Below are 57671 nucleotides of genomic sequence, written 5' to 3'. Positions count from 1 at the left end.
GCCGCTGCGCGTCGATCGCGCGGAGCGCAGGCCGCGCGTCGGCGATCCCGTGATCTTCCGCCACGCGAAGGCCGGCGAGATGGCCGAGCGCTTCCGCGAGTACCTGATGGTGCGTGGCGGGGTGATCGAAGCGCGCGAGCCGACGTATCGCGGCGACGGCGTGTGCTTCGGGTGATCAGAGCGCGCCGCACGCGAAGCGCGGCGCCCGCACGCCGGCGAGCTCGGCGATGGTCCCCGCGACGCGGCACTGCGGCATCACGTCGGTGATCTCTTCGCGCGCGAACTGCGGTCCCACGACGATCACCGGCACGTCGCGATCGTAGAGCCACGCCGAGCCGTGCGACGTGCCGACGCCCTCGGGCATGTCCTCCATCGCGACCGAGCGCTCGGCGGGCATCACGTAGATGTCGCCCGGCGGATCCCGCGGGATCGCGCGCGCGATCAGCGCGTCGAGCGACTCGCCCTCGGGCACCGGCGCCGCCGCGACCGCGCGCGCGTCCACCGCCGCGCCGATCCCCGGCTGCGCGCGCAGCCACGCGAGCGCTGCCTCGATCACGCGCGGCTCGCGCATGCCGAGGTACACGTACGGTTGCACCCAGCCCTCGGCCCACGCGGTCGCGCCCTCCGGCGGCGCGCCGAGCGTCTCGCGCAGGTGCGCCTCGAGGCGAGGCAGCGACGACTCGCTCGTGAAGCGCACTGCGTCGGTGTGCCCGCTCGCGTGCGTGCGCTCGACGAGCTCCGCCGCGCCGTGGTCCGACGTGATCACGAGCGCGATCGGTCCGACGCGCGCCTCGAGCTCCCGCACGAAGTCCCCGAGCGCGCGATCGACGCGCAGCAGCACGTCCGCGTACTCCCACGATGACGGGCCGAACGCGTGCCCGACGTAGTCGGTCGTCGAGATCGAGAGCGCGAGGAGATCGGGCTCGTCGTCCTCGCCCAGCTCGAAGCGCGCGGCGATCTCGCGCCCGAGCGCGAGCATGTGATCGGTGCTCGACGGCAACGAGCGGAACGCATCCGCGTCCTCGAGCCCACGCGCGTCGTGCGGGAAGCTCGCGTCGAACCCGTACGCGCCTTCGCCCGGCTGCACGTCGGGCCCGAAGCGCGCCTCGAGCGCAGCGGGATCGCGCGGCGTCCACGGCGTCTCCATCGCCGCCTCGAAGGGCTCGCGCGCGCGCCACGACGCGAGCCACTCGGGCATCGCAGGCGCGTACCACGTCGAGCTCGTGAACCCGCCGGCCTCGGCGTCGAACCACACGCAGACATCGGGGTGCTGCCCGCCGGGAAGGATCGCGGAGCGATCCTTCAGCGCGAGCGACACGACGAGCGACGCAGGACGTTCGCTCTGGATCACGTCGGCGACGGTCTCGGCCTGCAGCCGGAACGGGCTCGCGCCCGCATCGTCGCGGCCCCACACGCGGTGCGTTCCGTCGTCCATCGCGCTCACGCGACCACGTCCGAGCACGAACACGCGATTGCTTCCGATCCCGCTGTCGCGCGGCGACGCGCCCGAGTGGATCGCCGCATGGCCCGGCGCGGTGAGCGTCGCGCTGTACGCATAACGCGCGCGCTGCACGTAGCGGCCGCGGGCGATCGCGCTGCGGATCGCGCCGTCGGGATCGAGGTGCGGCAGGTGCGCGGCGAGTACGTCGCTGCCGAGCTGATCGTAGACCGCGACCACGACGAGGCGCGGTCGCGCGCTCGGCGCGCTCGTCCGTGGCGGTGTGCTCCCGCATCCGACGAGCACCATGAAGAGCACGAGCGCGCGGCGCATCACTCCGCCGCCATCGCTTCTGCGCGGTCGATCGGACCCAGCACGCGGAGGAGGAAGCGGTTCTGCACGGTGCCGCGCGGATCGAGCTCGCGACGCAGCGCGAGGAACGCGGGCGCCATCGGGTACGCGGCGCGCACGCGCTCGCCGGGCGTCGAGAACTCCTTGCCCCAGTGCGGCCGCGCGTCGTACCGCGCGCCGATCTCCTCGACGCGCGCGAAGTACTTCGCGAGGTGCGGGCTCTCCGCTTGATAGAACCCGATCTGGCAGGTGTCGCGACCGTACGCCGGGCTCATCCACGCGTCGTCGCCCGCGACGAAGCGCACCTCGCACGGGAAGTTCACGACGAGCCCGTCCTCGTGGATCGCGCCCGCGACCTCCGAGAGCAGCGCGCCCGCGTCGTCGAGCTCGAGCGCGAGCTCGGTCTCGCGATGGATCGGCGGCATCGCGAGGTTGAAGCAGCGATCGCTGCGATCGACGCGCGTCCCGGCGCGGAAGTACGCGCCCATCACGATCGAATTCACATGTCGCGTGAGCGACGGGTAACGACCGGCGGCGCGCAGCGCGAGCTCGAAGAGCGTCTGGTTGACGATCTTCTCGTCCACGAAGCGCGCGAGCGGGCGCGCGACGGCGCGCAGCGGCGTTCGCGCATAGCGGAAGATCAGCGCATCGCCCTGGGTCGGCAGCCACCAGATCTTCACGTACTCGGCGCTCTGCGCGATCGTGCGCAGCTCGCGCGCGACGCGCTCGATCGGGCGCGTCTCGAGCGACTCCTCGAGGCGGAACGCGGGCGTCGTCGAGAGCGTGACCTCGGTGACGATCCCGAGCGCGCCGAGCGACACGCGCGCCGCGGGCAGCCACGGGTGCTCGGGGCCGAGCTCCACGATCTCGCCGCGCGGCGTCACGAGCCGCATCGCGACGACGAGGCTCGCGAGGTTGCCGTGCCGCAGCGAGCTGCCGTGGGTGCCGGTCGCGATCGCGCCGGCGATCGTCTGCTTCGCGATCGAGCCGAGGATCGGCAGCGCCATGCCGACGCGATCGAGCGCGTCGGTGATCTCCTCGAGCCGGATCCCGGCCTGCACGCGGATGGTGCGCGCCGCGGCGTCGATCGCGAGCACGCGACGCATGCGCCGCAGATCGACGCAGACGTCGTCGGGCAGCGCGATGTCCGACCACGAGTGCCCCGAGCCGATCACCTTCACGCGCCGGCCCGCGCGATCCGCCTCGCGCAGGAGCGCGGCGATCTCGGCCTCCGAGCCCGGCGTCGCCCATCGCGCGGGGATCGTCGTGTGGTAGCCGGACCAGGTCCGGAAGCTCCGCATCACCGCGCGACCATAGCGCGAAAGGCGAGACCGGCTCGGACACGCATCGGCGACGGAATCGTGATGCGCCACGAGCACGTGACATCGTTCGCTGTTACAGTGATCGCGAGAACGTTTCGCGCGCTGGTAGAGTCCGCGCGCGAAACGAGGAGGCGGCACGGATGAAGCGCGCGCTGGTCACCGGGGGATGCGGGTTCCTGGGCAGCTGGATGGTGCGGCGGCTGATCGATCGCGGCGTCGCGGTGCGCGTGCTCGCGGCGAAGGGCGAGCCACGCGACAACGTCACGGGCCTCGACGTCGACGTGATCGAGGGCGACGTGCGCAGCGTCGACGTGTGCAAGCGCGCGGTGGAAGGGATGGACACCGTCTTCCACGCGGCCGCGATCTACAAGGACTGGGCGCCCGATCCCGCGCCGATGTACGACGTGAACCTGCGCGGCACGTTCCACGTGATCGAGGCGGCGCGGCGCGCCGGCGTGCAGCGCGTGATCTACACCGCGTCGATCGTCTCGGTAGGGCGGCCGAAGCCGGGCACGCTCGGCGACGAGACGACGCCGTACGAAGCGTGGGATCTCGACTTCCCGTACTCGCGCAGCAAGCTCCACAGCCGCGAGCTCGCGGAGTACTTCGCCGCGTGGGATCTCGACGTGCGCGTCGTGTGCCCGGGCATCGTGCTCGGGCCCAACGACATCCGCCCCACGCCGAGCGGCGGCCTCATCCTCGGCTCGCTCAAGACGCCGGGGCCCGCGGTCGTGTACGAGGGCGGCGCGTCGTACGTCGACGTGCGCGACGCCGCGGAGGCGCACGTGCTCGCGGCGGAGAAGGGCAAGAAGGGCGAGCGTTACCTCGCGACCGCGCACAACCTCACGAACGAAGAGCTCATCCGCGCGATCGATCGCGTGACCGGGCGCAAGCGGCCGCTGCTGCGCCTGCCGGTCGCGGCAGCGCGCGGGATCGCGATCGCGATGGAGGCCCAGGCGGCGCGCACCGGTGAGCCGCCGCTGCTCGCGCGCGACTTCTTCGAGTACTCGCTCAAGCCGTCGTACTACTCGAACGCGAAGTCGGTGCGCGAGCTGGGCGCGCGGTATCGGCCGATCGAGGAGACGATCGGCGACGCGGTCGCGTGGTTCCGCGGCCGCGGGATGGTTTGAGCTCCAACGATCTCAGCGCGCGAGCCGGACCGCGGCCTCGACGTTGTTGCCGTCGGGATCGATCAGGAACGCCGCGTAGTACGTGAGGCCGTCCTCGCGCCGCCCCGGCGCGCCGTTGTCGCGTCCTCCCGCCGCGAGGCCTTCGCGGTGGAACGCGTCGACGGCGCGCTGGTCGGGCGCGCGGAACGCGACGTGGATCGGCGCGGCGCCGGGGCGGTGCTCGCCCGTCCAGAACGACGGCACGAGCGTGCCGATCCACAGGTACGGCGCGTCGTCCCTCGTGCGATCCCCGAAGATCGCGAAGCCGTCGCCCGCATCGATCTTCGTGAGCCCGAGCGGCGCGAGACAGCGCTCGTAGAACGCGACGCTGCGCGCGAGGTCGCGAACGTTCCAGCCGAAGTGATCGAGCACGAGGCACCTCCTCGCACGCGACCATAGGCGCTGCTCAGCGCGTCGCGATCACGCCCTTGAGGTGCGGCCCGTCCTCCGGCGCGAACGGGAAGTCCTCGGGCGGCCCGAGATCGCGCAGCGACGCGAGCGTGACGCCCGCGTCGCGCGCGCCTTCGTGCACCTCGGCGCGCAGCGCGCGCTGCGTCATGCGTCGATCGTTCGACGTCGCGAGGAGCGTCCCGCCCGGCGCGAGCACTCGGAGGCACGCCGCGGCGAGGGCGCGCCACTGCTTGCCCGAGGACCAGCGCTGCGTCTTTCCGCTGCGTCCCTTCGCGGTGGAGTACGTCGGCGGATCGCAGCACACGAGGTCGTACTGCTCGCCGCGCTTCGCCGCGCGCGCGAGCCACTCGAACACGTCGGCGCGCACCGTGCGATGCGCGTCGCGATCCGCGCCCGCGAGATCGAGGTTCGCGCGACCGCGATCGAGCGCGACGCCGCTCGCGTCGACGCTCGTGCTCGACACCGCACCACCCGCGACCGCCGCGACCGTGAACCCGCACGTGTACGAGAAGAGGTTCAGCACGCGCGCGCCGGCGCTCGTCGCGCGCACCCGCGCGCGGTGCTCGCGCTGATCGAGGAAGAGCCCGGTGGACATGCCGTCACCGAGCCGCACGAGGAAGCGCATGCCGTGCTCGCGCACCACGAATTCCTCGGGCGCCGCGGCACCGAGCACCGGCTCGCGCGGCGCGAATTCCGCGCGCGCTTCGTCGTCCATCACGTTCGCCTGACGCGGCCGGCGCTTCACGTAGACGCCGCGCACGCCGAGCCCGTCGAGCGCGTGCACGGTCGCGCGCTCGTCGATCGACGCGTCGTAGGTGTGGAGCAGCGCCCAGTCCGCGTAGAGATCGACGGCGACCCCGGGCGCGCCATCGCCCGCTTCGTTCACCAAGCGGAACGCGGTGGTGCGCGACTCGGCGTCGCGCAGCGCCGCGCGCCCGAGCGCGAAGCGTCGCTGCACCGCCACGTCGAGCGCGTCCTCGAACGCGATCCCTCGACCATCGAGACACGCATCGAGCGCGCGCGGCGGAGGCGCGTTCACACGGAACGGTCGCTCCCAGCGCGGATGCACCAGCTCGAGCTCCGACGCGTGCAGCATCAGTCGCGGCGCGGGCGCGCCCTCGTAGATGCGATCTCCCGCGATCGGCGCTCCGTGGTGCGCGAGCTGCGCGCGGATCTGGTGGGTGCGCCCGGTCTCGATCGTGATCTCGAGGAGCGCGCGCGATCCCCTGCGCTCGATGACGCTCGCGTGCGTGACCGCGTGCTTGCCGCCGTCCTTCACGACCTCGACGCGGCCGCCGCGTAGCGGGCCGAGCTGATCGCGGAACGTCGTGCGCGCGCCGTGGCGCCAGCCGTCGACGCACGCGAGGTAGATCTTCCGGACCGCGTGGTGGGTGAACTGCGGCGCGAGCTCGACGTTCGCCGCGCGCGACTTCGCGTAGAGGAGGACGCCCGACGTGTCCTTGTCGAGCCGCTGGTGGACGCCGACGTACGCCTCGTCGACGCCGTCGCGCTGCTCGAGGAACCGCGCGAGACGGGTCGGCAGATCGTCCTGCGCGCCCTCGCGCGCCTCTTGTGTCGGCACGCCCGAGGGCTTGTCGATCGCGATGACGTCCTCGTCCTCGTGGACGATCCACCGCGGGTCGAGCCACGCGAAGACGCGCTCTCGGAGCGCGCGATCGAGCGGCTCGACGCTCATCGAAGCACTTCAGTAAGCGCGATCGCGAAGCGACTGGGGCAGGAGCGGCGAGGGCTCGCCGCTGCACGTCACCCAGAGCTGGTGCGCCGCGCGCGTCGCCGCGATGTGCAGCAGGTGCCGCGCCTCGTCGCTGTTGCCGTACGACGCGCGCGAGACCTCGAGCAGCACCACGTAGTCGAACTCGAGGCCCTTCACCTGGCGCACGTCGGTGACGTCGATGCCGGGCTTGAACGGGAAGTCCTGCTCCGCGATGCGGCGCAGGTGCGGGACCTCGGCGTTCACGAGCCCGCGGTGGTAGAGGTCCGCCTGCTCGGGATAGCGCGCGATCAGCGCGACCGAGGCGCGCGGCTCGCTCTGCATCAGCTCGCGCAGCGCTTCACCGAGGAACGCGACCGCCTCGCCGTTGTGCGCGAACCGGAAGAGCTCGACCGGCGCGCCGCTGCGGATCGCGTGGCCGCCCTGGGGGTCGGCGAGCGGCCCGAGCACGTCCTGCGCGAACTCGATGATCTGATGCGTCGAGCGGTACTGCACCTTCAGCGGCTCGACCGTGAGCGGCTCGACCGGCGCCGACGCATCGCCCGCACGGCGCGGGCGGATCGCGTCGAGCAGCTCCGCCCAGCCCTTGAAGCCGTTGTCCATGTGCAGGCGCTGCGCGACGTCGCCCGCCATCGTGACGCTGCGCTGCTTCGTCGACGTGCCCAAGACGACCGCGAGCTCGACCGGCGAGAGATCCTGCGCCTCGTCGATCAGGATGTGCTCGTAGCGCAGGCGCTCGCGGCCCTTCACGAGCGGACCGCGCAGGCGCTGCACCAGACGCAGCAGGAGCGCGTCGTCCTCGCGATCGAGCTTCGGCGGCTCGGTCTCGATCGCGCCGTCGATGCCGACCGAGCGGTCGTCCTCGCCGTCCTCGAAGTCGTCCTCGTCGTCGTCGCCGCCGCCCCGCTTGCGCGCGACGAGCTTCGGCTGCGGGACCTCCTCGTCGATCGCGCGCTGCACGTCGTCGTTGGGCGCCTTGCTATCGCGCTTCTCCTTCGCGCGATCGCCCTCGTCCCGGCGGATCTCGAGCTCGCCCATGATCGTGCCGCAGCGCTCGATGCACCAGTTGACCGCGGTGCGCAGATCGTCGGGATCGATCTCGCCCGGCGCGTGCTTCTCGAACGCCGCGCTCAGCGCGGTCGCGTCGGTGAGCATCTCGGCCCATGCCGCGCTGACGTCGAGCAGCTCGCGACGCGCGCGCTGCACCACGCGCTCGACGGCATGACGGATCGCGACCGACTTCGGCGCGGGGCGCTTGCTCGGCTCCCCCGAGGCCTCGGCCGCGGCCTCGAGCGCGGCGTCCTCCTCGCTCAGCTCGTCGGGCGCGACCCAGCGCGACAAGCGCATGAGCCGCACGGCGAGCGGTGCGCGCTCCTGCTCGCGGAAGAACGCGAGCACTTCCTCCTTGCCCTCGATCTTCTCGAGCGCCTGCTCGAGCCACTTCTCGAACTTCGCCGATGCGCGCGCGACGATGTCGTCGATCATCCGCAGCATCACCGGGTGCTTCTTGAGGCGCGTCACCGCGCCCGGCGTGTCCTCGGTGTACTCCTCGGGCAGGCCGCGCAGGTGCGAGATGCGCTGCTTCGCGGCCCAGCGCTCGTACGTCGTGACCGGCGTGCCCGTCGCGCCTGCCTGAGGGAGACCCAGCGAAGGGAGCACCTTCGAGATGTATCGAACGAGCGCGTCGTTGTAGACGATCACGAGCATCCGGTCGGGCCGGAAGCGCTTCGGATCCTGGAACGCGAGGTACGCGAGGCGGTGCAGGCCGATCGTCGTCTTGCCCGAGCCCGCGCCGCCCTGGATGACGACGAGCCCCGCGTCGCTCTTCGTGATCAGCTCGAACTGGCGCGGATCGATCAGCGCGGTGATCTCGGGGAGGAAACGATCCTCGCGCCCCTCGAGCCCCATGCCGAGCTTGCCGCGCGATGCGCCGTTCCCGTCGGCCGGCGAGTGGTGCCCCTCGGGCCGCATCGCCGCGCCCTGACCACCCTTGAGACGGCTCGCGGACTCGCCGGCGCGACGCCAGCTGCCGTCCATCGCACGCACGAACACGCCCTGCGGCGAGCCGATGCGGCGCAGCACGGTGCTCGAGATCGCGAGGCTGCGGCGCGTGACGACCTCGCCGTGCACGTCGCGCCCGCCGAAGTTCTCCTCGTACGCGTCGCCCTCTTCGTAGCGGTAGTAGACGCGGCTCACCGGCGCGTCGCGCCAGTCGACGATGCGCACGCCGGTGCGCGGATCGAGGTACGTGCTGCGCCCGATCAGCACCTCGCGACGCCGATCCCCCTCCTCGAGTACGAGGCGACCGAAGTACGGCGAGTCGGGATCGACCGCGCCCTCGACGACCTTCGCGCGTCGCGCCGCGACCTCGCTGAGGCGCTCCATCTCCTCGATGAGCGGCGGCACGTCCTCGAGGCGCGCTTCGTTGATCTGATCGCGCAGCGAGAGCAGCTCGGCGTCGTAGTCGATCCCGTCCGTCGAGACGCGCATCTTGCGCGCGGCGAGGTGCTTGTGGACGCGCGCGAGCACGCGCTCCTCCTCGGCGACGATGCGGGTCTTCTCCTCGTCGGAGCCGGGCTCGCTCCGGTCCACGGGACCGGGCTCGATCAAGTCGGTGCTGCGCATGCCAACCAATCCCGCGCGGGCTCAATCGCCCGCGCGCTTCACGGAGTAGACGCCCTTCGCCTCGGCGATCGGCTCGTCGGGCGCGCTCGGGTGGACGAGGAGGACGTTCGCGACGCCGACCCTGTTCCCCACCCGGAGCACGCTCGCGATCGCGTGGAAGGGCTCGAGCCGACCCGGTCGCAGGTAGTCCACGCGCAGGTCGATCGTCGATACACGATCGCTCTCGCCGACGGTCGTCCACACCGCGCAACCACCCGCGGTGTCGGCGACCGCGGAGAGCACGCCGCCGTGCAGCGCCGGGCGATCGGGATCGCCGATCAGCTCCGGCTTGTACGGCACCTCGAGCACCGCGCGCCCACGGGTGAGCTCGCGGACGCGCAGGCCGAGGACGCGGTTGAACGGGATCGCCTCGTCCATCAGGCGGCGGACGAACGCGAGTCGGCGCTCCAGCTCGTCGGGGCTCGTCGGCATGCGCAAAAGCGGTGTGGGGTAGCACGCTTCCCTCCGTCGGCAACGCGTGAAACGTGGCGATTTGTCGCGTTCTCGCTGCATCCGAGAGCGTGAGCCGTTAGAGTCCGCGGCCCCATGGCCACCACCCGACGCACAGCTCCCATCTCGATCGACGTGACCGACCGCCCGCTGCCCGTGCCGGGGTTCCGCCTCGCGGGGATCAGCGCGGGAATCAAGGCGAACGGGCGCCCGGACCTCGCGCTCATCGTCGCCGACGAGCCAGTGAGCGTCGCGGGTGTGTTCACGAAGAACCGCGTGCAGGCCGCGCCGGTGCGCGTCGCGAAGGAGCGCGCGAAGGCAGGCAAGGCGAGGGCGGTGCTGGTCAACAGCGGCAACGCGAACGCGTGCACCGGCAAGGCGGGGCTCGACGCGACGAAGCGCACGACGGAAGCGGTCGCGGAGCGCCTCGGCATCTCGGCGAAGGCGGTGCTCCCCGCCTCGACCGGCGTGATCGGCGCGGTGCTCCCCGCGGAGACGATCGTGCGCGGGAGCGATCGCCTGATCGAGGCGCTCTCGAGCGAAGGCGGCGCGGACTTCGCGCGCGCGATCATGACGACCGATCAGTGGCCGAAGGTCGCGTGCGCGCAGATCCGGATCGGACGTGAGACCGCGACCGTGCTCGGGATCGCGAAGGGCGCAGGGATGATCCATCCCGACATGGCCACGACGCTCGGGTTCGTGATCACCGACGCGGGCGCGAGCCCGGCGCTGCTCAGGAAGCTCCTCAAGGCGGCGATCGATCCGACGTTCAACGCGGTGAGCGTCGACGGTGACACCAGCACGAACGACACGGTGCTCCTCATGGCGTCGGGCAAGGCGGGCACGGTGCGCGCGGGATCGAAGGAAGCCGCGACGCTCCAGGCCGCGCTGACCGAGGTGCTCGGCGCGCTCGCGAAGAGCATCGTGCGCGACGGCGAAGGCGCGCGACACGTCGCGCGCATCGAGGTCGAAGGGCTCGCGAACGATCGCGCGGCGCGCGCCGTCGCGCGCACGATCGCGACCTCGCCGCTGGTGAAGACCGCGCTGCACGGGCGCGACGCGAACTGGGGCCGCATCCTCGCGGCCGCGGGTCGCGCCGGTGTCGTGTTCGATCCGGATCGCGCCGAGATCCGGATCGGCGACGAGACCATCGTGCGCGGCGGGATGCCGGTCGGGAAGGACGCCGAGGCGCGCGCCGCGACGATCCTGCAGGCCGCCGAGTACACGATCCGCGTGACGCTCGGGAAGGGCCGCGGCCGCGCGCACTATCTGACGTGCGATCTCGGGCCCGACTACGTCGCGGTGAACGCGAACTACCGGAGCTGACCACGGCGCCCGCCGCGTCGCATCGGCGCAGCGGGCGCGCGCGTCGCGGTCGTCGTCGTGGTGCCCGCGTCGACCTCCGTCGTGCCCGCGTCGTACGCGAGCGGCGTGAGGACGAAGCGCGCTTCGCCGATCGTCGTCGATACCTGCCGCGTCTGCGGCGCGTATCCCTCGAGCGACACGTGCAGGAACACCGCGGGGAGCCGCGGATCCGCGGAGAGCACCGCGGGCGTGCGCGCCTGGACGTCGACTCCGTCGACCACGACGTGCGCGCCCGGCGGCTCCGAGATCACGTGGAGCGCACGCGCCGACGAGCTCCCGGCGTCGTCGGTCGTGAGCTCGGTCGGCGTCGCCTCGGGCCCGACCGGCGGGACCACGGCCGATGCCTCGGGCGGCGGCGTGCCGCCCGCGAGCACGCGCGCCGCGAGGAAGGCGAGCGTGCCCGCCGCGATCAGCCCGAACGCGCCGAGCAGCGGCGGGATCGTCCGCGCCGCGGGCCGGAGACGCATCGTGGTCTCGACCGCGCGATCGAACGGCGGCGGCGGCAGCGCGAGGACCGGCTCGCGCGGGGGCACCGCGACGGTGGGCTCCTCGGGCTCGATCGGAGGGCGCTTGCCGGCGGGCACCGTGGGCTCGTCGAGCTCCGAGCTGATCGTCGCGGGCGACGGGCCGCGGCGCGGCGGGCGGGTCGCGGCGTCGTGCGAGATCGACTCGTCGATCCGCGGGTGCGGCGTGGGCTCGGGGGGAACCGACGAGCTGCGCGGCAAGCCGACCTTGCGCGTGCCGTCGAGCGCGCGCGGCGGCGTCACCTCGCCGCGCAGCATCGGCATCGCGCGGCGCGTGGGCTCGTCCTCGGGCGGCGGGACCGAGCTCGACACCTTCCGCGTCCCGCCGTCGCGCGCCTCGCCGCGCGGGAAGACCGGCCGCGGCTTCACCGACGTCGGCCGGCGCAGCGGCAGCGGGCCTTCTTCGTCGGGCACCAGCTCGCGCGCGAGCGCCGCGAGATCGACCTGCGTCGGCACGATCCCGCGCTCGCTCATGTGCGCGGCGAGCTCGTCGATCAGCTTCTGCACCGACTCGGGGCGGCCCTCGGGGTGCGGCGCGAGGCAGCGCGCGATCAGTCGGTCGAGCGCGCCGGGGATCGACGGGCGCACGTCGCGCGGCCGCTTGTAGCGAGCCTCGAGGATGCGATCGAGCAGGTTCGGCTCGTCGCTCACGTCGAACGGATGCTTCCCGACGAGCATCTCGTAGAGGAGGATCCCGAGCGCGAACACGTCCGCGCGACGATCGACGGGCGCGGTGCCGGTGAGCGCCTCGGGCGCGATGTACCCGTAGGTGCCTTTGATGACGCCGGTGCGCGTCTCGTAGACCTTCGTCGCGGCCTTCGCGATGCCGAAGTCGATCAGCTTCACCGACCCGTCGTACGAGACGACGACGTTCGCGGGGTTCAGATCGCGGTGCACGATCCCGAGCGGCCGGCCCAGGTCGTCGCGGCGCTCGTGCACGTAGTGCAGCGCCTCCGCCACGCGCAGCGCGATCCCGAGCGCGGGCTTCTCGGGCAGGCCCGGCAGCGACGCGCGCTGGGCCGCACCGAGGATCTGGTGCAGCGTCGGCCCACGCACGTACTCCATGACGAGGTAGTGCGTGTCGTCGACCTTCCCGAGGTCGAACACCTGCGCGATGTTCGGGTGCGAGAGCGCGGCCATCAGGCGCGCCTCGTCCAGGAACATCGTGACGAATTCCTCGTTCTGCTCGTGCTTCTCGAGGATCTGCTTGAGCACGACCGTGCGCTCGAGCCCCTCGATCCCGCGCTGTCGCGCGAGATAGATCTCCGCCATCCCACCGACCGCGATCTTGCGGACGATGCGATAGGGTCCGAGCTCTTCCCTGGGGCCGGCCACGAGGCGCGCGAGTCTACCACCCGGATCCAGGGCTGCATGATAGGCTGTTGACGTTCTCCATGAGCGGGTCCACGCGCGCGCCCGGTTCGCCGATGGGCGATGCCTCGCACGGCGAGCCTCCTGTCGGGCCTCGTCGAGGGGATGCGTTCGTCGATCGCCTCGGCGATCGGCTCACTGCGTCGCATCCGCCACCGCCGCTCGATCCCGCCACGGCGGACGACGCGCCGGCGATCGAGACGATCCCGCCGCGGTCACGGGTCCCGGTCGAGGCGAGCGACGTGCGCCGCATGCCCGACGATCGCGACGACGCGATCGACTTCCCTCCCGCCGGCCCGTCGAAGCCGCCGGACGCCTTCTCGGAGTTCGAGGAGGACGATCTCGTCAACGAGCACACCGCGATCGACGATCGCGACGCGCTGCTCAGCGAGAGCACGCAGATCTACGACGAGGGCCCGCCGATGCCGGTGCTCTTCGTCGAGTCGGGGCGCGATCAGGGCCGCGAGTACGTGCTCGTCGAGGGCGAGACGACGGTCGGTCGCGGCATCGACAACGAGGTGATCCTCGCGGACGTCTCGGTGTCGCGGCGGCACCTCAAGGTGGTGCGCGAGGCCGCCGTGCTCGTGCTGCGCGACATGGGCAGCGGCAACGGCACGATGGTCAACGGGCGCCGCGTGAGCTCGGTGGCGCTCTCCGACGGCGATCGCATCGAGCTCGGCGAGACCGTGCTGGTGGTGCGAGTGCCGGGGGCGGACCTCGCGGCCGCGGCGCAGTCGGAGCCCGATCTGCCGCGCGCGCCCGAGCACACGACGGACGAGAACGTGCGGTCCGCCGGGCCGTCGTTCGAGATGCCGCTCGCGACGCACAGCGAATGGTCGTCGCTTCCGCCCGCCGCCGGTGGGCCCTCGCTGCCGCCGCCGGCGCCGTCGAGCGCGTGGCTCGGTGCGCAGGAGCGGACCGGCAACGTGGTGCTGGATCGGCGGACGTTGCTGCTCGCGGCCGCGGGGATCGCGGTCGGTGCCGCCGTGCTCGGCGCGCTCGTGGTGGCGCTGGTGCTGCGCAGCAGCACGACGCAGCCGCAGCCGGTCGCGTCGACGCTCCCCGTGGAGAGCACGCCGGTCGCGGTGCCTGCGTACGTGCCGCCCGTCGCGACGATCCCGACGGTCGCGCCCGCGCAGCCCACGGTGGTCCCGACGGCGCAACAGGTCCCGCCTGTGCAGCCGGTGCCGCCTGCGCAGCCGGTCGCGACGGTGCAGCCGGGCGCGCCTGCGCAGCCGGTCGCGACGGTGCAGCCGGTCGCGACGGTGCAGCCGGTCGCGGCGCCCGAGCCGGTCGCCGAAGCGGCCGTCGAAGAGCGCGAGCGCGAGACGCCGGCGGCGCGCGGAGCGGATCCCTCGCCGCGCGAGCGCGGTGTGCGTCCGGTGCGCGCTCCGAGGCCGACTCGCACCACGGAGCGCGCGGAGCCGGCGCGTCCGACGCGCGGCGGCGATGCCGTTCTCTCCGCGTATCGCGGCGGTGACTTCGCGAGCGCTTCGCGCGCGGCACGCGCCGGTGGGCAAGCCGCGCTCGCCACGCAGATCGATCAGTTCGCGACGCACTATCGCGCTGCGCAGAACGCGTCGCGCGGCTCGGCGCAGGCGATCTCCGCGCTCGAGCGCGCCATTGCGATCGACAACCAGATCGTGCGCGGCGGTCACTACGGCGCGCGGTTGCGTCCGCAGCTCGTCGCGGCGTACCTCGACTCCGCACAGTCCTCGATCGGATCGCGCCCTCAGGACGCGTGTCGCCGCGTGCAGCTCGCGCTGCGCCTCGACGATGGCGCGCGCGCGACGTCGCTGGGGCGGCAGTGCGAGCAACGCGCGCAGTCGCTGCTCGGCGAAGCGCAGGGTGTCGAGCGCAACGACGCGAGCCGCGCGATCGCGCTCTACCGCGCGATCCTTCCGATGGTGCCTTCGAGCAGCGCGACGTACTCGCGCGCGCGGCAGCGCATCGACGCGCTCTCCCGCGCGCGCTCGGTCGACGAGGACGAATAGCGCTTCACGGGCACCACGGACGCGCCACGTACACGCCGGCCGGTCCGCTGAACACGAGCCCCATGTCGGTCTCGCTCGCCGAGAAGAGCGGCAGCGGGTCGCGCATCGGATAGCCGACGCGCGCGGAGAGATCGCTCGCGAGGAGCGCGACGATCGACGGGCGCGGCTCGTCGGGCGTGCCGAACGGGAGCTGCGCGTACACCACGCGCCCGTCGAAGCGCAGCAGCTGGATCGGCGCGTACGTGCTCACGCGCGACGTCGCCGGTGTCGCCCAGCCGGCGCGGCTCACCTCGACGAGGGCATCGCCTCGGCGCTCGACGGTGACGAACACGATGTCGTGGATCGTCAGCGCGCTCCCCGGGCTCGCGGGATCGGCGTGCCAGCCCATCGCGACGATCCGATCGCCGTCGACCGCGAGATCCTCGACCTCGATGTCGAGGTGCAGCGGGCCGACCACGCGCTCGCCGCCGCCGAGCACGACCCAGTGCAGGTCGGCGCTCCCCCAGGCCGCCGTCGTGGCGAACGCCGTCGCGGTGTCGCCGTGCAGGCGCGCGATCTGCGCGATCGGATCGCCGGGCGGCGCGTCGACGCGCTGCTCGAGCCCTGCGACGAGCGGCTCGGGCGCGAAGAGCTGCTCGGCGCGCCACCGCGTGACGTCGAGGTGCGCGCCCGACGCGTCGAGCGACTCGGCGTACACGTGGCGGTACGTCGCGTGGACGTACGTCGGACCGCCAGGGAGCGCGTGCGTCGCGTGATCCGTCGGTCGCTCCGCCGCGTCGAACGAGCGTCCGATCACGTTCGCGTGCGAGAGCGACTGCGTGAACAGCGATCCGGGTCGATGACGGCCGCGCGTGGGCCACCACGAGCGCGCGCCGTAGAGGCCGATCTCGCCGTCGTTCGGGACCTCGATCGTCATCCCGTCCGTGCCGAGGAACTCGCCGCCCGCGACCGCGCGCGGCGCTGCGGGATCGCTCAGGTCGATCGCGATCGCTCCGTGGTCGTCGCGCAGGTGCAACGTCGTCCCGGCGGCGCGCATCCAGTACGGCCAGAAGCGACGCGGATCGCGGATCTCCTCGAGGAACGGCGGCGTCGCGCGCATCCGGAAGAGGCGCATCCCGTCGAGCAGCGCGTCCTCGTGGCTCGCCCACACCGAGGTCGTCTCCACCGCGAGGCCGGTCCCGGGGTCCACCGGCCCGACGACCTCGCGCGAGATCACGACCGGCGCGCCTGCGCGGATCTCGTAGAACGAGAGCACGCGCATGCCCGCCTCGTGGGTCATCACCTCGAGCCCGCGGCGCGTGTGCCGCGCGATCTGGACGACGGGCGCGTCGACGCGCGCGAGCTCGACGCCATCGGCCTCGCGCAGCAGCTGAACACGCCGCTCGGTGTTGAGCGTGACGAAGCCGTCCGAGACGTGCACCGAGGTCGACGCGATCCCGAGCGCACGCTCGATCAGCCCATCGGGCGTCACGACCAGCGTGTCGGTACCAGTCGACAGATACGCGCGCCGTCGATCGGTCGATGCGGCGAGCGCCCGGCATCCGTCGGGAATCGGCACGGTGCCGAGGTCGACGAGCACGTCGGGCGCGCTCGCGTCGAGCACGCGCAGATCGCTCGGGCCGAACGGGTCGGACATGCAGACGAAGAGGCGATCTTCGATCATCGCGAAGTGGTGCGCCGAGAGCACCGGTCCCACGTCGAACGTGCCTCGCGCGAAGAGCTCGTCACCGGAGATCTCGAGCAGCCCGCCGCCGTGGAACGCGACGTAGGCGACGAGCTTCTCGCCGAGCGAGAAGGCACGGCTGATCCCGGGCGTCGGGAGCTGCAGCTCGTCGAGCTCGTCGAGCCGACCGCCTTCGCCGTGCGCCAGCACGACGGCGGTGCCGGTGCCCTCGGGTCGGAAGAACAGGAAGTCGTCGCCGCCGATGCCGACCGAGCGCCCGCGGAACGCCGGCACCGGGACCGACACGAGCCCGGCGCCGCCCGTCGAAGGAGCCCCGCCTCGGCAGCGACCCGCGACGCAGCGATCACCGAGCGTGCAGCTGTCGCCGTCGTCGCACAGCGCGCCGTCGCGCACCGCCGTCGACACGCACACGCCGCCCACGATCGCCTCGCGCGTGCAAGGGTCGAGGTCGTCGCACCCGGGAGGCTCGGACGCATCGGGCGGCACCCACGCGTCGGGCAATCCGCCGTCGGCGCCCGCGTCGAGCAGGGGCACGTGTGCGTCGAGTGTGTGCTCGTCGGAACGATCTCGCGTGTGCGAGAGACTGCATCCCACGCACGCCCACGCCATCAGCGTGAGCGACGCCCAACACGCGTGTTTCGCCATCCCCCGTTGAGTGGTGGGACCGCGACACGTCCGTCACGCGATGCCGTGCTCGTCCAACGCGGACCGCGCCCTCACGGGCACCACGGCCGCACGACGTGCACGCGCGCCGGACCGCTGAACGCCAGGCCGACGTCGCTGTCGCTCGCGGACCAGATCGGTCGCGCGTCGGGCAGCGGATAGACGAAGCGCTGCGAGAGGTCGCCCGCCCGCATCGCGACGATCGCGGGGCCGGGCGCGTCCGGAGCGCCGAACGGAAGCTGGGCGTACACGACCTGACCATCGAAGCGGAGCAGCGCCACGGGCGCGGACGCGTCGAGCCGCGGCGTCGGCGGTGTCGCCCAGCTCACGCGGCTCACCTCGACCAGCTCGTCGCCGCGTCGTTCGAGCGTGATGAGCACGATGTCCGCGGTGGTGCTCGTCGCGCCCGTCGCGTCGGGGCTCGGATGCCATCCCAGCACGACGATCCGATCGCCACGCACCGCGAGCGCCTGGACGCCGACGTCGAGCTGCGCCGGGCCCACGACGCGCTCGCTCCCGCCGAGCTCGACCCAGTGGACCGCGGCGAGCTGGTCGCTCTCGTCGGTCGTCGCGAACGCCACCGCGTGATCGTCGTGCACACGCGAGATGACGCTCACGACGCGGCCCGCGGGCGCCTCGACGTGCTGCTCGAGGCCGGCGACCAGCTCCTGCGGATGGAGGAATTGCTCCGCAGTCCATCGCAGCACGTCGAGCCGCGTCCGCGCGGTGTGGAGCCGGACCGCATAGACGTTGCGGTACGTCGCATCGACCTGCACGACGAGCCCCGGCAGCCTGTGCGTCGCGAGGTCCGTCGGTCGCTCCTCCGCGTCGAACGAGCGTCCGATCACGTCCGCACGAAGCCACCAGCCGTGCGTCTCGATCGATCCCGGGACGCTGCCGCTCGCCGATCGCGCACCGTAGAGGCCGATCGGGCCCTCGCTGGGAACCTCCACGGTCAAGCCTCCCGGCGTGCCTTCGTGCGCGCCGCCTGCGACCGCACGGGGCGCCGTCGGATCGCTCGCGTCGAGCGCCACCGCGGCGGCGTCGTCGCGCAGGTGCAGCGTCGTGCCCGACGCGCGCATCCATCCGGGCCAGAAGCGGTGGGGCTCGCCGATCTCGTCGAGGTAGGGCGCGCTCGAGCGGATCCGGAAGAGGCGAAGGTCGTCGTACATCGAGTCGTCGTGGCTCGCCCACGGAGCTGCGGCGGACACGATGCGCTCGGGGCCGAGCACCTCGTCCGAGAGCAGCTCGAGCGGGTCGGCCGCGCCGGGGTGGACCGCGAACACGAGGAACACGCGCTCCGCCGGGCCGCGCGCGCGGTTCGCGACGACCTCGAGGCCGCGACGCGTGTGCCGCGCCGCGATGACGGGCAGATCGAGCCGCGCGACTTCGACCAGATCCGACTCGCGGAGCAGACGGACGCCGCGCGTCGTGGCGAGCGTCACGTACCCGGCGCCGACGTGCACCGACTCGGACGGGATCTCGAGCGTGCGCTCGATCGTCCCGTCGGGCGCGAGGACGAAGGTCCTGAAGCGGCCCGCGAGGAACGCGCGGCTGCGATCGGTCGACGCGGCGAGGGCGGCGCAATCGTCTCCGTGGCCGACCAGGCCCTCGCTCTGCACGACGGGGACGTCGCGGTCGCTCGCGTCGACGACGTGCAGGATCGACGGCTCGAGATAGAGGTCGAGCGAGCACAGGAGCAGGGCGTCGCCGAGCGCCGCGGCGTGGCGGACGCCGGTCACGTCGCCCTCGAGCTCGAACGTGCCGCGCGCGACGAGCTCGTCCGCGCGCACCTCGAGCAACCCGACGTGGGTCCCGCCGGCGTACACGACGAGCCCTTCTCCGAGCCACCAGCTCGTCCCGACCGCGATCTCGAGCATCAGCTCGTCGACGACCTCGAACAGCCCGTCCTCGACGACGTGCACGAGCCGCACGCGGGTCCCCGATCCCTCGGGCTGGAAGAACAGGAGCTCGTCCGCGCCGATCCCGAGCCCGGGGCCAGGGAAGGGCGCCGACGCGCTCGACAGCAGCGCGGCGTCGGCCGTCGCGCGCTCACCCGCGTTGCACACGCCGGACTGGCAACGATCACCGAGCGTACAGCCGTCGCCGTCGTCGCACAGCGTGCCGTCGGGCGCCGGCGTCGACACACAAGCGTCGCCCACGAGCGCGTCGCGTGTGCATGGGTCGAGGTCGTCGCACCGCGGATCGACCGGGACCCATGCATCCGGCGCGACCCACGCGTCCGAGCCGCCGTCCGGCGCGTGGCTCGCGTCGAGCCCCGCGTCGACCTGCTCGTGCGGGCCGTCGCACGCGGCGCACGCGAAGATCCACGTCAGCGCAACCGCTTCCCACGCACGACGTGTCTGCATGCGCTCGGCATGACGCGAGCGCGACGGAACCGTCAAGCGAGCGAGCGATGCCGCTCGCTCAGCGATGGCCCTTCTTCTGCAGCACGCTCTCGACGCGCTTGTCGAGCTCGTCGAAGTCGAACGGCTTGTCGAGGTGATCGTCGGCGCCATACAGGGGCGACGTCATCTCGTTGAGCCGCTCGCCGATGCCGGTGAGCATGATGACGCCGGTGCCCTCGAGCGACGCGTCCTCGCGGATCGCGCGGCACACTTCCCAGCCGCTCATGCCCGGCATCATCACGTCGAGCACGACGAGATCGGGCTTCTCGCGACGCGCGACCTTCAGCGCCTCTTCGCCGTCCGACGCCTCGAGGATCGTCGCGTCGAGGCGACGCAGGTGTCGCGTCACGAGCGCGAGGATCTCGATGTCGTCGTCAGCGACCAGGATGGTCGGCTTCTGCCTGCTCTTGTCGGCCATCGGGGAGCGAAACCTCCGAGCGGCCCGCATCCTCGGCGGGCACGGCTCGCCTGTCAATGGCTTCGCGAGCCGCCTCCCTTCGGGAAGTTTCGCGTGAAGCTACCCACGCTTGACCGACACGGATCCCGCAGAGCACGCTGCGACGCAATGTCCGGAGGAACCCCCGAATGAGGATTCGCCTCGCGCTCGCTTCGCTCCTCGCGCTGTCCATCGGGACCGGCTGCTCGCCGACCGTCGGTGACGCCTGTGACGACGCGCTCGCGCGGACTCCTTACTACGACCGGAATGGATCCCCGCTGTACTCGGGCCAGGCCTACATGGTCGAGCAGTGCGCCAGCTGCCACGGCGAGGACGCCGCGCTCGGCGCGCCCGAGGGCCTGAATTTCCCGGTCGGCCTCGTGAGCGGCGCGGGTGAGCAGGCGATCTCGGGCGGTCGCCGGCTGCTCTGGGCGCAGGCGAACGTGCACCGCCAGCGCGACCTCATCTACTCGCAGGTCGTCAACGGAGCGATGCCGCCGCGCGGCTTCGTGCCGGCGGGCGACTCGGCGTACGCCGACGCCGACGGCAACGTGCTGCCCAGCCTGCGCACCGCCGAGGGCCAGGAGGTGCTGCGCAACTGGCTCGCCTGCGGCTCTCCGGTGATCGAGCGGACCACCCCGCTCGCGCAGCCGTGCACCGCGCCCGGCGAGTGCCCGGTCACGAACTTCTGCGTGCTCGAGGATCCCGACCCGACGGACGAGATCGACCCGCGCAACCAGTGTCTGGCGGTCGGCGACATCGTCCCCGCGGCCGGCGGCGGCGTCGACTGCGAGGGCGAGCCCCAGGCGACGTGGTCGTGGATCTACACGTGCCTCTTCCAGGCGGATCAGACGTGCACCAGCGCGGCGTGCCACGGCGGCGGCGCGATGGGCGGCGCGCTCGCGATGCCCGACGCCGCGACCGGCTACGCGAACCTGTTCGAGGTCGAGTCGGAGCCCGCGGGCGCGTGCATGGGCCGCGTGCGCGTGGTCCCCGGCGATCCCGACGCGTCGCTGCTCGTCCACAAGGTCGAGATGGGCAACCCGATGTCGTGCGAGACGCCGATGCCGATCGGCCCGCCGCCGCTCTCGGAGGAAGAGGTGGGCATCATCCGCCAGTGGATCACCGACGGCGCGATGAACAACTGAGCCTGCTCGGCGCGTGATCGCAGCGGCGGCCGGTGTCCTCGGGGCACCGGCCGCTCGCGTTCCGTCGGCTGGACGCGCCGCGTCATCCGAGGGACAACCGCGGTCCTCCCGATGGCTGGCGAACGCGATCTCCTCACCGCTCTCTCGCAGCGTCCCGTGGTGTTCGACGGGGCGATGGGCACGCAGATCTACGAGCGTGGCGTGCTCTACACGCAGAACTTCGACCAGCTCTGCGTCACGCGCGCGGATCTCGTGAAGTCGGTGCACGCGGGGTATCTCGCCGCGGGCGCCGAGGTGCTCCAGACGAACACGTTCGGCGCGAACCGGTACCGCCTCGCGCTGCACAACCTCGAGGGACAGCTCGACGCGATCAACCGCGCGGGCGTGCGCATCGCGCGCGAGGTCGCGGGGGATCAGGCGTGGGTCGCGGGCTCGATCGGGCCGAGCGGGAAGATCCTGAAGAGCGTGCGCGCCGGCGAGCTCGACGAGCTCCGCGAGGCGTTCCGCGATCAGGCCGCGGTGCTTCTCGACGAGGGCGTCGACGCGCTGATCCTCGAGACGTTCCGCCAGCCCGAGGAGGTGCGGCTCGCGATCGAAGGCGCGAAGCTCGCGCTCGACGCGGCCCCCGAGGCGAAGCGCGGCCCGATCATCGCGAGCGTGTCGTTCGACTCGTTCGGCACGATGGCCGATGGAACCGGGCCCGAGGAGATGGCGCAGCGCCTCGTCGCGTGGGGCGCCGACGTGATCGGCGTGAACTGCGCCGACGGCCCTGCGGGCGTCTACGAGACCGCGACCAAGATGGTCGGCGCGGGCAGGCCGATCGTCGCGCAGCCCAACGCGGGTCTTCCGCGGCGCGTCGAGGGTCGCTTCGCGTACATGGCGACGCCCGACTACTTCCTCGTGTTCGCGCGACGGATGCTGAAGGCCGGCGTGCGCGGCATCGGCGGTTGTTGCGGGACCACGCCCGAGCACGTGCGCCAGATGGCCGCCGCGGCGCGCATGGTCGGCGCGACGGGCGAGGCGGGCGGTCCCGAGATCGTCTCGCTCGCGGGGGCGCACGAGCTGCGCGAGGCGACGCCGCAGGTCGCGCCCGGTGTGACGCGGATCTCGCTCGCGGAGAAGGGCCCGCTCGGCGCGAAGATCGGCAAGAAGTTCGTCGTCTCGGTCGAGGTGAACCCGCCCGCCGGGCTCTCGCCGCAGAAGGCGCTCGACGCGGCGCGCATGCTGCGCGACGGAGGCGTCGACGTGATCAACGTCGCCGACGGTGCGCGCGCGACCGCGCGCATGGGCAATTTCGCGCTCTGTCACCGCATCCAGGACGAGCTCGGGATGCCGGCGATCATGCACGTGACGACGCGCGACCGGAACCTGCTCGGGCTCGTCGCGCACTTGCTCGGGTGCCACGAGCTCGGCCTCACGAACCTCGTGGTGATCACCGGGGATCCGCCGAAGATGGGCGATTTCCCCGATGCGACGCCGGTCTACGACGTCGACTCGGTCGGGCTGCTCCGGTTGATCGACGGCATGAACCGCGGCTTCGATCCCGGTGGCAAGCCGCTCGGCGCGGCGACGCGCTTCCTGCTCGCGACCGGCGCGGAGCCGGCGGCGAAGGACTATCAGCGCGAGCTCGAGCGCCTGAAGAAGAAGCGCGAGGCCGGCGCCGAGGTCGTGATGACGCAGCCGGTCTACGACCCGGACGTGCTCGATCGTTTCCTGCGCGACGTCGCGCCGCTCGACATGCCGGTGCTCGTCGGCCTCCTGCCGCTCGCGAGCTATCGCAACGCGGAGTTCCTGCACAACGAGGTGCCGGGGATGAGCGTGCCGCACGAGATCCGCGAGCGGATGCGCAAGGCGGGCGCGGGTGAAGAGGCGCGCCGCGAGGGCGTCGCGATCGCGCGCGAGATGTTGCTCGCCGTGAAGTCGCGCGTCGCCGGCGCGTACATCATGCCGCCGCTCGGGCGATACGAGCTCGCGCTGCGCGTGATCGACGGCGTGGTGTGATCGCCGCGGTGGCGGGCGCGGGGTCGCGGCCCCATGCGTCGCCTCGATGAGCGAGCTCCACGTCTCGACGATGGGCGCCGGCGATCCCGTCGTCCTCCTGCACAGCGGCGGCATGTCGTCGCGCCAGTGGCGCAAGATCGCGGAGCGTCTCGCGCCCTCGCACCACGTGATCACGCCTGATTTCCTGGGATCGGGCGAGAGCCCGCCGCACGCCGAGCCCTTCGATCACGTGCAGGACGTCGAGGCGGTCGAGCGCGTGATCGATCGTGTCGGGGCGGTGCATCTCGTCGGGCACTCGTACGGTGGTCTCGTCGCGCTCACCGTCGCGCGGCGTCGTCCGTCGACGATCCGCTCGCTCGCGGTGTACGACCCGGTCGCGTTCGAGCTCGTGCGCGAGGCGAACGACGTCGAGGCGCTCGCCGATCTCGATCGTGCGGCGCGCGATCCGATCTTCACCGACGACACGCGCGGCGGCGGCGAGGCGTGGTACCGCGCGTTCGTCGAGTTCTGGAACGGGAAGGGCGCATGGGACGCGCTGCCGGCGGACCGACGCGCGTCGTTCCTGCGCGTCGGCGCGAAGGTGTACCTCGAGGTGCGATCGCTGATGCGCGACGCGACGCGCGCCGAGGCCTATCGCGCGATCACCGCGCCCACGCTGCTGATGCACGGAGCGCGGTCGCCGATCGTCGCGCATCGCATCGTCGCGATCCTCGGGCGCGCGATCGCGCGATCGAAGGTGCGCGCGATCGAGGGCGCGGGGCACATGGGACCGATCACCCACGGCGACGTCGTGGGGAGCGCGATCGCCGAGCACCTCGCGGCGAACGGATGAAGCGCGTCGTCGTCGACCGCCCGGGCGGGTACGAGCGACTACGCGTCGAGGCGGCGCGCGACCCCGAGCCCGTGCTCGACGAGGTGCGCGTGCGGGTGCGCGCGAGCGGCGTGAACTACGCGGACTGCGTGATCCGCATGGGGCTCTACGAGTCCGCGAAGCACTACGTCGGATATCCGATCACGCCGGGCTTCGAGGTCGCGGGCACGATCGACGCGGTCGGCTCGCTCGCGCGCGACGTCGCGATCGGCACCGAGGTGATCGCGGTGACGCGCTTCGGTGGATACGCGTCGCACGTCGTCGTGCCGCGCGCGCAGATCTTCGCGAAGCCGCGCGCGCTCTCGTTCGACGAGGCGGCGAGCATTCCTGCCAATTTCCTGACAGCGCACTGGGCGCTGCACGGGCTCGCGAAGGTGCGCCTGGGCGAGACGATCCTCGTGCACTCGGCGGCCGGCGGCGTCGGTGGTGCGCTCTCACAGCTCGGTCGTCGTGCGGGCGCGCGGGTGATCGGCGTGGTCGGTCGCCGCGAGAAGATCGACGTCGCACGCGGGCTCGGGTGCGACGCAGTGATCGACGCGTCGAGCGGCGACTGGGTCGCGCGGGCGCGCGTGCTCTCGCCGCGCGGGTACGAGATCGTGCTCGATGCGAACGGTGCGTCGACGCTGCGCGCGAGCTTCGAGCTGCTCTGCGCGCCGGGGCGCCTCGTGATCTACGGGTTCCACTCGATGCTGCCGCGAGGTCGTGGGCGTCCTTCGCTCGCACGGCTCGCGCGCACGTGGCTCGCGACGCCGCGCTTCGACCCGCTCGCGATGACGGGCACGAACCGCAGCGTGCTCGCGCTGAACCTCAGCTACTTGTTCGAGCAGCGCGCGATCCTCCACGAGGGCATGCGCGATCTGCTCGTCGCGTTCGAACGAGGTGAGCTCGTCGCGCCGCCGATCACGTGCTTCGCGCTCGACGACGTCGCGAGCGCGCATCGTGCGCTGGAGACGGGCGCGACCGTCGGCAAGCTCGTGCTCGTGGCTCAGCCGTAGCGCGCGACGAGATGGAACGCGCGCCCGCGCGCGGTCCGCACCGCGTGGAGGTCGGGCTCGGCGATGTCCCAGTCGCACGCGCTCGCGACGAGCGAGCCGTGCACGACGTCGCGGTGCGGCCGCTCGCGCATGTCGGTACCGCGGACGCGCGCGAGCCCGGGCGGCGGGGTGGAGAGCGCCGCCGCGATCACGCCGTGCGCGAGGTGCACGGACGCGATGGGTCCGTATGGGACGAGCAGCGCGCGTGTGTGTTGGCCGTGCAGCGCGAGCGCGTCGTGCGCGCCGAGCGTCGCGGCGAGCACGCCCACGATGCGCGCGTCGAGGCACTGCGCGGCGCGATCCCTCGCGCGCAGGATCGCGGCGTCGTCGAAGGGCGCGGACGGACCCTCGTCGGCGCTCGCGATCGCGACGGTGACGCCCACCGCGACCCGGAAGCATCCGTCGAACCCGCGGTACTCCTCGAAGCGCGAGAGATCGTGCGCGGGGACGAGCGCGAGGTCGTCGGGGACGATCGTCTGCCAGCGATCCCACGTCGCGAGGAACGCGTCGCCGAGGCCGCGGAACAGGAGCACGCGACCGAAGAGCAGTGCGCCGCCGGTCGCGTCGAGGAACGCGGGGGCCGGACGGGCAGGGTCGGCGAACGAGGGCGTGGCGCGCATCGCGATCTCCACGGAGCCATCTACGCGGTGAGCGGATGCTTCTACCCGCGCACGTTTGCTCCGCGCGTGCTGCGCGCCTAACCATTCGCGCGTGAAGACACGCTCCTTCGTGCTCCGGTGGATGGGCGCCGCGCTCGCGCTCCCGCTCGTGGGATGTCCCGGTGGCGTCTGCCCGGCGGTGCGCATCGAGGATCCGGCGACGGCGCTCGCCTCGTATCAGCAATCGCGCGAGACGCTGCGTGTGATGCGCGCGGAGGCGCGGGTCGATCGGCGCGACGAGGAGGGTCGCATCCGCGGCACGGTGATGATGTTCCTCGAGCGCCCCGATCGTGTGCGCTTCGACGCGATGACGCAGATGGGACCGGCCGCGATCCTCACGAGCGACGGGACCACGTTCGCGCTCACGGACCTGCGCGAAGATCGGTTCTACGTGGGCCCGACGTGCCCCTCGAACATCGAGCGCCTGCTGGGGATCCCGCTCGCCGGCGATGAGGTCGCGCTGCTGCTCACGGGCCAGACGCCGCGCATCGAGTCGACGCGATCCGAGATGCGCTGCGACGGCGGGACCTACCACGTGACGCTGCACGGGAACGACGGCCGCACGCAGCACCTCGCGCTCGAGGTGCGCCCCGAGGATCGCGAGCAGCCGCCCGAGCAGCAGCAGATGCGCCTGCGCGAGTCGCGCGTGAACGCGGCGAACGGCTCGCTCGAGTGGCGCGTGACGTGGGACGACTACCGCGCGGTGAGCGACCCGAGCGGCGGCGCGGCGGTCACGATGCCGTTCCGCATCCAGTTCGAGCAGCCCTCGCGCGGGATCGACACGCTCGTGCGCTTCGAGTCGATCGATCTGAACGCCGAGGTCCCGGCCGATGCGTTCGTGCAGGAGGCCCGCCCGGGCTTGCAGGTCGAGACGGTCCAGTGCGAGTGACCCTCGTGGTAGATTCGCGCGCCTGATGGCGGAACCGCTCCTCGTCGTCGAGGACCTCGTGACGGTGTTCGAGACCGACGAGGGCCCGGTGCGCGCGGTCGACGGAGTCTCGTTCGAGGTGCCGCGCGGCGGCACGCTCGCGCTCGTCGGCGAGAGCGGCTGCGGCAAGAGCGTCACGTCGCTCTCGATCATGGGGCTCGTGCCCGAGCCCGGGCACGTCGCCGCCGGGCGCATCCTGTTCGGTGGGCGCGATCTCGCGACGATGGACGAGCGCGCGATGCGCGCGCTGCGCGGCCGGCGCATCTCGATGATCTTCCAGGATCCGTCGAGCTCGCTGAACCCCGTGTACACGGTGGGCCGGCAGATCGAGGAGACGCTGCGCGCCCACCTCGCGATGAGCGCGAAGGCCGCGCGTGCGCGCGCGATCGAGCTGCTCGCGAGGGTCGGCATCCCCGCGCCCAGCGAGCGCATCGACGCGTATCCGCACCAGCTCTCGGGCGGCATGCGGCAGCGCGTGATGATCGCGATCGCGCTCGCGTGCGAGCCCGAGCTCCTGATCGCCGACGAGCCGACCACCGCGCTCGACGTGACGATCCAGGCGCAGATCCTCGAGCTCCTGGGCGCACTGCAGCGGGAGACCGGTACGAGCGTGATCCTGATCACCCACGATCTCGGCGTGGTCGCGGAGCTCGCGGACGAGGTCGTCGTGATGTACGCGGGGCGCGTCGTGGAGCGCGCGCAGAAGAGCGCGCTCTTCACCTCGCCGCGACACCCGTACACGCGTGGCCTGCTGCGCAGCGTGCCCTCGAGCACGGCCGTGTCGCGCGCCGCGCGCCTGCCGACGATCCGCGGCGTCGTGCCCGATCTGCGCGCGCTGCCCGCGGGATGTCGGTTCCAGGATCGCTGCGAGCACGCTGCGCCCGCGTGTCGCGATGCCGATCCCGCGCTCGTCGCGCTCACGATGGGCGCTGCGCCCGACGCGCTCTCGAGTCATCGCGTCGCGTGCGTGCGCGAGAGCGAGCTCGCGTCCGGCGCGCTCGCGACGCAGTCGCAGGAGACGGGTGTTGTCTGAGCTCGCCCCCGCCGTGGAGACCGAGCGCGCGCCGCTGATCGCGGTCGAGCGTCTGACCAAGCACTTCGCGCAGCGACGCGGGCTCTTCGATCGGACGTCGCGCGCGGTGCGCGCCGTCGACGGGGTCGATCTCGAGGTCGCGCCGGGCGAGACGCTCGGTCTCGTCGGCGAGTCGGGCTGCGGAAAGAGCACGCTCGGCCGGCTCGTGCTGCGCCTGATCGAGCCGACGTCGGGGCACATCCGCTTCGAGGGCCGCGAGATCACGACGCTCTCTCGCGAGCAGATGCGCCCGCTGCGGCGGCGCATGCAGATCGTGTTTCAGGATCCCTACGGCGCGCTCGATCCGCGGCTCACGATCCAGAGCGCGATCGGCGAGGCGCTGCGCGTCCACGGGCTCGCGCGCGGCGTGTACGAGGAGCGCGAGCGCATCGCGCAGCTGCTCGAGAAGGTCGGCCTGCGCGCCGATCACATGCGCCGCTATCCCCACGAATTCTCGGGCGGCCAGCGCCAGCGCATCGTCATCGCGCGCGCGCTCGCGGTCGATCCGCGCTTCGTCGTCGCCGACGAGCCGGTGAGCGCGCTCGACGTCTCGATCCAGGCGCAGATCGTCAACCTGCTGAAGGACCTGCAGGACGAGCTCGGGCTCTCGTACCTCTTCGTCGCGCACGACCTCGCGGTCGTGCGTTGGATGAGCCATCGCGTCGCCGTGATGTACCTCGGGCGCATCGTCGAGGTCGCGTCGTCCGACGCGATCTGGGAGACGCCGAAGCACCCGTACACGAAGGCGCTGCTCAGCGCAGTGCCGACGCCCGATCCCGGGTCGCGCCGCGCGCGCATCGTGCTCGAGGGCGACGTGCCGAGCCCGCTCGCGCCGCCGTCGGGGTGTCGCTTCCATCCGCGCTGTCCGATCGCGAAGAAGGGGCTGTGCGACGTCCGCGATCCGGCGCTCGAGGAGAAGCGCTCGGGCCATCGCGTCGCGTGCCACCTCGCGGAGTGATCGATTGCCCCTTGTGGCGCCCCCGCGCGTGCCCACGTACGGGCCTTCCGGGCCAAAGCAGCGAGGGGGCGACAGTGGGGGGACCACCGCATGTGGATCGTGGAGGCGTGCTCGTCGCGGTGATCGACGAGGACCCGTGGGCGGTGCGGAGCGTGAACGGCGTGTTGCGTGATGTCGGCTTCCGTACGCTCGGCTTCAGCTCGCCGCTCGCGGCGCTGGAGATCCTCGTCCCGCGGCGCTTCGACGTGGTGATCACCGAGCACCGCATGAAGGAGCTCTCGGGCGCGCAGCTGAGCTCGCTCGCGCGCGAGCGGATGGGTGACGAGCGACCCGGCTTCGTGCTCCTCACGCGGTCGCTGCTGTCGGTCGAGGGCAGCGAGCGCGAGCTCTTCGACGCGTGCCTCGCGAAGCCCTTCCAGGTGATGGAGCTCGTCGCGGCGATCGAGCAGTCGGTGATGGCGCGGCCGCGGAAGTCCTCGCGCCCTCGGCCCGCGACCGGCGCGCGCTGGCTGCACGGCACCCCGAAGGGAAAGACCGCGAGCTGAGAGCGCGTCAGCGCACCGCCGCGATGATCTCTCGAGCGGGCGGTCGCGACGTGAGCGCGTGCTCGAGCTCGCGCAGCGAGAGCGCCCAGCTCACGTCCGCATCGGAGCCCGGCGCGGCGCGAGTGAGGATGCGAGCGTCGTAGCAGTCACACGTGCGCACGATCGCCTCGCGAAGCGCGTCCTTCAGGTCGAGCGTGTCGGCGAGCCGCTCGAGGTCCCGCACGCAGCGCGCGATCTCGCGACGCAGCTCGTGCTCGTAGGTGCGCAGCGGCCGGAGTCCTGCGGGCGTCGTCAGCGCTTCGAGGTCGAGTCGGAACTCGAGATCCAGCAGCTGTCGCGCGACGTGGCGGGCGCGACCTCGAGCGAACGAGAGGACCATCGCCGTCTGCCCGAACCGCATTGCAGAACCTCCGCGGCGGGACGGGTGCAGTGTATGTGCCGCGCTCCGAGCTCGTCGTGTGCTCGCCGCGCGGTGCTCTCCGTGCGCGGATGGGGCGCGATCACCAGTCGCTGGCGGCCGGTCTGCGCGCGAGCTGTCCGCGCGGCAGCGCTTCGCGCGGCGCGCTCTCGTCGCTCGCGAGCTCGAGCGGGAGCTCCGCGACGAGATCCTGCGTGATGCGGCGCCAGGTCGCCCAGTCGTGCCGCCCTTCGACGACGAGCTGGTGATCGGCAGCGACCTCGCCCGCGAGGAGACGCTGCGCGTCCGCGAAGCGATCGTCGCGACCGAACGCGAGCCAGAGCGGGGGCATGCGATCGGGGTGCATGCCGTAGCCCGCGAGCCATCGCCACACCGGACGCGGATCGTGGAGCACGCGCGAGTAGCGGCAGGGGCGATCCGGTGTCGCACGCGCCCATGCGACGAGGCCACCGTGCCTCGCGAGCTCGCGCTCGAAGCGCTGCGCGAACCCGGGCGTGCCGAGGTACGGAGAGACGAGCACGAGCCCGTCGATGTCCTCGGGGTGCTCGCGCGCGGTGAGCACCGCCGCGAGCGCGCCCATCGAGATCCCGACGAGCCACACCTGTCGGTATCCGCGACGCCGCGCCTCGAGCACGACGTCCTCGTGGACGCGATCGACGACGGACTCGTCGCGGTAGTCGTAGAGGTGGAGCGACATCGCGACGACGTCGCAGGTCGGTCGCGCGCGATGGATCTGATCGACGACGCCCTGTCGCTCGAACGCGTCGGGATCGTCGAAGAAGCCGGGCAGCAGCACGAGCAGGCACGACGCGCGCGCCTCGGCGCCGCCCCAGTGGTAGTGGAGCGCGGGCACCGGTCGCGAGGGCGACCGCAGGAGGTATCCGCAGCCCGCCATCGAAGTCGTGAGCGCGAGGACCAGCGCGAGGTGAGTCGCTCGATGCGCGGCCAGGCGAGCGGACGAACGGGATCGCGTGGTCGCTCGCACGGCGCGCGGGCGGTGCACGCGAGGTGCCGTGAGGCGAGCGTTGTCGCGCCTGTGGCACCCCGGCGCGGGCGAGGCGAATCGCTCCACGTGCACGCGACCGCCACGTCGGAAAATAGCGGGTTCCCGAGGCGGAATGCACGTTGCTTTGGCACTTCGCCACGAGGAGCCATGCCGCACCCGAAGCGAGCCGTCGCGATGTGCACGATCGTCCTCGCGACGAGCGCCGTGTGGGAGGTTCCAGCGCGCGCGCAGGACGGCGAGGCCACGCGTCTCTTCGAGGAGGGCGTCGCGCTCCGCGAGGCGGGCGACAGCGTGGGCGCCATCGAGCGCCTGCGTCGCGCGCACGCGCTCGATCCCGGAGATCGTACTGCGTACAACCTCGCGGCGGCGCTCGTCGATCGCGGCGATTTCGTCGAGGCGCAGCGCCTCCTGCGTCGCGTCGTGGCGCGCCAGCGCGATCTCCTCGTCGCCGACGCCGCGCGCGAGCTCCTCGCGAGCGTCGACGCGCAGGTCGCGTCGGTGCAGCTGCGCATCGCGAGCCTGCAGCCGACGCACGCGCTCTTCGTCGACGGCGCGGCGACCGATCCGGGCGCGGGCGCGCGCGAGATCTCGCTCGATCCCGGGCGCCATCGGCTCGAGGTGCGCGACGATCGCGGCGTGGTGCTCGCGCGGACCGACGTCGAGCTGCGCGAGGGCGAGCGCCGCGCGGTGGTGCTCCACCCGGTCGCGTCGGCGCGCGCGTCGTCGTCGGCGGCGCGCGCGGATGCGAACGGCGCGCGCGAGCGGAGCGCGACCAGCCCGCAGGAACCGGCGAGCGGTGGAGACGACGCGTGGGTCTGGGTCGGCGTGGGCGCGGGGATCGCGGCGGCGGTCGCGATCGGCGTCGCGATCGCGGTGCTCGCGCTCGGCGGGCAGAGCGGGGGAACGGCGCAGCCGAGCGATCTACCGCCGGTGATCGTGCGAGGTCGCGATGGTTGATCGGCGCGCGTGGGCGATCGCGATCGCGATCCTCGTCGGGTGCCGCAACGACCCCACGCGCATCGTCGTGATCGCCGACTCCGACCTGCCGGTGCCCGAGTCGATCGACGGCGTGCGCTTCGTCGTCGATGCGCGCGATATCGGCGGCGACGTGGTCACGCGCGAGGTCGATCTCACCACGACGCCGCTGCCGCTGGTGCTCCCGGTCGTGCACGACGGAGGGCCGCACGGGCCCGTCACGATCGAAGCGCACGCGCTCGACGGCACCGCCGCGATCGTCTCGCGCGCGGCGCGCCTCGCGTTCTCTCCGTCGCGCTCGATCGCGCTGCACCTCGTGCTCTCGTCGTCGTGCGCGATGCGTCAGTGCGACGCGTCGCAGACCTGCGTGGACGGCGCATGCGCGCCGATCGACGTGGCGGACGGCGCGCTGCCCGAGTGGACCGGCCGCGATGCGCTCACGCCGATCACGATGGGCGAGCCCGATGCGTCGACGCCGATCGGTCCGATGGGTGACGCGGGCGCGGGCGACGCGTGGACCGCCCCGCCGGCCGATGCGGGCCAGTGCGCCGCGGGATGCGCGTGCCGGCAGACGTGCGATTCGGCGTGCACGTGCAGCGAGGGGTGCGACTGCACGCTCTCCTGCCCGGGCGGCGGCGACTGTCAGGACATGAGGTGCGACGGCGCCGACTGCCGCTACGAGGTGCGCGGCGCGTCGAACGTGAAGGGACGCTGCGAGCACGGCGCACGGTGCACGATCGACGCGGTCGGCGTGTCCAACGTGTTGCCCTTCGAGTGCCGCGACACGTCGCGCTGCGATCTCGACTGCTCCGGCACCTCGAATTGCGAGCTGCGCTGCGATGGATCGGCGTCGTGCCTGCTGCGCTGCGACGGCGAGTGGGGCGAGGACTGCGTGCTCGCGTGCAATGGCACCCAGACGCGGTGCGCCGACGACCTCGTCGTGTGCAACCGCGCGTGTCCGTGAGCGGCGCGTGGCGCGCTCTCGCGCACACGAGGTGACCTGCCACGCCCCGGGTCACGTGCTCGACCTCGCTTCCGCGACGAGACGAGGCATTCGGGCTCGGTACGCAGACTGCAACGTGCGCGGCCGGGGCGTGACGACGCGGGGGGGACGCGCGTCGCGCTTCGGGAGGCTCGGAGTCATGCCGCAAGCGGAGACCGCATCGGAGGAGATGGCTCGCTCGGACGAGAGCTCGCTCGTCGCGTCCGGCGAGCGCCCGACGGCGGACGCACCCGATCGAGATTCATCGCCCGCGTGGCGCGGAGTGTCGGCATCGCCGGCTCCACGCGCGTCGTACGAGGAGCCGATCGCGCCGGGCACCGTGATCGCCGGTCGCTTCCGGGTCGGTCGCGCGCTCGGGCGCGGTGGCCACGGCACCGTGTACCAGGCGGAGCACGTGTCGCTCGGCTATCCGGTCGCGGTGAAGGTCCTGCACGCGGGCTTCGGGCTCGACGCGCGACGTCGTGCGCGCTTTCGTCGCGAGGCGCTGCTCGGCGCGCGGCTCCGGCATCGCAACGTCGTCTCGATCCTCGACGCTGGCGAGCTCGAGGACGGCGCGCCCTTCCTCGTGATGGAGCACGTCGACGGCGCGGACCTCGAGAGCGTGATCGACCGCTCGCGGCTCGACGCCGCGGCGACGATCGAGATCGGCGTGCAGCTCCTCGCCGGGCTCACCGCGCTCGGAGAGCGCGGCGTGATCCACCGCGACATCAAGCCGAGCAACGTCATGCTGCAGCGCTGCGTCGACGGCTACGTCGAGGTGAAGCTGCTCGACTTCGGGATCTCGAAGGCGATGCGCAGCGAGATCGCGCTCGAGACGCTCACCGCGGACGACTGCGTGCTCGGCACGCCGCAGTACATGCCGCCCGAGCAGGTGCGCGGGGAGCCGCTCGACGTGCGCGCGGATCTCTACTCCGTCGGGTGCGTGCTCTACGAGTGTCTCGTCGGCGATCCGCCGTTCGACGCCGAGACGCCGGGCGGTGTCCTCGCGCGCGTGCTCACCGAGCGCGCGAAACCGGTGCGCGAGGTGCGCCCCGACGTGCCCGCGGTGCTCGCGGTGGTGATCGATCGCGCGCTCGCGCGCGACGCGGCCGATCGCTGGCGTCATCCCGCGGAGATGTCCGAGGCGCTGCGCGCGGCGGCGCAGGAGCTCGGCCTGCCGCTCGGCATCGACGCGTGGAGCAGCGTGGACCGCGAGGCGTCGCCGCTCCTCGGCACGATGCCGATCGCGCTGGTGCAGCGCGCGTCGGCGCCGCCTCCGCGTGCGTCGTCGCCGAGCGCCGAACCGCGTCCTGCGCCCGTCACCGGCACCTCCGCGGCATGGGCGCGCCTCGGGCTCGCGCGCGTGCGCACGCCGTCGCGCCGCTGGCGTCGCGCCCTCGCGGGCGCCGTCGCCGTGCCGGTCGCCCTCGGGATCGCGGCTGCGACGTGGGGCGCCGACGATGGCACCAGCGCGCCCGCGATCCGCGCTGCCGCCGCCGCTCCGCGCGCCGACGTGATCGCGCCCGCCAAGCCGTCGCACGTGCCCAGTGTCGTCGCGGAGGCGCCGCCGGCGATCGAGCTCGAGGCACCGGCCGTCGCGGAGCTGCTCGCGCCGGAGCCCGACGCCGTCGACGACGAAGCGCCCGCGCAGGATCGTGAGCGCAGCCGTGCGCGCCGCCATCGCGACGTCGACGTCGGCGCGCTCGAGAGCCGCGCGCTGCAGGCGTTCGTGGCGGGCCGCGAGCGCGAGGCGCTCGGCGTGTACCAGCGCGCGACCGAGCTCGCGCCCGACCGCGCGAGCGCGTGGCGCGGGTTCGGCCTCGCGGCCGCGGCGGTGGGCGATCGCGGGACCGCGTCGCGCGCGCTGCGTCGCTACCTCGAGCTCGCGCCCGGCTCGCGCGATCAGCGGATCATCGAGCAGCGCCTCGCGCAGCTCGCGCCCTGAGCGTCATCGCTCGGGGAAGCACGAGGCGAGCAGCTCGGCGAGATCCTCCGCGCCGAACCCGGGCTCCATGCGGTGCAGCGCGGTGCGCGCGACCCGCGCGAGCTCGCGCGCGCTCGCGAGCCGCGCGTCCGCGTTGGGCCGCAGCGCGCGCGCGACCACGTCGTCGATCTCCGCGGGCACGTCGGGCCGGATGCGCGAAGGAGCCTCGAACACGCCGGCCTTGATCATCATCGCCGCCTGCAGCACGTCGCCCGGCACCATGCGCCGCTGCGCGAGGCACTCCCAGAGCACGGTGCCGAGCGCCCAGACGTCGGTGCGCGCGTCGACCCACACGCCGTCGAGCTGCTCGGGCGACATGTACGCGATCTTCCCGAGGCGCGTGCCGATCGTCGTCATCATCTCGTGATCGGCGCTCTTCGCGAGACCGAAGTCGCTGACCTTCACCTCGCCGTCCCACGAGAGCAGGACGTTCTGCGGCGACACGTCGCGATGGACGATGCCGAGCGGCTGACCCGCGTCGTCGGTGCGTCGATGCACGTAGTCGAGCGCCGCGGCGCACTGCGACACGATCGCGAGCGCGTGCGCGACCGGCATGCGATCGCGCAGCTCGCCGAGCCGCGTCAGCAGCTGCGCGAGGGTGATGCCCTCGACGAGCTCCATCGCGAGGTAGCGCTCGCCGCCCTCGGGCGTGGCGACGGTGCCGAAGTCGAGCACCTGCACGAGGTTCGGATGCACCAGCCGCGCGTTGGTGCGCGCCTCCGCGACGAAGCGCGCCTCGAGCCGCGAGTCCTGGCGGAAGCGCGGGTGCATGCGCTTGAGCGCGACGACCTTGCGGAAGCCCTGCTCGCCGATGCGCTCGGCGCGATACACCGACGCCATCCCGCCGGTGCCGAGCGGGGCGATCACGCGGTACGGGCCGATCTGCTCGGGCTGGCTCGAGAGCCGCAACGTGGAGCCAGCATCGAGGCTCGCGCCCGGGGAGGTCAAGCGCCTTGGAAGAACCCGGGTTTCCGAGTGTTGCAAGCGCCGCGAGCTGCGTGTAACCCCCGGGGCCGAAGGCAGACGAGGCGCATGTACACCGACGTCCGAGCGATCAACGAGATGGTCCAGCGCGAGAGCGCGTTCGTCGATCCGATCCTGCACGAGGTCAGGAAGGTGATCGTCGGCCAGGACGAGATGATCGAGCGGATCCTGATCGGCCTGCTCACCGGCGGTCACGTGCTGCTCGAGGGCGTCCCCGGCCTCGCGAAGACGCTGACGGTCAAGACGGTCTGCGACACGATCAGCGCGCACTTCCAGCGCATCCAGTTCACGCCCGACATGCTGCCCGCCGACGTCGTCGGCACCGTCATCTACAACCAGCAGAAGGGCGAGTTCACCGCGAAGAGGGGCCCGATCTTCGCGAACCTCGTGCTCGCCGACGAGATCAACCGCGCCCCCGCGAAGGTGCAGAGCGCGCTGCTCGAGGCGATGCAGGAGCAGCAGGTCACGATCGGCGACACGACGTTCCCGCTCGATCAGCCGTTCATGGTCATGGCGACCCAGAACCCGGTGGAGCAGGAGGGCACGTACCCGCTCCCGGAGGCGCAGGTCGATCGCTTCATGCTCCACGTGAAGGTCGGCTACCCGACGCGCGACGAGGAGAAGAAGATCATGTCGCGCATGGCGCAGGCGGCGCTCGGCCCGAAGCGCAAGCGCGGCTCGACGGAGCCGGCCGTGAACGATCCGCTCGCGGTCGCGGCAGTCGCGACGCCCGAGCAGGTGCTCCGCGCGCGCGAGGTGATCGGCCACATCATCGTGGACGAGAAGATCAACGACTACATCGTCGACGTCGTGATCGCGACGCGCGAGCCGAAGAAGGCGGGGCTCAAGGATCTCGTCGGGATGATCGCGCACGGTGCGTCGCCGCGCGCGTCGATCGCGCTCAACCTCGCGGCGCGCGCGCACGCGTTCGTGCGGCACCGCGGGTACGTGACGCCCGAGGACGTGAAGGCGGTCGGCCCCGACGTGCTGCGCCACCGCATCATCCTCACGTACGAGGCCGAGGCCGAGGAGCTCACGAGCGAGCAGGTCGTGCGGCGCATCTTCGACACCGTCGAAGTTCCTTGAACGATCGTTCATGAACTCCTCGCGATGATCCCTCGGGAGCTCATCAAGAAGCTGCGGACGATCGAGATCCGCACGTCCCGGCTGGCGAACGAGCAGCTCGCGGGCGGCTATCACTCGGTCTTCAAGGGACGCGGCATGGCGTTCAGCGAGGTGCGCCAGTACCAGCCGGGCGACGACGTGCGCTTCATCGACTGGAACGTCAGCGCGCGCATGAACGAGGTCTACGTCAAGGTCTTCTCCGAAGAGCGCGAGATGACCGTGATGCTCCTCGTCGATCTCTCGGAGAGCGAGCGCTTCGGGAGCGTCGCGCGGCCGAAGGTCGAGACCGTCGCCGAGGTCGCCGCGCTCCTCGCGTTCAGCGCGATCAAGAACAACGATCGCGTCGGGCTGATCCTCTTCACCGATCGCGTCGAGCGCTACGTGCCGCCCAAGAAGGGCAAGGGTCACGTGATGCGCGTCGTCACCGAGATCCTGAACGCGAAGCCGAAGGGGAAGGGCACCGATCTTCGCGTCGCGCTCGACCTGCTCGGCGGCGTGCAGCGACGTCGCGCGGTCGCGTTCCTGGTGAGCGATCTGATCGCGAAGGACTGGGAACGCAGCCTGCGCATCGCGTCGGCGCGCCACGATCTCATCCCGGTGCAGGTGGTCGATCCGCGCGAGGAAGAGCTGCCCGACGTCGGCTGGGCGCTCGTCGAGGATCTCGAGAGCGGCGAGCTGCTCGAGGTCGACACGAGCGATCCGGCGGTGCGTCGTGCGTACGCGTCGCGCGTCGCGAAGGAGCGCGCGATCCGCGAGCAGCTCTTCGGTCGGCTCGGCGTCGACCACGTCACGGTGCGCACCGATCGTCCGTACGTGCCGGCGCTGGCGGAGCTCTTCCGGCGCCGCGAGAAGCGCATGAAGGGATACGGATGAGCGCGCGCATCTCGCTGCTCGCGCTGTCGTTGCTGCTGATCGCGGGCTCGGCTCGCGCGCAGGACGCGGGCTCGCGCGCATCGGATGCGGGCGCGACGAGCGACGCGGGCGTCGCCCCGCCGATCGACGACGCGATCGAAGCGGACATCGACGCCGAGCGCGAGCTTCCGGAGGGACATCGCCCCGAGGTCTCGCTCGTGATCGAGCCGCGCGAGGGGCTCGTCACCGGCGACGTCGTGCACGTGCTGATCACGGTGCGTCTGCCCGAGGGCGACGACGTCGCGGTGCCGCGCCAGCCGTTCGGGCCGTTCGAGCTGCACGCGCAGGATCATCGTGACCGCCCGATCGACGGTGGGCGTCGCGAGTACGAGTTCGAGATCGATCTGCTCGCGCTCGAGCCGGGCGAGCACGAGCTGCCCGCGCTGCGACTGCGCGTCGTGACCGCCGACGGAACGGTCGGCGCGGTGCGCACGGAGCCGCAGCGCATCGTGATCGGATCGCTCATCGCGAACGAGCCCGACGCGCAGCCGCGCCCGCCGTCGCCGCCCGTCGCGGTGATGCAGGACGACTACACGCTCGCGTGGGTGCTCGGGATCCTCGGCGGGATGCTGCTCACGGCGCTCGCGACGTGGCTGATCGCGCGGTGGTGGAGCCGTCGTCCGAAGAAGGCCGCGCCGCCTCCGCCGCCGCGACCCGCGTGGGAGAGCGCGCTCGCGAAGCTCGACGCGCTGCGGAAGAAGAGCGCGACGATGCTCGAGAACGGCGAGCACGTGGCGCTCGTCGACGGCATCAGCGACGCGCTGCGCGAGTACCTCGGCGCGCGGTTCGACTTCAACGGGCTCGAGAGCACGACGGATGAGGTCATCGCGCGGATGCGCGCGGCGCGCCCGACGGGCTCGACGGTGCAGGAAGTGACCGCGCTGCTCGGTGACTGCGATCTCGTGAAGTTCGCGAAGGCGGTGCCCTCGCAGGACGAGTGCGAGCGGATGATCGACGGCGCAGTGCGCGTCGTGCGGACGACGATGGCGACCAGCGCGCCCGCGATCGCGCCGCACGCCCCGGGCCCGCCGGCGGGTGCGGGTGCGACGGCGACGGCGGGTGCGACGGCGACGGCGGGTGCGACGGGGACGGCGAGTGCGGGTGCGGCTCCGGTTTCGAGTGCGCCTGCGGTTTCGAGTGCGCCTGCGGTTTCGAGTGCGCCTGCGGTGGTCGAGCCGCCGGTGCCCGTCGAACCTCCGAGCGAAGCCGCGCCGGTCGTCGTCGACACGACCACGCCCGCCGTCGAGGCCCCGGTCATCGTGGCGCCTGACGCTTCGATCCTCGCGCCCTCGGTCATCGCGCGACCGATCCCGGTCACGCGCGAGTCGCCCGCGATGACGTCGGTGTCGTCGCCGCCGCCCGAGCCGCCGCGTGGTGCGCCGATCACGCTGCCGCTCGTCGTCGCGTCCCCCGACGCGCTCTCGCCGGTGCTCACCGCGTCGGTGCTCGGTGCGGTCGAGTCGCGCGCGCTCGATCCCGACTTCGACGGAACCGTGATCGTCACGCTGAGTCCGTCGCTGCCCGACGAGCACGCGGCGCGCCAGGCGCTGCGCAGCGTGCACGCCGAGCTCACGTCCACGCTCGCGACGCGCCGCACGGCGAACGGTGCGCGCGTGCGTCTCGTGATCGAGCACCTGCACGAGTCGGCGCGCGACGCAGCGCTCGAAGGGCGCGAGCCGCGCAAGACGATCTACGACGCGCCCGCGCATGCCACGCTCACCGGCAACGCGTTCGATCGCGGCGGCAGGGAGGGCTCGTCGTGAAGCCCTGGGTGCGCATCCTCGCGACGATCGGGTGGACCTTCGCGTTCCTCGTCCCGGTCGCGTACGTCTGCGCGTGGGCGATCGAAGGGCACTACGAGGTGCCGCTCGAGGCCGGGTCGTTCCGGTTCGAGCGACCGTGGGCCGCGCTGCTCCTCGTCGCCGCGCCGCTCGTGTGGCTCGCGCGCGCCTGGCTCCACCACGAGCACGCGCCGCGCATCCTGCTCTCGCGCACCGGCGATCTCGCGAAGGTCGCGCGCGGCGGGCTGCGTCTCTGGGCCGCGCCCGCGCTCGTCGGCATGCGCGTGGTCGCGGTGCTGCTGCTCGTGCTCGGGCTCATGGGCCCGCAGTCGATCCACGCGCGCGACTCCGCGGAGATCGAGGGCATCGACATCGTGCTCACGCTCGACGTCTCGCTCTCCATGCAGGCGGGCGACATCCAGCCCAACCGCTTCGAGGCGATGCAGGACGTCGTCGACGACTTCATCCGCCGTCGCCCCAACGACCGCATGGGCGCCGTCGTGTTCGGGCGCGACGCGTACACGCTGCTGCCGCTGACGACCGACAAGGAAGCGCTGCGCGGGATGATCGCGGAGCTCGAGCTCGGCATGGTCGACGGACGCGGCACCGCGATCGGCAACGCGCTCGGCACCGCGCTCAATCGACTGCGTCGCTCCGAGGCCGAGAGCCGCGTCGTCATCCTGCTCACCGACGGCGACTCGAACAGCGGCAACGTCTCGCCCGATCAGGCGGCCGAGTTCGCACGAACGATGGACGTGCGCGTCTACACGATCCTGATGGGCCAGGACGAGTCGGCGCGGGTGCAGGCGGGCACCGACGTGTTCGGCCGTCCGCTCTGGGATCGCGGCAACTTCCCGATCAACCCCGAGCTCATGCGTCGTCTCGCGGAGCGCACCGGTGGCGAGTCGTTCGTCGCGTCGGACCGCCGCGGGCTCGAGCAGAGCTTCCACTCGATCCTCGATCGCCTCGAGCGCAGCGAGATCGAGGACACCGGGCGCGTCTACGGGGAGCTCTTCCCGGCGCTCGTGGTGCCCGCGCTCGCGCTGATGGTGCTCGAGCTGCTGCTCGCGTCGCTCTGGCTGCGGAGGTGGCCGTGAGCTGGCGCGACTCGGACGTGCTCTGGCTGCTCGCGATGGTGCCGCTCCTCGCGGGGCTGCCCATCTTCGCGTTCTGGCGTCGTCGTCGCGCGATGGAGCGCTTCGGCGACGAGGGCACGGTGCGCGCGCTCGTCGCGGGGCGCTCGGGGCCGTGGCGCGCGACGCGCGCGGTGCTCTGGGTGCTCGCGATCGCGCTGACGATCGTCGCGCTCGCGGGGCCGCAGTGGGGGAGTCGAACGCGCGTGCTGCGCAAGCGCGGCATCGACGTCGTGATCGCGCTCGACTTCAGCAAGAGCATGCTCGCGCGCGACGTGCGGCCGAGCCGCATCGATCGCGCGAAGGCCGAGGTCGTGCGCTTCGTCGAGGAGCTCGACGGAGATCGGGTGGGCGTCGTCGCGTTCGCGGGCGAGACGATGGAGTTCCCGATGACCACGGACTACGCGGCGCTCGCGTTGTTCCTGCAGGACCTCGGGCCCTACGACATGCCGGTCGGTGGCACCGCGATCGCGCGCGCGCTGACCGCGGCGGAGCGCCTGCTCGAGCGCGCGGGGCGTCGCGGTGGGGGCGCGGCGGAGGCTCCGCCCGAAGAGGGGACGCAGCGCTCGCGCGTCGTGATCCTCATGACGGACGGCGAGGATCACGAGGGCAACCCGGTCGAGGTCGCGCAGCGCCTCGCGGAGAACGGCGTGCGCGTGTACGTGGTCGGCATCGGATCGCGCACGGGCGAGCCGATCCCGACCTACGCGCCGGACGGGACGTGGACGGGCTATCTGCGCGACGAGCAGGGACAGCTCGTGCAGACCGCGCTCACCGAGGACAACGAGCGACAGCTGCGCGAGATCGCCGAGGCGACGGGCGGTCGCTACTTCGCGGCGGGCCGCGGTGGTGTGGGCGTGGATCAGATCCGCGCCGAGATGCGGCAGATGCACCAGGACGAGCAGCGGACGCGTCGGGTGACTGTGCAGGAGGATCGCTACGCGCTCCTGCTCTTCCCGGCGTTCCTGCTCTTCGTGCTCGAGGCGCTGCTGCCCGACGCGTGGACGGGACGCTGGCGACGGCGCAGGACGGAGGCGGGACGATGACGACGCGCACCGTGCTCTTCTCGATCGGGCTCGCGATGATGGCGGCGATGCCGGCGCGCGCGTCGGCGTGGGAGCTGTTCCGGAGCGAGAACGGCGACGTGCGCGAGGGCAACGAGCTCCTCGCGGCGGGCGATCACGCGGGCGCGCTCGCGGCGTACGACCGAGCAGCGCGCGCGCTGCCCAGCGAAGCGGGCGTGCACCTCGATCGCGGGCTCGCGCTGCTCGCGGCGGGTCAGCTCGATCCGGCGCGCGAGGCGCTGCGGCTCGCGACCGAGCCTCCCGCGAGCCGCGAGATCCGCGGGGCAGCGCACTACAACCTGGGCCTCGCGTTCTACCAGCAGGCGGACGCGGCCGCGGGCGAGGAGAACCACGAGGAAGCGCAGCGCCTGTTCCGCGAGGCCGCGGACGCGTTCCGCAGCTCGCTGCGTCAGGTGCCCGGGAACCGCGATGCTGGCTGGAACCTCGAGCTCGCGCTGCGGCGCATCCGCGAGCAGGAGGAGCAGCAACAGCAGCAGGACCAGCAAGAGCAGCAGGACCAACAGGACCAGCAGCAGCAGGACCAACAGGACCAGCAGCAGCAGGACCAACAGGACCAGCAGCAGCAGGACCAACAGGACCAGCAGCAGCAGGACCAGCAGGACCAGCAGCAGCAGGACCAACAGGACCAGCAGCAGGACCAGCAGGACTCGCAGCAGCAGGATCAGCAGGACGACTCGTCCGACTCCGGCGAGCGCGACGATCAGCAGCAGCAGGACTCTCAGGACTCGCAGCAGCCCGGTGAGAGCCCCGAGGGGCAGCGCGAAGATCAGCCGAGCGGCGAGAGCGAGTCGGAGGCCTCGGGCACCCAGGAGCGCTCGCTTCCGCCCGACATGGAGCGCGTGCTCGATGCGCTGCAGGACGGTGAAGAGAACCTCGAGCGCTCGATGGCGCGCGCTCGCGGACAGCGCGAGCAGCGGCGCGTGGAGCGCGACTGGTGACGATGCGTCGCGCGCTCTCGCCGTTCGCTGCCGCGTGCTTCGTGCTCGCGCTCGCGCCGGTCGCGGTGCGCGCGCAGTCGGCGAACGTGACGATGAGCGCCGATCGCACGCAGGTGAACATCGGGGACACGTTCCGCCTGCAAGTGCGCGTCGACGTCAGCAACGCGCAGGCGCCGCAGCCCGAGCTGCCGGACCTCTCGGCGTTCGACGTGCTGAGCCAGCAGGTCTCGCGCCCGATGCAGTTCAGCTTCGGGTTCGGCTCGCAGACGCAGGTCGTGCAGTCGACGGCGGTCTACCTGTTCGTGCTGCGCGCGAGCCAGCCCGGGCGCTTCGATCTGCGCGCGCCGCGCGTGACGATCGAAGGCCGGGAGTACGTCGGCAACGCGCTCACGATCGTCGTCGGTGGCGCCGGCTCGCCGCAGGGGCAGCAGCAACCACAGCCGCAGCCTCAACAGCCGTCCTCGGCGCCGCCGACCGGCACGCTCGACGGCGCGATCTACGACGATCAGGCGTTCCTGCGCACCGTGGTCGATCGCTCCGAGGCGCGGCCAGGCGAGCAGATCACCGTCACGCTCTACCTCTACGTGCGCGGCGCGCTGCGCGGCTCCCCGACGATCACGCGTGAGCCCACGACCGACGGGTTCTGGGTGCACGATCTGCTGCCGCCCGCGCGCACGCTCGACGCGACCACGCAGGTCGTCGGGTCGGTGCCGTTTCGCGTGTACGTGCTGCGCCGGTTCGCGGCGTTCCCGCTCCGCGAGGGTGATCTCACGATCGGCGCGCCGACCGTCACGATCCCGATGGGCAGCGTGTTCGACATCTTCGCGGGCGGTCCGCAGCCCGACGTCGAGCGCACCGGCGTGCCGCTCACCGTGAGCGTGCGACCGCTGCCCGACGAAGGCCGACCCCCCGGCGAGGTGCACGTCGGTCAGCTCGGCCTCGAGGCGTCGCTCGATCGCACGCAGGTGCCGACCGGCGACGCCGTCACCCTCACGCTGCGCGCGACGGGCAGCGGTCACGTGCAGGCACTGCGCATCGAAGGTCCGCAGCTCGACGGGCTCCGCGTGCTCGCGCCGCAGACGCGCGACGAGATCAGCGCGCCGGGCGATCTCGTCGCGGGCACGCGCACGTTCGAGTGGCTCGTCGTGCCGGAGCGCGAGGGCACGTACACGATCCCGCCGTTCCGCGTCGCGACGTTCGATCCCGCGAGCGGTGCGTACCGCGTCGTCGAGAGCGCGCCGATCACGCTGATGGCGGCCGGCAATCCGGTCGGCGGATCGATCCCGAGCGCGCAGAGCGACGAGGCGAGGCCGGCACCGCCCGACGCCGAGCACGTGGCGCAGCTCGGTCCGGTCCGCACGCGCAGCGAGCTCGCGCGGGGCGACACCGCGCTCGCGGATCGCGCGTGGTATCCGTGGGCCGTCGCGGCGTTCCCGCTCGCGTGGCTGGGGCTGGTGATCGGCATCGCGGCGCGCCGTCGCGCGGCGGCCCGCGGCGCGCAGAGCTCGCCGCAGAAGGTCACGAAGGAGGCGCGCAAGCGCCTCGCCGTCGCGGAGTCGCACGCAGCGCAGGGCGATGCGCGCGCGTTCTACGCGGCGCTCACGCTGGCGCTGCGCTCGGTGATCGAGGGGCGGCTGGGCGAGTCGGTGGGCAGCGTCACGCACCGGCAGCTCGAGCGTCGGCTCGTCGAGCGCGGGATGAGCGACGCGCTCGCGAAGCGCGTGGTCGAGGAGCTCGAGGCGTACGAGATGGCGCGCTTCAGCGCGAGCGCCGCGGAGCGCGACGAGATGCAGAGCGCGCTCGCGCGCGCGAGGGAGCTGATCGGCGAGCTCGATCGCTTCGTGCCCACCGCGGAGGACGAGCGATGAGGCGCGCGCTCGTGACCTCGGCGTTCGCCCTCGCGTGCCTCGCGCTCGCGAGCTCGAGCGCGCGCGCCGAGACGCTCGACGATCTCTTCCGCGCGGGCAACGAGGCGTACTTCCGGGGCGCGTACGACGATGCCGCGGAACGCTACGAGGAGCTGGTGGAGCTCGGCGTGCGGGATGCCGACGTCTTCTACAACCTCGGCACGGCCTACGCGCGCGAAGGACGTCACGGCCGCGCGATCGCGGCCTACGAACGGGCGCTGCGCGTGCGTCCTTCGGACTCCGAAGCATCGCGCGCGCTGCAGCACGCGCGCGATGCGCTCGCGTCGCGTCGCGCGGATCGCGAGGGCGAGGCGACGATGGCGAGCGACGACGGGCTCGCGCACGCGGTGTTCGGGCGCCTCTCGCGCGACGCGCTCGCGGGCGCGGTGTTGGTGCTCGACGCGCTCTTCTTCGCGGTGCTCGCTGCGTTCCTCTTCGTGCGCCGCGAGACCGCGCGGCTCGCGCTCGGCATCGGCGCGCCGCTGCTCGGCATCGCGCTCGGGGCGGCGTCCCTCGGGCTCGCGATCCGCTCGGGCGCGTTCGACGAGGGCGCGCCGGCGGTCGTGATCGAGGATCGCGTCGCGCTGCGCGAAGGGCCGCACGAGGACGCGCAGGAGCGCGGACGGGCGCGCGAGGGCGAGCGCGCGTGGATCGTGGGTGAGGACGGCGCGTGGCTCCGCGTGCGCGCGGGTGCGCACGAGGGCTGGGTCGAGGGCGCGAAGGTCGTGCGGCTCGACTGACCGCTACGGATTCCGTAGCGCTCGGAGCGCCTCGGTGGCGCGCGGGCTCCCGGGCCTGCGGCGGAGCGCGTCCTCGAGCGCCCGGCGCGCCTCGTCGTCGCGGCCCGCAGCAGCGAGCGCCTGGCCGAGGACGATCGCGGGCTCGGCGTCGTCGTCCGCCGCGAGCGCCAGCGCTTCGCGCGCGGCCGTGATCCCGCCCTCGCGGTCGCCCGCCTCGAGGCGTGCACGTGCGAGCTCCAGGCGCACCTCCCCGCTCGTCGGGAGCTGACGCGCGACGCTCTCGAGCGTGCGCGCCGCAGATGCCGCGTCGCCGGCAGCGAGCCGCGCGCCCGCGACGTCGCGCAGCGCCTCGAGATCGCCGGGACGGCGCGCGACGACGGCCTCGAAGAGCGTGACCGCTTCGCTCGCGCGGCCCTGTGCGAGCGCGACCGTCGCGAGCTCCGCGAGGACGTCGGTGTCCTGCGGCATCGCACGCCGCGCGGCCTCGAGCGCACGCCGCGCGCCACCGAGGTCGTCGCGCACGATCGCGAGCGCTGCGAGACGTCGCAGCGCGCTCGCCGCGGCGTCGTCCTGGAGACCGGCCTCGCGCGTGACCCCGTCGATCGCCGCGCCGTGTTCCTCTGCGATGGCGGCCGCCCACCAGCGCATCGCGCTCGCGCGCCGTCGCACCGCGGGATCCTGGGGATCCGTCGCGAGCCACGTCTCGAGGACGCGTCGCGCCTCGGCCGCGTCGCGCTGCATCGCGGCCGTCGGTGCCGCCGCGCGCGCGTCCACCCGATCGGGCAGGAGCAGCTCGGCGAGCCGGAGCGGTGCGCGCGCATCACTCGGAGCGGTCGCGATCGCGCGCCGCAGCGGCGCCAACGCGCGCGGAGCTCGCCCCGCCGCCGCTGCGCGCTCCGCCTGCGCCAGCAGCGCGTCCACGCGCGCCGTGCGGGCCCGCTCGCGCGCGGTCTGGGCGGCCGCGGGAGCGCTGGACACCCCCAGCAACATCCCTAGAACTAGCGCCCCCGCCCGGAGCGCCGCTCCGGCCCACCGTCGGCTCAGAGCCACGCGAAACGAGATAGCAGTCACCGATGCGCTCGACACGTCTCCGCGGCGCTCGCACCCACAACCTGCGCGCGATCGATCTCGACCTCGAGCCCGGCACGCTGGTCGCCATCGCGGGCCCGTCCGGCGCGGGCAAGTCGTCGCTCGCGTTCGGCACGCTCTACGCCGAGGGCCAGCGCCGCTACGTCGAGAGCTTCAGCGCGTACGCGCGACAGTTCCTCGAGCGGCTCGCGCGCCCGCCGGTGGATCGCCTCGAGCCGGTCGCTGCGGGCATCGCCGTCGATCGCCAGGCGCCGGTGCGCACCAGCCGCTCGACCGTCGGCACGATGACCGAGGTCGCCGACTACGCGAAGAGCCTCTGGGCGCGCGCCGCGCAGCTCCACTGCCGACAGTGCGGCGAGCGCGTCACGCGCGACGAGCCCGAAGCGATCGCGGACGCGCTGCTCGCGTCGCACGCGGGTGCGAAGCTGCTCGTGACGTACCCGGTGCCGGTGCGCGACGCCGAGGGCTTCCTCGGCGTGCGCGAGATGCTCGCGGGCGCGGGCTATCGTCGCGTGCTCATCGACGGCGCGGTGCGCGACCTCGACGAGGTGCGCCCGAGCGACGTGCTCGGCGACGACGTGATCGCGGCCACGCCGAAGAAGAAGGTCGCGAAGAAGAAGGCGACCAAGAAGAAGGCCGCCGCGCCCGAGCCGGAGCCCGCGCTGCGCACCGTGGAGGTCGTCGCGGATCGCACGGTGCTGCGCGACGAGGAGCGCGGGCGCATCGTCGAGGCGCTCGAGGCCGCGATGACGCGCGGTCATGGTCGCGCCGCGGCGGTGATCGGGAGCGAGGTGCACCGCTACTCGCGCGCGCTGCACTGCGCGCGCTGCGACATCGCGTACCGCGACGCGACCCCCGGGCTCTTCTCGTTCAACAGCGCGGTCGGCGCGTGCGAGTCGTGCCGCGGCTTCGGCCGCGTGATCGGCGTCGACTGGGCGAAGGTGCTGCCGGATCCCAAGAAGACGCTCGGCGGCGGCGCCATCGCCCCGTGGGGCGGCAAGTCGACGGCGTGGGAGCGACGCGCCCTCGCGAAGCACGCGGCCGCGGCCGGCGTGCCCCTCGACGTGCCGATCGCGCAGCTCTCCGAAGCACAGCGCCACTGGCTCATGGAGGGCGACGCGCTCGGCTGGCCGCGCGGCTGGTTCGGCCTGCGCGGCTGGTTCGGATGGCTCGAGTCGCGCGCGTACAAGATGCACGTGCGCGTGCTGCTCTCGCGCTATCGCAGCTACGAGGACTGCACCGCGTGCAACGGCGCGCGCCTGAAGCCCGACGCGCTGCTCTGGAAGATCGACGGGCGCTCGATCGCAGAGCTCTTCGCGATGCCCGCGTCGGACGCGCGCGTGTTCCTCGATCGCGTCGAGCCCGTGATCGAGACCGACGCTGCGACGCTCCTGCTGCTGCGCGAGTGCCGCGATCGACTGCGCACGCTCGAGGACGTCGGGCTCGGGTACCTCCAGCTCGATCGCGCGTCGCGCACGCTCAGCGGCGGCGAGTCGCAGCGCGTGTCGCTGACGAGCGCGCTCTCGGCGTCGCTCACCGGCGCGATGTTCGTGCTCGACGAGCCCACGGTCGGGCTGCATCCGAGCGACGTCCGCAAGCTCTCGCGCGTCGTCGAGCGGCTGGCGGAGGACGACAACCTCGTGCTCGTGGTCGAGCACGATCCCGACGTGATCCGCGCGGCGGATCGCGTCATCGAGCTCGGTCCCGGCGCCGGTGAGCACGGCGGCGGCATCGTGTTCGACGGAACGCCCGACGTGCTCGCGAAGGGCGACACCGCGACCGCGCACGCGCTCCGCGAGGACGCGCGTGTGGTGCGCGAGCGACGGATCACGCCGAGCTGGCTCGTGCTGCGCGGCGCGCGCGGTCACAACCTCCAGCACGTCGAGCTGCGCATCCCGATCGGCGCGATGACGTGCGTCACCGGGCCGAGCGGATCCGGCAAGAGCAGCCTCGTGCTCGAGACGCTCGTGCCCGCGGTGCAGCGCGCGCTCGGTGTGCCCGGTGTGCACCAGCCGCTCGACCACGACGCGCTCGAGGGCGCGGCGCTGGTGTCGAGCGTCGTGCACGTCGATCAGTCGCCGCTCGGTCGCACGTCGCGCGGCAACGCGGCGACGTACCTCGGCGCGTGGGACGTGATCCGGAAGCGCTTCGCGCGCGAGCCGCTCGCGAAGGAGCGCGGCTACACCGACGGGTTCTTCTCGTTCAACGTCGAGGGCGGGCGCTGCGAGACGTGTCGCGGCGACGGCGCCGAGACCGTCGAGATGCAGTTCCTCGCGGACGTGACGTTCTCGTGCCCCGACTGCAGCGGGCGGCGCTTCGTGGGCCCGGTGCTCGACGTCGTGCATCGCGGCATGACCGTCGCGGACGTGCTCGAGCTCACCGCGAACGAAGCGGCGGAGCGCTTCGCGGGCGATGCGTCGGTGTGCGAGCGGCTGCGTCCGATCATCGACGTCGGGCTCGGATATCTGAAGCTCGGTCAGTCGCTCAACACGCTGAGCGGGGGCGAGGCGCAGCGCTTGAAGCTCGCGCTCGCGCTCGCGGAGACGCCGCCCGGCGCGCTCGTGGTGCTCGACGAGCCGACCGCGGGCCTGCACGCGAAGGACGTCGAGCCGCTGATGCAGGTGCTCGATCGTCTCGTCGCGCGCGGCGACACGGTCGTGATCGTCGAGCACGACATGCGCGTCGCGGCGCGCGCCGATCGTGTGATCGACCTGGGACCCGGCGCGGGCAACGAGGGCGGTCGTGTCGTCGCGGCGGGCACGCCCGAGGAGGTCGCGGCCGTCGAGGGATCGCGCACCGCGGAGTTCCTCGCGCGCGCGCTCGGGCGCGGCGAGGTGGAGACGCCGACGAGCACGCGCACGAGCAGGAGCACGAGCACGGGCTCGGACGCGCGCGTCATCGAGGTGGTGAACGCGCACGAGCACAACCTGCGCAACGTCTCGGTGCGCTTCCCGCGTGAGAAGCTCGTCGCGGTCACCGGGCCGAGCGGCTCGGGCAAGTCGACGCTCGCGTTCGACGTGGTGTTCGCTGAGGGGCAGCGACGGTATCTCGAGACGCTCTCGCCCTACGCGCGCCAGTATCTGCCGCAGCTGCCGCGGCCCGCGGTCGATCGCGTCGTCGGCGTGCCGCCGACGGTCTCGGTCGAGCAGCGCATCACGCGCGGCGGCGCGAACTCGACGGTCGCGACGGTCACCGAGGTCGCGCACTACCTGCGCCTGCTCTGGGCGCGCGCCGGTCTGCTCCACTGCACCGAGTGCGAGGTGCCGATCGCGGCGCGCGCGCCCGGGCTGCTCACCGAGGACGTGCTCGCGCGCTTCGGCACGAAGGCCGAGATCACCGTCCTCGCGCCCGTCGTGCGCGGCCGCAAGGGCCATCACCGCGAGCTGCTCGGCCAGATGCGCGACAAGGGCTTCACCGAGGCGCGCATCGACGGAGTCGTGCGCAAGCTCGAGCCCGGTCTCTCGCTCGCACGCTTCGTCGAGCACGACGTCGACGTCGTCGTCGATCGCGCTCGCGGCGATCGCGCGAAGCTCGAGGCCGCGCTGCGTCGCGCGGCCGAGCTCGGCGAAGGGAGCGTGCGCGTGCTCGCCGCGGGCGAGGACCTCCTGCTCTCGACGAAGCGCGCGTGTCCGAGCTGCGGCAAGGGCTACCCCGAGCTCGACCCGCGCTTCTTCTCGTTCAACACGCGCCAGGGCCAGTGCGAGGGCTGCGAGGGCAAGGGCTTCCACCTCCGCACCATCGGCAAGGGCAAGACGCTCCGCGAGGTGCGCGAGGCGTGCGAGGACTGCGGCGGCACGCGCCTCTCGAAGCTCGCGCGCTCGGTCACGATCGACGATCGACCGATCACCGCGCTGCTCTCGCAGAGCGTCGAAGCGGCGCGCCGCGAGCTCTCCAGGATGACGCTGAAGGGCCGCGAGAAGGAGATCGGCGAGCCCTGTCTCCACGAGTCCGAGGCGCGCCTCCGCTTCCTCGAGGAAGTCGGCCTCGGCTACCTCGGACTGGATCGCCCGGCGGACACGCTGAGCGGCGGCGAGACCCAGCGCGTCCGCCTCGCGGCGCAGCTCGGCAGCGGGCTCACCGGGCTCCTCTACGTGCTCGACGAGCCGACGATCGGCCTCCATCCGCGCGACACCGGCAAGCTCGTCGGCGCGCTGCGCGCGCTCGTCGACAAGGGCAACAGCGTGATCGTCGTCGAGCACGACACCGACGTGATCCGCGCCGCCGAGCACGTCGTCGACGTCGGTCCCGGCGGCGGCAAGCGCGGCGGGCGCGTGCTCGCGGAGGGCGCGCCCGCGGTGCTCGAGACGGTGCGCGAGTCGATCACCGGCGCGTCGATCGCGCGCGCCGCGCACATCCCGAGCGAGCGCCGTGATTGTGCGAAGGCACCGCGGCTCGAGCTCGAGGGCGCGCGCGGACACAACCTGAAGAGCGTCGACGTTTCGATCCCGCTCGGTCGGCTCGTCGTCGTCACCGGCGTGAGCGGCTCGGGCAAGAGCACGCTCGTGCGGCGCGTGCTGCTGCCCGCGGTGCGCGACGGGCTCGGCCTCGTCAACGACGAGCCGGGGCTGCCCTTCGCGAAGCTGCGCGGCCACGACGCGCTCCAGCGCGCGACGATGGTCGATCAGAGCCCGATCGGCCGCACCCCGCGCTCGGTGCCCGCGACCTACGTCGGCGTGTGGGACGAGATCCGTCGCCTGCTCGCGCAGACGCCCGAGGCGCGCGCGCGCGGATGGGACGCGTCGCGCTTCTCGTTCAACGTCTCGCACGGCGGTCGGTGCCCGACGTGCGACGGCAACGGCTCGCTCACCGTCGAGATGGCGTTCCTGCCCGACGTGTACCTGCCGTGCGACGGATGTCGCGGCATGCGCTTCACCCAGGAGACGCTCGACGCGCGGCTCCACGATCGCAGCGCCGGCGAGCTGCTCAAGATGGAGATCGAAGAGGCGGCGAAGGTGCTCTCCGCGGTGCCGAAGGTCGCGCGACCGCTCGAGCTGCTCACCGAGCTCGGCCTCGGCTACCTCGAGCTCGGTCAGGCGTCGAACACGCTGAGCGGCGGCGAGGCGCAGCGCCTGAAGCTGGTCGCGGAGCTCGGCACCGCGGCGCAGGGCAAGACGCTCTACGTGCTCGACGAGCCCACCACGGGCCTGCATCGCGACGACGTCGGTCGGCTGATCGGCGTGCTCGGCAAGTTCGTCGAGCGCGGCGACACCGTGGTCGTGATCGAGCACCACCCCGACGTGATCCTCCAGGCCGACTGGGTGATCGATCTCGGCCCCGAAGGAGGGCAGGGCGGCGGCACGATCGTCGTGCAGGGCACGCCCGAAGAGGTCGCTGCGTGCGAGCGCAGCCACACCGGCCGCGCGCTGCGCGACGAGTACGCGCGCGCCGGCATCGAGCTCGGCGCGAAGAAGAAGCCCCCGAAGCGCAAGGCGAGCTGATCGGCGTCACCGCGCGCGCTGCGCCGCTCAGAACGGCACGTCGATCGGCGGCAACACCGGGGGCTCGCACTCGGGATCCATCGACGCGATGTACGCCGCGCAGCGCCCCTCGAGGCACAAGCAGCGCCCGCCGCAGTCGAGCGTGCCCTCGCGGCACTCGAGCGTGCACGCCTCGCCCTGGCACGACGGCGCGTCGCTCGCCGCGCCGCACGCGCTCGCGTGGCAGCACGCGACGGGCGCGCAGTCGGCGTCGCTCTCGCACGCGACGTCGCTCGGCTCGACGCGCGCGCCGTCGCATCCCGCGCTCACCACCACCGGCAGCGTCGCGCTCGCGCTCCCTGCGCGCACCGTGAGCGCGGTCTGTCCGCTCGCGACGCCCTCGAGCTGCACGAGCGGCCCGTCCGCGACCTCACCGCTGCAGACGCCGCTCGCGGGGCTCACGCTCGCCACGCGTGTGTCCGCGATGCGCGCGCTCGGCGCGCCGCTCGCGAGCAGCCGTGCGCCGTCGGGCCCGATCGCCACGAGCGAGACCCGCATCGCTTGCCCGGCGCGCAGCGCGATCGACTGCATGCGCCCGTCGATCGCACCGGGCATCACGTCGGGCGCGTCGGTCGTGCTCAGCGCCGACACGACGTTCACCTCGATCGCGTCCTCGACGCGCACCGGGACCGTGCCGATCACGTCCTCGCCATCGGCGACCTCGATCGCCGTCTCGCCGACGCGCAGCGCGCGCATCACGACGCGCGGCCTCGTCGTCTCCTCGCCGCCGCACGTGACCGCCGCCGCGTGCATCCGGAAGCAGCTGGCACCTTCGCCGACGCCGCAGCAGAGGCGCACCGGCTCGACCCACGCGCTCATCGTCGCGCCGTCGATCGCGCGCGCCTCGATGCCGTCGAGCTCCACCGTCGTCACGACGTCCGCGACGAGCTCGGCGCCCACGAGCACCGGCGTGTCGAGCGCGCACCCGGTCGCGCACGCAGCGCCGTCGCGCACCACCAGCGAGGCCTCGGCGTCACCGCCGAGCGGCTCGCGCGACGTGCACCCGAACAGAACCGCGACGAGCAGAGCGACGCAGACCCGCATGCGCGAGCGCGCTGCAACGCACGAGCCGCTCTGGTCGTGCGTGGCAGCGCGCCGCGCAGCGGCCGGGGAGAGATCAGAGCGAGGGCAGCTTCATGATCGCGAGGTCGGGCGCCGCGACCAGCTTGGCCTCGGTCTTCTCCTGCACCTCGCGCGCGCTGACGCCGGGCGCGAGCTCGATGAGCTGCAGCCCGCTGGGCGTCACGTCGATCACCGCGAGGTCCGTGATGATGCGGTGCACGACCTTCTTGCCCGTCAGCGGAAGCCGGCACTTCGTGAGGATCTTCGGCGCATCGCCGCCGTCTCCGGAACGACGTGCCACGTGCTCCATCACCACCACGACGCGCTTCGCGCCCGCGACGAGATCCATCGCGCCGCCCATCCCCTTCACCATCTTGCCGGGGATCATCCAGTTCGCGAGGTCGCCTTCCTCGCTCACCTCCATCGCGCCGAGGATCGCGAGGTCGATGTGCCCGCCGCGGATCATCGCGAAGCTCTCCGCGCTGTCGAAGAGCGACGCGCCGGGGATCATCGTGACGGTCTGCTTGCCGGCGTTGATGAGGTCGGGATCTTCCTCGCCCTCGTAGGGGAACGGGCCGACGCCGAGGATGCCGTTCTCGCTCTGCAGCATCACCTCGACGCCCGGCGGGATGTAGTTCGCCACGAGCGTCGGGATGCCGATGCCGAGGTTCACGAAGAAGCCGTCGCGGAGCTCCTGCGCCGCGCGCATCGCGAGCTGATCACGATTGAGCATCTGGATCACGCTCCCTTCTTCTGCGCGCCGCTCTTCGGCTGCACGGTGCGGCGCTCGATGCGCTTCTCGTGCGCGCCCGCGACGACGCGATGCACGTAGACGCCGGGGGTGTCGATCTCGTGCGGCGCGATCGCGCCGACCTCGACGATCTCCTCGACCTCGGCGATCGTGATTCGACCCGCCATCGCGGCGAGCGGGTTGAAGTTCTTCGCGGCGAGCCGGTACACGAGGTTGCCGTAGCGGTCGGCCTTCCACGCCTTCACGATCGCGAAGTCGGTCGTGATGCCGCGCTCGAGCACGTAGTGCTTGCCGTCGAACTCGCGCGTCTCCTTGCCCTCGGCGACGAGCGTGCCGTAGCCGGTCGGCGTGTAGAACGCGGGGATGCCCGCGCCGCCGGCGCGCAGGCGCTCGGCGAGCGTGCCCTGCGGCGTGAGCTCGACCTCGAGCTCGCCGCTGAGGTACTGGCGCTCGAACTCCTTGTTCTCGCCGACGTAGCTCGAGATCATCTTCTTGATCTGCTTGTTCTGCAGAAGGATCCCGAGGCCGAAGTCGTCGACGCCGCAGTTGTTCGAGACGAAGGTCAGGTTCTTCACCCCGCGCTCGCGCAGGGCCGCGATGCAGAGCTCGGGGATGCCGCAGAGACCGAAGCCACCGGCGGCGATGGCCGCGCCGTCAGGGATGTCGCGCACCGCGGCGAGGGCGCTCTCGTAGACCTTGTCCATACGGGGCTGGGTCGTATCAGACCTCGCGTCGGGGTGGCAACGCGAACGGGAGCGCTTCGGTGCGGGCGCGTGGCAGCTCCCTCGCTAGTCCTCGCGAGCTGCCGATCACGAGCCGGTGAGACGTCGGGAGGCGGAGTGTCCGCGTCGCACGCGAAGCGTGCGTCGCGGACCATGCACGCTCGGTGTTGCGTCGTGCGGCCTCGCTGCGGGATCGCTCGGGAGCGATGCCACGCGCCCTGCTGCACGGCTTCGGCACGGATGGGCGAGACGCAGCGGTCTGGGCTCTGGGTGGGCTGGCGGAACGCGCGATCCCGCGGAGCGGGATCGCACGTTCCGGGATCGGCGCCGCGCTTCGCGCGAGCGTGCCGAAGGGAACGGCGCCGCGCTTCGCGCGAGCGTGCCGAGGGAACGGCGCCGCGCTTCGCGCGAGCGTGCCGACGGGAACGGCGGCGCACGGGAAGGTGCCGTGGGGCATCGCCGGCGCGGCAGAGGGGTACGGGACGGTGCCGTGGGGCATTGCCGGCGAGGCAGAGGGGTACGGGAACGTGCCGTGGGGCGTTGCCGGCGAGGCAGAGGGGTACGGGAACGTGCCGTGGGGCATTGCCGGCGAGGCAGAGGGGTACGCGAAGGTGCCGTCGGGCGTTGCCGACCGCGCATTGGCGGACAGAGCTTCGTGCGCCGTCGCTTGCGAAGCTCTCGCTGGTGCGCCGGACTGTCCGGCGCGGCATTTCTGCGGTGCGCTGGTGCGCCGGATGGTTCGGCGCGGCATTTCTGCGGTGCGCTGGTGCGCCGGACGGTCCGGCGCGGCGTTTCCGCGGCGCGCTGGTGCGCCGGATGGTTCGGCGCGGCATTTCTGCGGTGCGCTGGTGCGCCGGATGGTTCGGCGCGGCGCTTCCGTGCTGCGATTGGCGCGCCGGAAGGTTCGGCGCGCCAGCGCGCTACGCGACCTTCACGCCGCCGTCGTTGTCCGCGCCCGTCGAGCCCGTCGACTTCGCCGCCTCGGGCTTCTCGGGCGCCGGCTTCACCGGGACCGGCAGGCCGAAGTTGTATCGCAGGAAGTCGCGGAAGAAGCCGTGCGGGTTCGGGTCCTTCTTCTGCTGGATGCGCGCGCGCACCTTGTACACGCCGTGCGTCGCCGCGAACACGACGTCCGCCGCGCGCCGGTACGCCGCGCCGTGGTTCTTCGTGAAGTAGTGCTTGCGCGAGTCGAACCAGTAGGTCGGCACCCGACGCCACTGCTTCATGCCGGTCGACGCGCTGCCCACGTGCGCGACCTTGCTCTCGACGACGTACCACGTCGGCCAGCCCGCCAGCTTCGCGCGCCGGCACAGGTCGGTCTCCTCGAAGTACAGGAAGAACGTCTCGTCGAAGAGCCCGACCTCACGCAGCACCTCGGCGCGCATCATCATGCTCGCGCCCGCGAGCCAGTCGACCTCGCGCGTGTGGCTCGGCATCGGATCGATCGCGACGCGATGCGCGTCGAGCAGCTTCGACACCACGCCGAGCGCGAGCCCGCTCTCGAGCTCGCTCCACAGGCTGGGGAAGCGGAACGCGGTGTGGTGCGGCACGCCGTCGGTGCCGTGGATGTAGCTGCCCGCGATGCCGACGTGCGGGTGCGTCTCGAGGAAGTCGACGAGCACCTCGACCGCGTCGGCGGCGGGGAACGCGTCGCTGTTGAGGATGTAGACGAGCTCCGGCGGATCTTCGCTCGCGAGCGCGCGACGGATCGCGAAGTTGTTGCCCGCGCCGAAGCCGCCGTTGCGATCGCTCGCGAGCACCTGCACGCGCTCGGGCGCGTACCGACCCTCGCGCACGCCCGCGCGGAGCTTGTCGTAGCTGCCGTCCTGCGAGTCGTTGTCGACGATGTCGATGCGCGCGTCCGGGATGTTCTCGATGGCGCGATAGGCGCTCTTCAGCGCCTTCAGCGTCATGTCCGGCGTGCGGTAGTTGAGGAGGACGACGAGGAGCTTCATCACTCCTCCGCGCCCGCGGCCGCGTCGGCCAGCGCCGGCTGTTCGAGCGCCTCGCGCATCGCGATGCGCGCCGGGCTCGGACGCGTGCCCGATGCGTCGTCGCGATGCGTCTCGCCGTTCGCGCGGCCGCTCGTGAGGCGCGGCGTGCGCTCGACCGCCTCGATGCACTTGCGCAGGCGGCGCGCGAGCACGCGCACGTTCGGCTCGAGCACCATCGAGTCGTGATCGCCGGGCACCTCGTGGATCTCGAGCTGCGAGACCCACGGCGTCCAGCCGTTGTCGGCGAGGATGTAGTGGCGGTCCTTGTCGACCATCACGCCGTCGCCGAGCACCCACTGCGGGTGCGGCGCCGGGCGGAAGAGCGTCACCTTGCCGGTGTACTGCCGCATCACGTAGCGCGGCAGCGCATCGCGGAACGCCTGCCCGATGATCTCGCTGCGGAACTCGTCGGAGCGCGTGTCGCCCTCGGGCTCCTCGAAGCGCTTGCGCAGCTTCGTCGCTTCCCACTCGAGGCGCCGCTGCGCCCACTCCGCGACGTACGCGGGGCCCTTCTGCTTGAGCTCGACGAGCTGGATCGCGGCGCGGTCCTTCGCCGAGAGCGGCGAGCGGAGCGGCAGCGGCGTGTCGAGCAGCAAGAGGAGCGAGACCTCCTCGCCCGCCTTGCGGAGCTGGTGCGCCATCTCGTACGCGGTGATGCCGCCGCCCGAGAAGCCGCCGATCATGTACGGCCCGTGCGGCTGCACCGTGCGCATCTCGGTGAGGTACGCGTGGGCCATCTCCTCGAACGTCTCGTGCGGCTTGCTGTCGCCGTAGAGGCCGAGCGCCTGGAGGCCGTAGAAGCGGCGATCGGTGCCGATGAGGTGCGCGAGGTGGCGCAGGTTCAGCACGTTGCCGAACATGCCGGCGACGATGAAGAACGGCGTCTTCGTCTTGTCCTCGTCGCGCCCTCCGGGGTGCATCGCGACGAGGTGCGTGTAGCGCGTCTTCGGCTTCTCCTCGCGCGGCGCGGACACGCCGCCCGGCGTGGTGGTGCTCGCCTCGGGCGTGCTCGGCGCGACGCGCTCGCGGATGCGGTCCGCGATGCGCTCGATCGACGGCGCCTCGAAGAGCACCGAGATCGGGAAGTCGACGCTGAACGTCTTCTTGATCTTCGCGAAGAGGCGCACCGCGATCAGCGAGTGCCCGCCGAGATCGAAGAAGCTGTCGCGCACGCCGACCATCTCGACGCCGAGCAGATCCTGGAAGTAGCCGACGAGCGTGCGCTCGATGTCGTCGCGCGCCTCGACGTACTCGGTGTCGAGGTTGGGGCGCGCGAACTTGGTCCCGCCGCTCTCCGCCTTCGTCTCGGTCGCGGCGAGGTCCGCCTGCTTCACGAGCTTCTCGAGGTGCATCGACGAGACGACGACGCGCGGCTGCGAGAGGCCCTCCATCACGCGCTCGAACGCGG

44 protein-coding genes (2 of these 44 only partly in view) are annotated in these 57671 nt (G+C 72.4%); 24 read left to right on the top strand and 20 right to left on the bottom strand.

The genetic code is table 11. The features are described 5' to 3' along the window. Window positions 1-175, top strand: partial view of an alanine racemase gene (locus DB32_RS21430; RefSeq protein WP_075097975.1) — the end only. It extends 1031 nt beyond the left edge of the window; the window shows 175 of its 1206 coding nt (coding positions 1032-1206); its start codon lies off the left edge, out of view; the stop codon is at window positions 173-175. Here the strand turns inward: DB32_RS21430 and DB32_RS21425 are convergent, their stop codons facing one another. Continuing rightward, the gene (locus DB32_RS21425; RefSeq protein ID WP_053234511.1) at window positions 176-1771 is read right to left on the bottom strand and encodes an alkaline phosphatase family protein; all 1596 of its coding nucleotides are present in this window, start codon (window positions 1769-1771) and stop codon (window positions 176-178) included. It lies immediately after the preceding gene. Further along, window positions 1771-3090 carry a D-arabinono-1,4-lactone oxidase gene (locus DB32_RS21420; protein ID WP_053234510.1) on the bottom strand — a complete coding sequence of 440 codons (1320 nt, stop codon included), beginning with the start codon at window positions 3088-3090 and terminating at the stop codon, window positions 1771-1773. The genes DB32_RS21425 and DB32_RS21420 overlap by 1 nt, the downstream gene beginning before the upstream one ends. Before the next feature lie 161 nt (window positions 3091-3251). Between DB32_RS21420 and DB32_RS21415 the strand changes: the two genes are divergently transcribed. Continuing rightward, window positions 3252-4241, top strand: a complete 990-nt coding sequence (locus tag DB32_RS21415; protein WP_053234509.1) for an NAD-dependent epimerase/dehydratase family protein — start codon at window positions 3252-3254, stop codon at window positions 4239-4241. 12 nt (window positions 4242-4253) lie between these two features. Here DB32_RS21415 and DB32_RS21410 read toward each other — a convergent pair whose 3' ends face one another. Genes DB32_RS21410 through DB32_RS21395 form a run of 4 tightly spaced genes read right to left on the bottom strand, consistent with a single transcriptional unit; the run spans window position 4254 to window position 9519 of the window. Then, a complete protein-coding gene (locus DB32_RS21410; RefSeq protein ID WP_053234508.1) occupies window positions 4254-4652 on the bottom strand; it encodes a VOC family protein in 399 nt (132 codons plus the stop codon). A 34-nt stretch (window positions 4653-4686) separates the two neighbouring features. Next, window positions 4687-6387, bottom strand: coding sequence for an RluA/RlmK domain-containing protein (locus DB32_RS45450; RefSeq protein WP_053234507.1), 1701 nt, complete (start codon window positions 6385-6387; stop codon window positions 4687-4689). Window positions 6388-6396: 9 nt separating this feature from the next. Beyond that, window positions 6397-9048, bottom strand: coding sequence for an ATP-binding domain-containing protein (locus DB32_RS21400; RefSeq protein WP_053234506.1), 2652 nt, complete (start codon window positions 9046-9048; stop codon window positions 6397-6399). Between the two features lie 21 nt (window positions 9049-9069). Beyond that, complete coding sequence (locus tag DB32_RS21395; RefSeq protein WP_053234505.1) at window positions 9070-9519, bottom strand: thioesterase family protein; 450 nt, start codon at window positions 9517-9519, stop codon at window positions 9070-9072. Window positions 9520-9687: 168 nt separating this feature from the next. Between DB32_RS21395 and argJ the strand changes: the two genes are divergently transcribed. Continuing rightward, a complete protein-coding gene (gene argJ, locus DB32_RS21390; RefSeq protein ID WP_075097973.1) occupies window positions 9688-10863 on the top strand; it encodes a bifunctional glutamate N-acetyltransferase/amino-acid acetyltransferase ArgJ in 1176 nt (391 codons plus the stop codon). Here the strand turns inward: argJ and DB32_RS21385 are convergent. Further along, window positions 10851-12761 (bottom strand): serine/threonine-protein kinase, encoded by a 1911-nt coding sequence (locus DB32_RS21385; protein ID WP_053234503.1) that lies wholly within the window; start codon window positions 12759-12761, stop codon window positions 10851-10853. The genes argJ and DB32_RS21385 overlap by 13 nt on opposite strands. A 59-nt stretch (window positions 12762-12820) precedes the next feature. Between DB32_RS21385 and DB32_RS21380 the strand changes: the two genes are divergently transcribed. Continuing rightward, the gene (locus DB32_RS21380) at window positions 12821-14791 is read left to right on the top strand and encodes an FHA domain-containing protein (protein ID WP_083457589.1); all 1971 of its coding nucleotides are present in this window, start codon (window positions 12821-12823) and stop codon (window positions 14789-14791) included. A gap of 4 nt (window positions 14792-14795) precedes the next feature. Here DB32_RS21380 and DB32_RS21375 read toward each other — a convergent pair whose 3' ends face one another. From DB32_RS21375 to DB32_RS21365, 3 genes are all read right to left on the bottom strand, one after another. Beyond that, entirely contained in the window at window positions 14796-17009 is a 2214-nt protein-coding gene (locus DB32_RS21375; RefSeq protein WP_157069253.1) for a hypothetical protein, read from the bottom strand. 182 nt (window positions 17010-17191) lie between these two features. Continuing rightward, entirely contained in the window at window positions 17192-19507 is a 2316-nt protein-coding gene (locus DB32_RS21370; protein ID WP_053234500.1) for a hypothetical protein, read from the bottom strand. 58 nt (window positions 19508-19565) lie between these two features. After that, entirely contained in the window at window positions 19566-19964 is a 399-nt protein-coding gene (locus DB32_RS21365; RefSeq protein ID WP_053234499.1) for a response regulator, read from the bottom strand. A 167-nt stretch (window positions 19965-20131) separates the two neighbouring features. Here DB32_RS21365 and DB32_RS21360 point away from each other — a divergent pair, with 167 nt between their 5' ends. From DB32_RS21360 to DB32_RS21345, 4 genes are all read left to right on the top strand, one after another. Further along, on the top strand, window positions 20132-21130 hold the full coding sequence (locus DB32_RS21360) for a hypothetical protein (RefSeq protein ID WP_053234498.1): 999 nt from the start codon (window positions 20132-20134) through the stop codon (window positions 21128-21130). A gap of 111 nt (window positions 21131-21241) precedes the next feature. Continuing rightward, window positions 21242-23131, top strand: coding sequence for a bifunctional homocysteine S-methyltransferase/methylenetetrahydrofolate reductase (locus DB32_RS21355; protein WP_053234497.1), 1890 nt, complete (start codon window positions 21242-21244; stop codon window positions 23129-23131). Window positions 23132-23177: 46 nt separating this feature from the next. Next, window positions 23178-23963 (top strand): alpha/beta fold hydrolase, encoded by a 786-nt coding sequence (locus DB32_RS21350; protein ID WP_053234496.1) that lies wholly within the window; start codon window positions 23178-23180, stop codon window positions 23961-23963. Next, complete coding sequence (locus DB32_RS21345) at window positions 23960-24997, top strand: zinc-binding dehydrogenase (RefSeq protein ID WP_053234495.1); 1038 nt, start codon at window positions 23960-23962, stop codon at window positions 24995-24997. The genes DB32_RS21350 and DB32_RS21345 overlap by 4 nt, the downstream gene beginning before the upstream one ends. On the opposite strand, the gene DB32_RS21340 is transcribed toward DB32_RS21345, so the two are convergent. Continuing rightward, a complete protein-coding gene (locus tag DB32_RS21340) occupies window positions 24988-25656 on the bottom strand; it encodes a hypothetical protein (protein WP_157069252.1) in 669 nt (222 codons plus the stop codon). The two genes, DB32_RS21345 and DB32_RS21340, sit on opposite strands and share 10 nt — an antisense overlap. Window positions 25657-25747: 91 nt before the next feature. On the opposite strand from DB32_RS21340, the gene DB32_RS21335 reads away from it, so the two are divergent. The 4 genes from DB32_RS21335 (at window position 25748) to DB32_RS21320 (ending at window position 29198) form a co-directional block, all read left to right on the top strand. After that, window positions 25748-26584, top strand: a complete 837-nt coding sequence (locus DB32_RS21335; RefSeq protein ID WP_157069251.1) for a LolA family protein — start codon at window positions 25748-25750, stop codon at window positions 26582-26584. Window positions 26585-26609: 25 nt separating this feature from the next. Further along, a complete protein-coding gene (locus DB32_RS21330) occupies window positions 26610-27656 on the top strand; it encodes an ABC transporter ATP-binding protein (protein WP_075097581.1) in 1047 nt (348 codons plus the stop codon). Continuing rightward, the gene (locus tag DB32_RS21325; protein WP_053234492.1) at window positions 27649-28653 is read left to right on the top strand and encodes an ABC transporter ATP-binding protein; all 1005 of its coding nucleotides are present in this window, start codon (window positions 27649-27651) and stop codon (window positions 28651-28653) included. The genes DB32_RS21330 and DB32_RS21325 overlap by 8 nt, the downstream gene beginning before the upstream one ends. 92 nt (window positions 28654-28745) lie before the next feature. Next, window positions 28746-29198, top strand: coding sequence for a response regulator (locus DB32_RS21320; RefSeq protein ID WP_053234491.1), 453 nt, complete (start codon window positions 28746-28748; stop codon window positions 29196-29198). 7 nt (window positions 29199-29205) lie between these two features. On the opposite strand, the gene DB32_RS21315 is transcribed toward DB32_RS21320, so the two are convergent. Both DB32_RS21315 and DB32_RS21310 read right to left on the bottom strand, forming a co-directional pair. Beyond that, the gene (locus DB32_RS21315) at window positions 29206-29598 is read right to left on the bottom strand and encodes a hypothetical protein (protein ID WP_053234490.1); all 393 of its coding nucleotides are present in this window, start codon (window positions 29596-29598) and stop codon (window positions 29206-29208) included. Between the two features lie 100 nt (window positions 29599-29698). Continuing rightward, complete coding sequence (locus DB32_RS21310) at window positions 29699-30511, bottom strand: alpha/beta fold hydrolase (RefSeq protein ID WP_053234489.1); 813 nt, start codon at window positions 30509-30511, stop codon at window positions 29699-29701. A 258-nt stretch (window positions 30512-30769) separates the two neighbouring features. On the opposite strand from DB32_RS21310, the gene DB32_RS21305 reads away from it, so the two are divergent. From DB32_RS21305 to DB32_RS21295, 3 genes are all read left to right on the top strand, one after another. Then, window positions 30770-31579, top strand: coding sequence for a cadherin-like beta sandwich domain-containing protein (locus DB32_RS21305; RefSeq protein ID WP_053234488.1), 810 nt, complete (start codon window positions 30770-30772; stop codon window positions 31577-31579). Beyond that, complete coding sequence (locus DB32_RS48390) at window positions 31572-32561, top strand: hypothetical protein (protein WP_053234487.1); 990 nt, start codon at window positions 31572-31574, stop codon at window positions 32559-32561. The genes DB32_RS21305 and DB32_RS48390 overlap by 8 nt, the downstream gene beginning before the upstream one ends. Before the next feature lie 178 nt (window positions 32562-32739). Continuing rightward, window positions 32740-34524, top strand: a complete 1785-nt coding sequence (locus DB32_RS21295) for a protein kinase domain-containing protein (RefSeq protein WP_053234486.1) — start codon at window positions 32740-32742, stop codon at window positions 34522-34524. Between the two features lie 3 nt (window positions 34525-34527). On the opposite strand, the gene DB32_RS21290 is transcribed toward DB32_RS21295, so the two are convergent. Beyond that, a complete protein-coding gene (locus DB32_RS21290; RefSeq protein ID WP_053234485.1) occupies window positions 34528-35472 on the bottom strand; it encodes a serine/threonine-protein kinase in 945 nt (314 codons plus the stop codon). A gap of 123 nt (window positions 35473-35595) precedes the next feature. Here DB32_RS21290 and DB32_RS21285 point away from each other — a divergent pair, with 123 nt between their 5' ends. From DB32_RS21285 to DB32_RS21250, 8 genes are read left to right on the top strand one after another with little or no spacing between them, the layout of a single operon-like run. Next, a complete protein-coding gene (locus DB32_RS21285; protein ID WP_053234484.1) occupies window positions 35596-36633 on the top strand; it encodes an AAA family ATPase in 1038 nt (345 codons plus the stop codon). 24 nt (window positions 36634-36657) lie between these two features. Beyond that, on the top strand, window positions 36658-37545 hold the full coding sequence (locus DB32_RS21280; protein ID WP_053234483.1) for a DUF58 domain-containing protein: 888 nt from the start codon (window positions 36658-36660) through the stop codon (window positions 37543-37545). Then, the gene (locus DB32_RS21275; protein WP_053234482.1) at window positions 37542-39347 is read left to right on the top strand and encodes a hypothetical protein; all 1806 of its coding nucleotides are present in this window, start codon (window positions 37542-37544) and stop codon (window positions 39345-39347) included. Before DB32_RS21280 ends, DB32_RS21275 begins: the two co-directional genes overlap by 4 nt. Beyond that, on the top strand, window positions 39344-40462 hold the full coding sequence (locus DB32_RS21270) for a VWA domain-containing protein (protein WP_053234481.1): 1119 nt from the start codon (window positions 39344-39346) through the stop codon (window positions 40460-40462). The genes DB32_RS21275 and DB32_RS21270 overlap by 4 nt, the downstream gene beginning before the upstream one ends. Beyond that, window positions 40459-41544, top strand: coding sequence for a VWA domain-containing protein (locus DB32_RS21265; protein WP_157069249.1), 1086 nt, complete (start codon window positions 40459-40461; stop codon window positions 41542-41544). Before DB32_RS21270 ends, DB32_RS21265 begins: the two co-directional genes overlap by 4 nt. Beyond that, on the top strand, window positions 41541-42521 hold the full coding sequence (locus DB32_RS49115; protein ID WP_205627067.1) for a tetratricopeptide repeat protein: 981 nt from the start codon (window positions 41541-41543) through the stop codon (window positions 42519-42521). Before DB32_RS21265 ends, DB32_RS49115 begins: the two co-directional genes overlap by 4 nt. A 2-nt stretch (window positions 42522-42523) precedes the next feature. Next, complete coding sequence (locus DB32_RS21255; protein WP_240481361.1) at window positions 42524-44389, top strand: BatD family protein; 1866 nt, start codon at window positions 42524-42526, stop codon at window positions 44387-44389. Next, window positions 44386-45168, top strand: a complete 783-nt coding sequence (locus tag DB32_RS21250; RefSeq protein ID WP_053234477.1) for a tetratricopeptide repeat protein — start codon at window positions 44386-44388, stop codon at window positions 45166-45168. The genes DB32_RS21255 and DB32_RS21250 overlap by 4 nt, the downstream gene beginning before the upstream one ends. A gap of 3 nt (window positions 45169-45171) precedes the next feature. Here DB32_RS21250 and DB32_RS21245 read toward each other — a convergent pair whose 3' ends face one another. Further along, window positions 45172-46146, bottom strand: coding sequence for a tetratricopeptide repeat protein (locus tag DB32_RS21245; protein WP_169791507.1), 975 nt, complete (start codon window positions 46144-46146; stop codon window positions 45172-45174). Window positions 46147-46241: 95 nt separating this feature from the next. On the opposite strand from DB32_RS21245, the gene uvrA reads away from it, so the two are divergent. Continuing rightward, window positions 46242-51695 carry an excinuclease ABC subunit UvrA gene (gene uvrA / locus DB32_RS21240; RefSeq protein WP_053234475.1) on the top strand — a complete coding sequence of 1818 codons (5454 nt, stop codon included), beginning with the start codon at window positions 46242-46244 and terminating at the stop codon, window positions 51693-51695. A 27-nt stretch (window positions 51696-51722) separates the two neighbouring features. Here uvrA and DB32_RS21235 read toward each other — a convergent pair whose 3' ends face one another. The 5 genes from DB32_RS21235 to DB32_RS21215 all read right to left on the bottom strand — a co-directional run. Beyond that, complete coding sequence (locus DB32_RS21235; RefSeq protein ID WP_053234474.1) at window positions 51723-52778, bottom strand: hypothetical protein; 1056 nt, start codon at window positions 52776-52778, stop codon at window positions 51723-51725. 73 nt (window positions 52779-52851) lie between these two features. After that, window positions 52852-53529, bottom strand: a complete 678-nt coding sequence (locus DB32_RS21230) for a CoA transferase subunit B (RefSeq protein WP_053238892.1) — start codon at window positions 53527-53529, stop codon at window positions 52852-52854. A 5-nt stretch (window positions 53530-53534) separates the two neighbouring features. Further along, on the bottom strand, window positions 53535-54251 hold the full coding sequence (locus tag DB32_RS21225; protein ID WP_053234473.1) for a CoA transferase subunit A: 717 nt from the start codon (window positions 54249-54251) through the stop codon (window positions 53535-53537). A 938-nt stretch (window positions 54252-55189) separates the two neighbouring features. Next, window positions 55190-56224: a glycosyltransferase family 2 protein gene (locus tag DB32_RS21220; protein WP_053234472.1), complete on the bottom strand. Its 1035-nt coding sequence runs from the start codon at window positions 56222-56224 to the stop codon at window positions 55190-55192. Continuing rightward, window positions 56224-57671 carry the 3' portion of a type I polyketide synthase gene (locus tag DB32_RS21215; RefSeq protein ID WP_083458533.1) on the bottom strand. It continues 5260 nt past the right edge of the window, so only the last 1448 of its 6708 coding nucleotides appear in the window; the start codon falls outside the window, past its right edge; it ends in the stop codon at window positions 56224-56226. The genes DB32_RS21220 and DB32_RS21215 overlap by 1 nt, the downstream gene beginning before the upstream one ends.

It is taken from the genome of Sandaracinus amylolyticus, assembly GCF_000737325.1.
GTDB lineage: Bacteria > Myxococcota_A > Polyangia > Polyangiales > Sandaracinaceae > Sandaracinus > Sandaracinus amylolyticus.
This window is presented reverse-complemented; position numbering and strand designations above follow the sequence as displayed.

What these genes read in the sequence shown, in the direction of transcription:
- DB32_RS21425 (WP_053234511.1), bottom strand. Translation starts at nt 1,771, where the DNA reads ATGCGCCGCGCGCTCGTGCTCTTCATGGTGCTCGTCGGATGCGGGAGC.
- DB32_RS21420 (WP_053234510.1), bottom strand. Translation starts at nt 3,090, where the DNA reads ATGCGGAGCTTCCGGACCTGGTCCGGCTACCACACGACGATCCCCGCG.
- DB32_RS21415 (WP_053234509.1), top strand. Translation starts at nt 3,252, where the DNA reads ATGAAGCGCGCGCTGGTCACCGGGGGATGCGGGTTCCTGGGCAGCTGG.
- DB32_RS45450 (WP_053234507.1), bottom strand. Translation starts at nt 6,387, where the DNA reads ATGAGCGTCGAGCCGCTCGATCGCGCGCTCCGAGAGCGCGTCTTCGCG.
- DB32_RS21400 (WP_053234506.1), bottom strand. Translation starts at nt 9,048, where the DNA reads ATGCGCAGCACCGACTTGATCGAGCCCGGTCCCGTGGACCGGAGCGAG.
- DB32_RS21395 (WP_053234505.1), bottom strand. Translation starts at nt 9,519, where the DNA reads ATGCCGACGAGCCCCGACGAGCTGGAGCGCCGACTCGCGTTCGTCCGC.
- DB32_RS21380 (WP_083457589.1), top strand. Translation starts at nt 12,821, where the DNA reads ATGAGCGGGTCCACGCGCGCGCCCGGTTCGCCGATGGGCGATGCCTCG.
- DB32_RS21370 (WP_053234500.1), bottom strand. Translation starts at nt 19,507, where the DNA reads ATGCAGACACGTCGTGCGTGGGAAGCGGTTGCGCTGACGTGGATCTTC.
- DB32_RS21365 (WP_053234499.1), bottom strand. Translation starts at nt 19,964, where the DNA reads ATGGCCGACAAGAGCAGGCAGAAGCCGACCATCCTGGTCGCTGACGAC.
- DB32_RS21360 (WP_053234498.1), top strand. Translation starts at nt 20,132, where the DNA reads ATGAGGATTCGCCTCGCGCTCGCTTCGCTCCTCGCGCTGTCCATCGGG.
- DB32_RS21355 (WP_053234497.1), top strand. Translation starts at nt 21,242, where the DNA reads ATGGCTGGCGAACGCGATCTCCTCACCGCTCTCTCGCAGCGTCCCGTG.
- DB32_RS21350 (WP_053234496.1), top strand. Translation starts at nt 23,178, where the DNA reads ATGAGCGAGCTCCACGTCTCGACGATGGGCGCCGGCGATCCCGTCGTC.
- DB32_RS21345 (WP_053234495.1), top strand. Translation starts at nt 23,960, where the DNA reads ATGAAGCGCGTCGTCGTCGACCGCCCGGGCGGGTACGAGCGACTACGC.
- DB32_RS21340 (WP_157069252.1), bottom strand. Translation starts at nt 25,656, where the DNA reads ATGCGCGCCACGCCCTCGTTCGCCGACCCTGCCCGTCCGGCCCCCGCG.
- DB32_RS21330 (WP_075097581.1), top strand. Translation starts at nt 26,610, where the DNA reads ATGGCGGAACCGCTCCTCGTCGTCGAGGACCTCGTGACGGTGTTCGAG.
- DB32_RS21315 (WP_053234490.1), bottom strand. Translation starts at nt 29,598, where the DNA reads ATGCGGTTCGGGCAGACGGCGATGGTCCTCTCGTTCGCTCGAGGTCGC.
- DB32_RS21310 (WP_053234489.1), bottom strand. Translation starts at nt 30,511, where the DNA reads ATGGCGGGCTGCGGATACCTCCTGCGGTCGCCCTCGCGACCGGTGCCC.
- DB32_RS21305 (WP_053234488.1), top strand. Translation starts at nt 30,770, where the DNA reads ATGCCGCACCCGAAGCGAGCCGTCGCGATGTGCACGATCGTCCTCGCG.
- DB32_RS48390 (WP_053234487.1), top strand. Translation starts at nt 31,572, where the DNA reads ATGGTTGATCGGCGCGCGTGGGCGATCGCGATCGCGATCCTCGTCGGG.
- DB32_RS21295 (WP_053234486.1), top strand. Translation starts at nt 32,740, where the DNA reads ATGCCGCAAGCGGAGACCGCATCGGAGGAGATGGCTCGCTCGGACGAG.
- DB32_RS21285 (WP_053234484.1), top strand. Translation starts at nt 35,596, where the DNA reads ATGTACACCGACGTCCGAGCGATCAACGAGATGGTCCAGCGCGAGAGC.
- DB32_RS21280 (WP_053234483.1), top strand. Translation starts at nt 36,658, where the DNA reads ATGATCCCTCGGGAGCTCATCAAGAAGCTGCGGACGATCGAGATCCGC.
- DB32_RS21275 (WP_053234482.1), top strand. Translation starts at nt 37,542, where the DNA reads ATGAGCGCGCGCATCTCGCTGCTCGCGCTGTCGTTGCTGCTGATCGCG.
- DB32_RS49115 (WP_205627067.1), top strand. Translation starts at nt 41,541, where the DNA reads ATGACGACGCGCACCGTGCTCTTCTCGATCGGGCTCGCGATGATGGCG.
- DB32_RS21255 (WP_240481361.1), top strand. Translation starts at nt 42,524, where the DNA reads ATGCGTCGCGCGCTCTCGCCGTTCGCTGCCGCGTGCTTCGTGCTCGCG.
- DB32_RS21250 (WP_053234477.1), top strand. Translation starts at nt 44,386, where the DNA reads ATGAGGCGCGCGCTCGTGACCTCGGCGTTCGCCCTCGCGTGCCTCGCG.
- uvrA (WP_053234475.1), top strand. Translation starts at nt 46,242, where the DNA reads ATGCGCTCGACACGTCTCCGCGGCGCTCGCACCCACAACCTGCGCGCG.
- DB32_RS21235 (WP_053234474.1), bottom strand. Translation starts at nt 52,778, where the DNA reads ATGCGGGTCTGCGTCGCTCTGCTCGTCGCGGTTCTGTTCGGGTGCACG.
- DB32_RS21230 (WP_053238892.1), bottom strand. Translation starts at nt 53,529, where the DNA reads ATGCTCAATCGTGATCAGCTCGCGATGCGCGCGGCGCAGGAGCTCCGC.
- DB32_RS21225 (WP_053234473.1), bottom strand. Translation starts at nt 54,251, where the DNA reads ATGGACAAGGTCTACGAGAGCGCCCTCGCCGCGGTGCGCGACATCCCT.
- DB32_RS21220 (WP_053234472.1), bottom strand. Translation starts at nt 56,224, where the DNA reads ATGAAGCTCCTCGTCGTCCTCCTCAACTACCGCACGCCGGACATGACG.